This window comes from Micromonospora sp. NPDC048907 (assembly GCF_055586885.1).
This window is the reverse complement of the sequence record NZ_JBVJHI010000012.1, coordinates 57157-114827: the sequence shown is the minus strand read 5'-3', so window position 1 is coordinate 114827 and position 57671 is coordinate 57157. Positions and strand designations below refer to the sequence as shown.

Genomic DNA, 57671 nt, shown 5'->3' with positions numbered 1-57671 from the left:
AGCGGCCGGCCACCGAGGCGCCGACCGCGAAGTCGTCCTGGCCGGCGTGCCGGGCCAGCAGCACCTGGTACGCGGCCAGCAGCGTCATGAACAGCGTGCCGCCGGTGGCCCGGGTGAGCGCGTTGAGCGCCTCGGTGGCCGCCCGGTCGAGCTGGAACTCGACGAAGTCGCCCCGGTAGGTCTGGGTGGCCGGGCGGGGCCGGTCCAGCGGCAGCTCCAGGGGGGTGATGCCGGCCAGCCGCTCCTTCCAGTAGTCGACGTGGGCCCGGGCCTGCGACCCGTCCAGCTCCCCGGCCTCCCAGACGGCGAAGTCGCCGTACTGGATCGGCAGGGCGGGCGGCTCACCGCCGCGGTAGAGGGTGATCAGGTCGCGCAGCAGCACGTCCACCGACCAACCGTCGCCGACGATGTGGTGCTGGCCCAGGAAGAGCACGTGGTCTTCCTCGGCCAGCCGGATCAGCAGGGCGCGCAGCAGCGGCCCGTTCGCCAGGTCGAACGGTTCCGCGGCGGCGGCGTCCACCAGCACCTGCGCGCTCGCCTCGTCCGGGGCGTCCACGATGGTCAGGGGCACCTCGACGGACTCCTCCACCACCACGGTGGGGCGGCCGTCGGAGTCGGCCGGGAAGCGGGTGCGCTGCGACTCGTGCCGGGCGGCGAGCGCGGCCAGGGCCGCGCGCAGCGCCTCGACGTCGAGCGGGCCGCGCACCCGCAGCGGCACCGCGATGTGGTACGCCGCCTCGCCAGGCGCGAGCTGGTCCATGAACCAGACCCGCTCCTGGGCGTACGACAGCGGCACCGCGGCGCCGGGGGGCCGGGGGGTGATCCGGGCCGCGGGGGCGGCCTGGCGGGCGCGCAGCCGCTTGGCGATCAGCGCCTGCCGGGCCGCCTCGCGGGCCGGATCCTTCAGGTCGGTCATCAGCTGCTTTCCTCTTCCGCCGCGAGCAGGGCGGCGACCTCGCTGTCGGAGAGCCCGTCGAGTTCCGCGGCGATCCGCTGCTCGATCTGGGCGGCCAGGTCCGCCACCACGGGGCTGCTGAACAGCGCCCGCATGGGCAGGTCGACGTCCACCTCGGCGCGGATCCGGGCCATCGCCCGCATGCCGCGCAGCGAGTTGCCGCCGAGGGTGAAGAAATCGTCCAGGGCGCCGACCTTCTCCACCTGGAGAATCTCGGCGTACACCTCGGCGACCAGGGACTCGGCCTCGGTGCGCGGCGCGACGTAGGCCCCCTCGGCCGGTGCGGCGGCGGCTGAGGCGGGCAGCGCGGCCCGGTCCAGCTTGCCGTTCGGCGTCAGCGGCAGCGCGTCGAGCCGGACCAGGGCCGCCGGCACCAGGTGCGCGGGCAGCTCGCGGGCCAGCTCGGCGCGGACCGAGTCCTCGTGCGCGGGGCCGACCAGGTAGCCGACCAGGGTCGGCTCGCCGCTGTCGGTGCGCACCGCCGCGGCGGCCGCCCGGACGTCCGGGTGGGCCAGCAGGGCCGCCTCGACCTCCCCCAGCTCGATCCGCATGCCGCGCACCTTCACCTGGTCGTCACGGCGGCCCAGGTAGTCCAGGGTGCCGTCGGGCCGCCAGCGGGCCAGGTCGCCGGTGGCGTACATGCGCGCGCCGGGCGGGCCGTAGGGGCAGGGCAGGAAGCGCTCGGCGGTGAGGCCGGGACGGCGGTGGTAGCCGCGGGCGAGCTGCGCGCCGGTGACGTACAGCTCGCCGACCACGCCCGGCGGGACCGGTTGGAGGGCCGCGTCGAGCAGCAGCGCCCGGGTGTTCCAGGTGGGCGTGCCGATCGGCACCGGACCCGGCCGGACCGGCTCGCCGGGGGCGATCCGGGCGGCCACGCAGCCCACGGTGGCCTCGGTCGGGCCGTACTCGTTGGTCACCGCCACGTCCGGGTGGGCGGCCCGCCACGCGGCGAGCTGCTCGCCGGTGAGCGCCTCGCCGCCGATCACCAGGTCGGCGGTGGGCGACAGCTCGCCGTCGAGCAGCGGCAGGTGGCTCGGGGTGACCTTGAGGAAGGCCGGCCGGCCACCGGCCCGCGCGGCCGGCTCGTCGATCGCGGCGAGCCGGACCGTGCCGCCGGCGGTGAGCGTGCCGAGCAGGCCGGTGACGGTGAGGTCGAAGGAGACCGGCGAGTGCAGCAGTGCCGTGCCGGCCAGCCCCGGGTAGGTGGCCCGCGCCCAGGCCAGGTAGGCGGTCACCGCCCGGTGCTCCACCACCACGCCCTTGGGCCGCCCGGTCGAGCCGGACGTGTAGAGCACGTACGCCGGGTGCTCGGGGCGCAGCGGGCTCCGCCGGTCGGCGTCGCCCAGGTCACCGCCCGGCTGGTCCGCACCGAGCTCACCGTCGAGCACCAGCGCCCCGCCGGGCACCAGGGCGGCGGTGTCCGGGGTCGCCACCACGAGGGCCGGCGCGGCGTCCTCCAGCAGGTAGGCGATCCGCCCGGCCGGGTACGCGGTGTCCACCGGCACGTACGCGGCGCCGGACTTGAGCACGGCGAGCATCGCCACCACCAGCTCGCAGGAGCGGGGCAGGGCGAGCGCGACGCGGGTCTCCGGGCCGGCGCCGCGAGCCACCAGCAGCCGGGCCAGCCGGTTCGCGGCGCTGTTCAGCTCGTCGTACGTGAGTGGCACGCCGTCACAGACCAGCGCGGTGGCGTCCGGGGCGGCCGCGGCCCGCCGCTGCACCTCGTCCACCACGGTGGCGGGCGGCACCTCGCGCGCCGTGTCGTTCCAGGCGCCCAGCACCAGGTCGCGCTCGGCGCCGGTGAGCAGCGGCAGCGCGGCGACGGTGCGGTCCGGGTCGGCCACGGCGGCGGTGAGCAGCCCGACGTACCGCCGGACCACCGTCTCGGCGGTGCCCCGGTCGAACAGCGCCGTCCGGTAGACCAGGCGGCACTCCCCGGCGGTGATGTCGAAGGCCAGGTCGTCCTTCGTGGTGCCCAGCTCCACCGGGTCGAGGCCGGAGTCCGGGATGTAGTTCAGCGCGGTCTGGAAGATCGGCTGCACCGACGGATCCCGCTGCGGGTCGACCGCCTCGACGATCTTCTGGAACGGAGTCTGCCCGTGCTCCATGGCGTCGACCAGGCCGTCGCGGACCCGGCCGAGCAGCGCGGCGAAGGACGGATCGCCGGAGACGTCGCAGCGCAGCGCCACCGGGTTGACGAACATGCCGATGAGCGGGGCCAGCTCGGGGGTGTCACGGCCCGCCGTGGAGACGCCGACCACCACGTCGGTGTCGCCGGAGATCCGCGACAGCAGCGCCGCGAAACCGGCCAGCAGCACCATGTACGGCGTGGCCGCCGAGCCGGCCGCCAGCGTGCCGACCCGGTCGAGCAGCCCCTCGGGCAGGTCGAAGCGCACCTCGTCGCCCGCGAAACCGAGCTGGGCCGGGCGGGGCCGGTCCAGCGGCAGGTTGGTCACCGGCGGCGCGCCGGCCAGGTGACCGGTCCAGAAGGCGAGCTGCCGGTCCAGTTCCGCCCCGGCGAGCTGGTCGCGCTGCCAGACCGCGAAGTCGGCGTACTGGATGGGCAGCTCGGGCACGGCGGGCTCGGCGCCGGTCCGCGCGGCCGCGGAGAACGCGGCGAGTTCGGCGTGGAACAGCACCGCCGAGTGGCTGTCGAAGACGGCGTGGTGGGCCACGAAGGCCAGCGCCCAGGCGTCGTCGAGGCGGACCAGCCGGGCCCGCCACAGCGGCGGGGTGTCCAGCGGGATCGGGGTGCGGGCCAGCTCGGCCCGGATCGCCTCGGCCGCGGCCAGCCGCTCGGCCTCCGGCAGGTGGCTCAGGTCGGTGGTGGGCAGCGCGACCGGCTCGTGCGCCCGGACCACCTGCACCAGCACGCCGTCGTCGACCCGCAGGTGGGTGCGGAGCGCCTCGTGCCGGGCGACCACCCGGTTGACCACCTCGCCGGCCGCGTCGGCGTCGAGGTCGGCCGGGAAGCGCCACGGGACGGACACGTTGAACACCGGCGAGCCGGCGTCGAGCTGGTTGGCCATCCACACCCGCTCCTGGGCGAAGGAGGCCGGGAACGTCCACTCCTGACTCATGAGTGGGCCTCGCGGACGGAGCGGGGACGCATGTCGGTCCAGACCTCGTCGACGTGGGCCAGGCACTCCTCGCGGGTCCCGGCGAAGCCGGCGTCGTGCCAGCCCGCGGGGAGGTCCCGGTCGGCCGACCAGATCGAGTACTGCTCCTCGTCGTTGCGGACGACCAGGAATCGGGGCTCGGCCATGTCAGTTCGCTCCAGAGGTGTCGGGGGTGTGCGGCTCGGCCATCGCCACGGCGATCTTCCGGGGACCGGTGAACGGCTCCCGGCCGTGCGCGGCGGTCATGTTGTCCACCACCAGCACGTCGTCGCGCTGGTAGTCGAAGCGGACCGTGGCCGCCCGGTAGGCGGCGCGCAGGTGGTCCATGACGTCGGCGGGGATCTCGCCGCCGTCGCCGTAGTAGGTGTTCGACGGCAGCCCGTCGGCGCCGAACATGGCCAGCAGCCCCTCCTGGTAGTCCTTCGGGAGGGTGCTCACGTGGAAGAAGGTGGCGTGGTTGAACCAGCGCGGGGTGTCCGAGCCGGGCCGGTGGTGCACCGCGTCCCGCACCGCCCGGGTGCGCAGGCCGTCCGCGCCGACCCACTCCACGGTGATTCCGTTGGCCGCCGCGTACGCCTCGACCTCGGACCGGTTCTCGGTGTTGAACACCTCCTGCCAGCGGGTGCCGAAGTCGCCGTGGAAGTTGCGCACCAGCATCCAGCGCCGCCGGACGAACTCCTCGCGTACCGCCGGGTCGATCAGGTCGTGGACCCGCCGGACGTCGGCCAGCGGGGTGGCGCCCCGGGTCTCCGGAGCGGTGATGCAGTAGAAGAACAGGGTCAGCGGCCAGCGCGCCTGGTACGAGTTCTCGTTGTGCAGGAAGATCTCCTCGTCCGGCGGGTAGTCGGTCGAGGTGTACACCCGGCCCTTGATGGAGTGCCGGGGCGAGGAACGCTCCGTGTAGGTCAGCGGCTCGCCGGACAGGGCGCGGACCACCCCGTCGAAGCCGTCCACCCCACCGACGTCGAAGCCGCGGAACAGCAGCCCGCCGTGCTCGACGAGGGTGGCCCGCAGCTCGGCGCGGCGGGCGGCGATCAGGTCGGTCAGGGCCCGGCCGTCGTTCTCGACGACCACCGGCAGCGTGGCGATCGTGTCGCTCATGATGCGGTGTCTCCTTGTTCTCGTGGTCAGGCGCGGGGCAGCCGCGGGATGGCCGGGATCGCCGCCGGCGCGGCCGGTTCGTCGGCGGGCTGGCTGGCCCGCAGCTCCTCGATCCGGGCGGCGAGCCCGGCGACCGTGGGGGTCTCGAAGAGGCTGCGCATGGGCAGCCGGACCCCGGTGGCCTTGCGCATCGCGGCGATCAGCTGCACCGCCACCAGCGAGTTGCCGCCGAGGGCGAAGAAGTCGTCGTCCACGCCGACGTCGGTGACGCCGAGGCCGTCCCGCCAGACCTGGGCGATGGTCCTCTCCAACTCGGTCGAGGGGGCGGCCGCGCCGCCGCCGGTCCCGGCCGCCGCGGTGGCCGGGGCGTCGGTCTCCGCCTCCAGGCTGTCCGTGGTCACCCGGGCCGCGCGCCGCCGGATGTCGGCGACGGTGCGGGTGGCGATGACCACCTGCGCGCCCAGGTGGGCGGTGAGGCTGCGGCGGAACGCCTCGGCCCCGTCGACCGGCCGGATGTCCTCGGTGACGGCCGCCGGCGCGGCGTCGGCGGCGGCCGGGGTGTCGGCGAGGCCGCCGGTCACCGCGCCCTGGTCCACCTTGCGCAGCACGAAGTCGCTGATCGCGACCAGCTCCCGGCCCTCGGTGTCGCGCAGCGACAGGTCGGCCGCCACCACCTCCTCGGTGGCGCTGGGCCGGTGCCGCAGGTGGCTGTGGAAGGTCGCCGGCAACGCCCCGCGCACCACGATCCGGCCGTACGACAGCGGCAGGTAGGTGCCGGAGCCCTGGCCACGGCCGAACGCGGTCGCTACGTCCAGCAGCGCCGGGTGCAGGCCCCAGGAGGGCAGGTCACCCAGCGCGGCGGCGGGCGCCTCGACCCGGGCCAGTTCCTCCCCATCGGCCAGGTGGTGCTCGGCCAGCGCGGCCCAGCGGGGGCCGAAGGTGAGCATGCTGGTGCGGCCCCGGCCGAACGAGGCGTCGTCGTCGACCCGGCGGCCGGTGACGGCGGGCGTGCCGGCCGGCGCGGCGGGTTCGGTGGTCCAGCCGGCGGCGCCCCGCACGTGGGTACGGAGCTGACCGGCGGCCAGGCTCGCCACGGTGAAGTCGGCACCGTCCTCGGTCGGGGTCAGCTCCACCCGGTACTGGGCGACCGTGCCGTCCGGCACCGAGAACGGCTCCAGGAAGACGACGTCCCGCAACTCCACGGCGGCGTCCGGCGCCGGCGCGGGCAGCGCGGCGGTCACCGCGGCCCGCACCGACTCCAGGTGTGCGGTGCCCGGCACCACCGGCACCCCGCCGATCCGGTGCTCGTCGAGCAGCCAGTGGGTGGCGGCGGACACCAGGCCGTGCAGGACGGTGCCGTCCGGGCCGGTCACCCGGGTGGTGAGCACCGGGTGGTCCACCGGGGCGGTGACGGTGTCCCGTCCGGCGGCCCGGAAGGCGGCCGGGGCGTTCGTCTCCACGGCCATGCCGACCTCGGCCCACCCGCCCCAGTTCTGCGAGACCACCGGGGCGCGGAAGCCGGCGCCGGCGCGCGCCCAGGCGTCCAGGAACGCGTTCGCCGCGCAGTAGTCGACCTGGCCGAAGCCGCCGATCACCGCGGTGATCGAGGAGCAGAGCGCCACGAAGTCCAGCGGCAGGTCACCGAAGACCTGGGCCAGGGCGAGGGTGCCGGCGAGCTTCGGGGCGAGCACCCGCTCCGCCTCGGCCCGGTCCTTGATCTCGGCCATGCCGCCGCCGGGCAGGCCCGCGGCGTGCACGATGCCGTCCAGCCCGCCGAACCGCGTCTCGGCGGCCTCGCGGACCCGGCGCAGGTCGTCCGGGTCGGTGACGTCGGCCGCGAGCACCAGCACCTCGGCCCCGGCCGCCTCCATCCGGCGGATCGCCGCGATGGCCCGGCCGGCCCGGTCGGCGCCGCCGTGCACCGCCAGGTGCTCGTCCCACCCGTCCCGCTCGGGCAGGCCGGAGCGGGCCAGCAGCACCAGCTTGGCGCGGGCCCGGCGGGCGAAGTCCTCGGCCAGGGTGACGCCGATGCCGCCGAGACCACCGGTGATCAGGTAGCGGCCGGCCTCACGCAGCACGCCCGGCTCGCCCTCGGCGTCCACGGTGACCTGCTCGTAGCCGGCCACCCAGCGCCGGTCGCGGCGCAGCGCCACCTCCGGGTGCTCCGGGTCGACCGGCCCGCGCAGCTCGGCCGCGAGCACGGCGATCCCGCGCGCGGCGGTGTCCGCGTCGACCAGCCGGACGGTCAGCCCGGGCAGCTCGACCGGGAGCACCCGGGCCAGGCCGGCCAGGGTGGCGTGCTCCGGCCGGACCAGGTCGTCGCCGCGCACGTCGCCGATGCCGGCGGTGACCAGGTCGAGGTGGATCCCCTCCCCGTCGGCGGTCAGCCCGGCGCCGGCGAGGGCCTGCACCAGGTGCAGGGCGCTGAAGAAGCCCCGGTCCTGGGCGGCCCAGGCGGCGGCGATGTCCGTCCCGGCCGGCTCCCCGTCGAGGGCGTACGCGTGCACGATCCGGCGGGGCAGGTCGGCGCCGAGCGCGGCGACCAGGGCCTCGTGGTCCTCGCGGACGCCGGGGCGCAGCCGGAAGCCGCTGCCGGTGGCGGCGAAGGAGTCGCTGCCGCGTACCTCGACCGGGTCGTCACCGGCGGCGCGCAGCGCGGCGACGAGCGCCTCGCCGCGCGGGCCGTCGGCCAGCACGAGGCACCGGCCCAGCGGGACGACGGTCCGCGCCGGGGCGGCCTGCCGCCACACCGGCACCGCGAACCACTCCGGCAGCGGCCGGGGCCCGGTCTCGGCCGGGACCGCCGCCTGCTCCACCGGGTCCGGGTCGACCCAGTAGCGGCGCCGCTCGAAGGGGTACGTGGGCAGCGGCACCCGCCGGGCGTCCGGGTCGACGTCCAGGGTCACCGGCACCCCGGCGCACCACAGGGCCCCGGCGGTGCCGAGCAGGGTGGCCAGGTCGCCGACGGGCTCGCCGGGCCCCGGCAGGCTGCCCAGCGGGGTCAGCTTCCGCTGCGCCTCGGACGCCTTGGCGACCTGCATCCGGGCCAGGTTGGCGAGCTGCCGGCCCGGGCCGCACTCGACCAGCGCCCAGGTGCCTTCGGCCAGCAGCGTGGCCACGCAGGCGCCGAAGCGGACCGGCCGGCGCAGGTGCGCGGCCCAGTACGCGGGGTCGGTGGCCTGCGCCTCGGTGATCCACGTGCCGGTCACGTTGGACAGGAACGGCACCGTCGGCGGGTGCAGCGGCACGGTCGCCATCAGCGCGGTGAACTCGTCGAGGATCGGCTCCATCATCGGCGAGTGGAAGGCGTGCGAGGTGCGCAGCAGCTTGGACTTGTTCCGGCCGCCCAGGCTCGCCGCGAACTCCTCGACCAGCGCGGTCTCGCCGGCCACCACGCAGGTGCCCGGGCCGTTGACGGTGGCCACCGACAGGCCCTCGGGCAGCCGGTCCGCGACGGCCGACTCGTCCAGCGTCACGGCGAGCATCGAGCCGGCCGGCAGCGAGTGCATGAGCCGGCCCCGGGCCGCCACGACCCGCAGCGCGTCGGGGAGGGTGAGCACGCCGGCCACCGTGGCGGCGACGTACTCGCCGATGGAGTGGCCGAGCATCGCGGCCGGTGCGACCCCGGCCCGCTGCCAGGTGGTGGCGAGCGCGTATTCGACGGTGAACAGGGCGGGCTGGGTGTAGCGGGTCTGGGTGAGCTTCTCCCCCGCCTCCGGGTCGCGGCCGAGGATCAGGTCCCGGATGTCCAGGCCCAGCTCGGGACGGAGCAGTTCGGCGCACTCGTCCACGGCGGCCGCGAACGCCGGGTCCTCGGCGTACAGCTCGGCGCCCATGCCGGCGTACTGCGAGCCCTGGCCGCTGAACAGGAAGGCCACCCGCGGGGCGGGGCCGTCGAGGGCGCCCCGGTGCGCCCTGCGCCTGTCGCGCAGGGCGGCCGCCGCGGAGGGCAGGTCGGTGGCGACCACGGCGGCGCGGTGCGCGTACTGCTGGCGGCCGACCCGCAGGGTGTGCGCGACGTCGGCGAGCAGTTCCGGCCCGCCCGCGGTGCCGCTCTCCAGGTGGTCGGCGAGGCGCGCGACCGCGGTGTCCAGCGCGGTCGGGGTCTTCGCCGAGACCTGGAGCAGGTGCGCCGGGCGGACCCGCCGCTCGGTCCGGTACGCGGCCGGGGCCTCCTCGAGCACCACGTGCGCGTTGGTCCCGCCGATGCCGAACGAGCTGACCCCGGCGCGCCGGGGCCCGCCGTCGGTGTCCCACTTGGTCAGCGTGTTCGCCACGTAGAACGGGGTGTCGGCGAAGTCGATGGCCGGGTTCGGGGTCTCGTAGTTGATGGTGGGCGGGATGAGGCCGTGCTCCATGGCCAGCACCGTCTTGATCACGCTGACGATGCCGGAGGGCTGGCTGAGGTGGCCGATGTTGGACTTCACCGAGCCGATGCCGCACCAGCCCCGGTCGTCGGTGTCCTTCGTGTACACCGCGGCGAGGGCGGCGATCTCGATCGGGTCGCCGAGCGCCGTGCCGGTGCCGTGCGCCTCGACGTAGCTGATGGTGCGCGGGTCGATGCCGGCCAGGCCGACCGCCTGGGCGACGGCCTCCATCTGGCCGTCGATGCTGGGGGCGGTGAAGCCGACCTTGCCGGCGCCGTCGTTGTTGATCGCGTTACCCAGCACCACGGCGCGGATGGTGTCGCCGTCGGCGATCGCGTCGGAGAGCCGCTTGAGCAGGGTCACCCCGACGCCGCTGCCCCACACCGTGCCGTTGGCTCCGGCGTCGAACGGGCGGCAGCGGCCGTCCGGGGAGGTGAAGCCGTCCATGCCGAGGTAGCCGACGTGCGGCAGCTCGACGTTGACCCCGCCGGCCAGGGCCATGTCGCACTCGCCGTTGCGCAGCGCCTCGCAGGCCAGGTGGAAGGCCACCAGCGAGGTGGAGCAGGCGGTGTGCACGGTGAGGCTGGGCCCACGCAGGTCGAGCCGGTAGGAGACGTTGGTGGCCACGTAGTTCGGCGAGTTGCCGGTGGCCAGGGAGACCGCGCCGTGCGGGCTGCCGCCGACCCGCCTGTTGCGCAGCACGTTGCGGTGCAGGTAGGTGTTGCCGCCGGTGCCGGCGTAGACGCCCACCGCGCCGTCGTAACGGGCCGGGTCGTAGCCGCCGTCCTGGAGCGCGGTGTAGCAGGTCTCCAGGAAGAGGCGGTGCTGCGGGTCGGTGATCTCGGCCTCGCGGGCGGTCATCCCGAACAGGCCGGCGTCGAACTCGTCGTAGCCGTCGACCAGCGGGGCGCGGTTCACCCAGCCGGGGTCGTCGACCTCCTCGGGGGTGGCGCCGCGGGCGATCTGCTCCTCGCGGGTCAGCTCGGTCACCGACTCGACGCCGTCGACCAGGTTGCGCCAGAACTCGTCGATGTCGCCCGCGCCGGGTAGGCGGGCGGCGAGACCGACGATCGCGATCGGTTCGATGCGGTCGTCGGTGGTGGGAATGTCGTTCTGCATCCGGGGTTTCCTTAGCTCACGCGGTGCGTCGGGGAGGGGTACGGCGTCAGGGCTGGTTCGGTCGTCGGGGTGGGGTACGGCGGGCGCGGCCACGCCGGGCGGCGGCGCGCAGCGCGGCCCGGGCGAGTTCCGGCCGGTCGGCGGCGCCGTCGAGGCTGGCGGCGAGGGCCCGAACGGTCGGGTGGCGGAACAGGTCGAGCATGGTGAGGGAACGGCCGGTGGCCTCGGTGAGCCGGGCGTGCACCGCGGCGAGGGCCATCGAGTGGCCGCCGATGTCGAAGAAGTTGTCGGCGACGCCGACCCGGTCCCGGCCGAGCACGTCCCGCCAGATGCCGGCGATCAGCTCCTCGGTGGCGGTGAGCGCGTCCGGGCCGGTGGGCAGCGGCGCCCGGGCCGGCTCGGCGGCGGCCACGGTCATCGCGCCGAGCGCCGCCACCCGTACGGCCGGGCGGGGCAGCTCGGTGGCGACCTGGTCGGCGGGCGCGTCCGGGTCGGCCGCCAGGGCGCCGACCAGGGCGGCCAGGTCGGCCAGGAGCGCCTCGATCCGGTCGGCCTCGAACAGGTCCGGGTTGTGCACCACCTCGACGCCGGCCCGGCCGTCGCGTTCCACCACGTAGACGGTGATGTCGAACGGTGAGCCGGGCTTCGGCACCGGCACCGGCTCGACCGACAGGCCGGTCAGCGCGAGCCGGGGCGGCACGAAGTTGAGCACGTTGAACAGCACCTGGACGAGCGGGGCGCGGGAGGTGTCCCGGCCGACGCCGAGCGCCTCGACGATCCGCTCCAGCGGGGCGCCGGGATGCTCGGTGACCGCGTGCAGCTCGGCGGCGCACCTGTCGACAAGCCCCGCGAAGGTCGCCCCGCCGGTGCGGACCCGCACCGGCACGGTGTCGATGAAGAAGCCGATGACGTCGTCGAAGGCGGCCAGCCGCCGGTCGGCGACGATCGCGCCGAGCACGTGGTCGTCGCCGCCGGTGAGCCGGCGCAGCAGCTCGCCGAAACCGGCCAGCAGCACGGCCGCCACGGTGGTGCCGCGCCGGGCGGCCAGGTCCCGCACCGCCCGGTCGGCCGCCTCGGTGAGCCGCACCGCGGCCTCGACGCCGGCGTAGGTCTGCACCGCCGGGCGGGGCCGGTCGCGGGGCAGGTCCAGCACGGTCGGGGCACCGGCCAGGTGGTCGGTCCACCAGGCCAGGTCGGCCGCCCCCCGGCGGCGGTCGCGCTCCGCCCGCCAGACCGCGTAGTCGGCGTACGTGGCGGGCAGCGGCGGCCGGGCCGGCGGGTCGCCGGCGACCGCCCGGGCGTACGCGCCGGCCAGCTCGTCGTAGAGCAGCGCCTCGGACCAGCCGTCGAAGACCGCGTGGTGCACGGTGACGGCGAGCACGTGGGTGTCGGCGGCCAGCCGGTAGACGGTCACCTGCCAGGGCGGCCCGGTGGCCAGGTCGAACGAGTGCCCGGCGCCGGCCGCGAGCATGCCGGCCAGCTCCGCCTCGGCGTCGGCGGCGCCGGTCAGGTCGACCACCGGCACGGCCACGTCGGTCGGCTCCTCGCGGACCGCGTACGGCACCCCGCCGGTCTGCGGGATCCGCCAGCGCAGCACGTCGTGCCGCTCGGCCACGGCGCGCAGCGCGGCGCCGAGCGCGGCGGTGTCCAGCGGCCCGCGCAGCCGGTGCGCCACGGCGATGTTGTAGGGCGCGCTGGACGGGGCGAGCTGGTCCATGAACCAGAGCCGCCGCTGCGGCGGGGAGAGGGTGGGCGGGTTGCCGGTGGTCAGCTCGTCGCCGTCGGCGGGCGCGGCGGCCCGCACCCGGTCGACAAGCGCGCCGAAGGTGCGGTCGGTGAACAGCACCCGGGTGTCGACCCGCCGGCCCAGCTCGGCGCGGAGCGCGGCGACCAGTCGCATGGCGGCGATGGAGTTGCCGCCGGCGGCCAGGAAGTCGCTGTCCGGGCCGGGGTTCGCGCCGAGCAGCCGGATCCAGAGCCGCCGGACGGCCGCCTCCACCGGGTCGCCGCCGGCGATCTCCGCCGCCTCCCGGGGCGCGGCGACCGCCAGCGCGCGCAGCGCGGGCCGGTCCAGCTTGCCGCTGGTCGGGCTGACCGGCAGCGCGGCCAGCCGCACCGTCCGGGCCGGCAGCATGGCGGTGGTCAGCCGGGGCCCGGCGTACGCCCGCAGCGCCTCGTCGCCGGGCGCGTCGGCGGGGGTGAGGAAGGCGACCAGCTCGGTGCCGGCCGGGCCGGGCACGGCCTCCACGGCCACCCCGTCGACGTCGGGGTGGCCGGCCAGCACGGCCTCGACCTCGCCCAGCTCGATCCGCTGGCCGCGCACCTTGACCTGCCGGTCGGCCCGGCCGAGGTAGACGATCCGGCCGTCCGGCGCCTGCCGGACCAGGTCGCCGGTGCGGTAGAGCCGCTCCCCCGGCCGGTCGCCGAACGGGTCGGGCACGAACCGCTCGGCGGTCAGCCCGGGCCGGTCGAGGTAGCCGTCGGCCAGGCCGGGACCGCCGATCAGCAGCTCGCCGGTCTCCCCCGGCGGCACCGGGCGCAGGCCGGCGTCCACCACGTACGCCCGGTGGTTGGGCAGGGGCAGGCCGATCGGCACCGGGTCGGTGTCGGCGGCCGTGAGGTCACCACTGACCGCCAGCACGGTGGTCTCGGTGGGGCCGTAGCCGTTGAGGAAGCGCCGGCCGGGGGCCCAGCGGGCGACCAGCTCGGCCGGGACCGCCTCGCCGCCGCAGAGCAGCACCCGCCACGACGGCAGCTCCGCCGGGTCGAGCAGGGCGAGCACGGTCGGGGTGATGAAGCCCCAGGTCACCTCGTGCGCGGCGACGAACCGGGCGAGCCGGACGGGGTCGGCCCGGTCGTCGGTGCCGAGCAGCTGCACCGCGCCGCCGAGCAGCAGCGGCACGAACAGGTCCATGGTGGCCGCGTCGAAGCCGAGCGAGGCGATGCCGAGGCTGCGCACCGAGGCGTCGGCGCCGGTCAGCGCGGCGACCCCGGTGACGAACTCGACGGCGTTGCGGTGGCTGGTGAGCACCCCCTTGGGCCGGCCGGTGGAGCCGGAGGTGAACAGCACGTACGCCGGGTCGCCGGGGCGCGCCGGGCAGGGCGCGAGGGGGGCCGGGCCGGGCAGGCCGACCGCCTCCACACCGGGCTCGCCGCCGAACTCGGCCGCCGCGGTGTCGCCGACGACCACCCGGACCCCGGCGTCCCGGGCGATCTCGCGCAGCCGCTCGCGGGGGCCGCCCGGCTCCAGCGGCACGTACGCGGCGCCGGCCAGCAGCACGCCGACCACGGTGACCACCAGGTCGGGGGTACGCGCGCCGCAGACGCCGACCCGGTCGCCGCGGCCGACGCCGCGCTCGCGCAGGGCGGCGGCCACCCCGGCGGCCCGGTCGACGAGCTGCCGGTAGGTCAGCCGGGTGTCCCACTGGCGCACCGCCACGGCGTCGGGGGTGCGGGCGGCCTGCGCGGTGATCAGGTCGGCCAGGGTGGCGTCCGGCCAGGGCAGGTCCGCCCCGTACGCGGCGCTGGCGGTCAGGATGTCGGTCACCCGTGGTCTCCCCGGTGCTCGGCTGGGTCGGTGATCTGGAGGCGGAGTTCGTTGACGTAGCCGCGACCCTGCGCGTCGGTGATCCACGACTCGGCCGGGCCGGGCAGCAGCTCGGTGACCACGACGGCCACGTCGGGGCCGGTGCGGGCGGCGGCGTCGACCATGGCGCACAGCGAGTGGGCGTGCAGCGGGCCGGTCAGGTCGACGTAGCAGGGTTTGACCTCGGTGCCGACCTTCACGAAGACCCGCTCCGGCAGGCCGAGCCGCTGCCGCAGGCGCCGGACCGCGAGGTAGCGCCCGGCCTCGCCGCTCGCCCCGGCCAGGCCGGACTCCCCGACCGTGGTGCGCCAGGTGCGCCGGGCCACCACCAGCCGGTCGATGGTGATTCGGGGCATGTGCGGGGCCGGGTCGAGCAGCTTGAAGCTGTCCAGCAGCAGCGCCGAGAACAGGTTGCCGAACACCTCGGTGAGCGGCCACCGCCGCCCGTCGGGGAAGACCGCGTCGAACTCGGCGCCGGCGCGTTCGATCCGCACGTCGCTGGCCGGGACGAGCCGGTCCAGGTCGGCGCCCCGGGCCGTGTCGATGCCGATCTGCCGGTCCTGCGGGCCGGTCAGCTCGTAGGTGGTCCGGGTGGTCAGGCGCGGATAGTTGGCCGGGTAGACCACGCGCAGCCGGACCGGCCCCAGGTCGGCGTCGAACCCGGCGCGCAGCACCGCCGGGTCCGGGTGGAACGGCGTGAGCACGGCGCTGTCGAAGGTGGTCAGGCTCGGGTGCAGCTCGCCGAGGACCAGCAGGAACTCGCCCCGGTTGAGCGCGTCGAGGTCGGCGGCGGCGATCTGCACGTCGGGGCTGTGGATCCGGGCGGACGGCCAGCCGGGGCCGTCGGCGGCGAACAGCTCGGCGGCCCGGGCGGCCAGGTCGGCGCTGCGCAGGGTCAGCTCCGCCTGCCCGGGCGGCAGGTCGGCCAGCCCGCACAGCTCCCGCCAGCGGGCGGTCAGCCCGGCGGCGGCGCGCTGGAGCGGGCCGTCGGGGGCGAGCAGCAGCCCCTGGGCGGGCGCCCACACGTCGGCGAGCCGCACCGGGCCGTCCGCGGCCAGTTCGGCGTACAGGTCGGCGACGGCCGCCGTGCAGGCCGCGCCCACCTCGGCGGTAAGCCATCGGGCCGCGGTCAGCACCACGGCGAGCGGCTCGGCCAGCGCCTCGCGCACCGCCGCGCCCACCCGCACGTCCAGGTCCCGTTCCGTCTCCTCGTAGACCAGGGTGCGGCCGGCGTACATCTGGCCGGCGTGCCGGGTCGCGGCGGCCCCGGTGACCGCGGTGAACTCGTCGTTCAGCGCGGCCAGCGCGGCGCCCAGCCGGTCCGGGTCGCCGGCGGCTGCGGCCACCGCGTCCCGGGCCGCGCGGAGCCGGTCGAGGCCGGCCTCGGCCGCCGCCCGGGCGGTCGGGTCGCCGACGGCGGCGATCCGCCCGGCCAGCACCCGTTCCGCGGCCGGGCTGGTGGGCAGGGCGGCGTCCCAGGCGAGCAGCCCGCGCTCGACCAGCCGGTCGAGCAGCAGGTAGCCGTCGTCGGTGGTGCGCAGGTCGCCGGCTTCCCGGAACCGCTCGACCAGCTCGGCCGCCGGGGTCCGGCCGTCGGCGGCGGCGAGCAGCCGGGCCTCCACCGGAGGCAGCTCGGCCGGCGGGTGCAGCGGCCGGTGCAGCCGGTTGCCGACCACGGTCAGGTGCGGCGGCCGGGTCGGCGGCCACCAGCGGCGCACCGCCAGGTCGGCGCCGAGCCGGTCGGCGTACGCGGCCAGCGCCCACGCCTCGAAGTGGACGCGGCGGCGGCGGACCAGGCCCGGTCCGGGGGTCACCCGCGACGTGGCCGTCTCCGGTTCGAGGGTGCCCCAGGCGACCGGCCCGAAGAACCCGATGGTCTCGGCCTTGCCGCAGTAGCGCTGCCAGTAGCGCAGCAGCGTCATCTCACGCTTGCGGCGCCGGCTGTTGCGGGTCGCCGGGTCGGTGCGCAGCAGCCCGTCGAGGGCGACGAGCATGTCCGGGTTCTGCCAGGTGACCGCCTCGCGGAGCAACGGGTCGGCGGCGAGGTCGAGGGCCGCCGCGGAGCCCTCCGCGGCCGCCTCGTCCAGCGCCTTCTCGAAGACCTCCCGCGGGCCCTCCCCGGCGAGCAGGGCGTCGGCCGCGGCGGCGGCCTCCGGGGCCGCGAAGCGGTCCAGCCCGGCGGCCGGGAAGCCGGCCGTCCGCACCACGGTGTCCCGCCAGACCGACCAGCCGGTCTCCCCCAGCGGCAGCAGGTGGGTCATCGGGTCTCCGTCCCCTGGGTGTCCACGATGTGCAGGCGCAGCTCGCTGAAGTAGCGGCGGCCGGCGCCGTCGGGCACCCAGGCCTGGTCCGTGTTCGGGAGCATCTCGCTGACCGTGAGCGAGACGTCGTCGCCACCGTCGACCCGGGCGGCCCGGACCATGGCGCAGAACATGTTGGCGAAGCCCGGGCTGGACAGGTCCACGAAGCACGGCTTGGTCTCCGTGCCGAGCTTGACGTAGACCTGCTCGGGCAGGCCGAGCCGGCGCCGCCAGTCCCGTACGGCCAGGAAGCGCTGCCGCTCGCCGGTGGCCGCCGCCAGCCCGCTCTCCCCCACCGTGGTCCGCCAGGTCTGCCGGGCCACCACCAGCCGATCGAGGGTGATCCGGGGCGTGTACGGCGCGGCGGCCACCAGCTTGAAGCCGTCCACGGCGTGCGCGCTGAGCAGCTCGGCGAAGACCTCGGTGAGCGGCCACCGCTGCCCGTCCGAGGCGGTGGCCACGAGCCGGCCGTCGACCTCGCCCACGGTGAGGTCCACGGTGGGCAGCACCCGGCCCGGCTCCCCGCCCGGCGCGTCCTGGAAGGCCAGGTGCCGGTCGGTCGGCCCGGTCAGCGACTCGGAGGTGCGGCTGGTCCGGCGCGGCCACTCGGTGGGGAAGAGCAGCCGGATCCGCCGCTCGCCCAGATCCTCGGCCAGCGCGGCGCGCAGCCGCTCCACCTCCGGGTGCGACGGGGTGAAGACCGCGCAGTCGAACGACGACCAGGCGGCGTGCAGCTCGCCGAGCACCACCGTGTACTCGCCCCGGGCCAGCGCCGCCGCGTCGGTGGCGCAGATCTGCAGGTCGGGGCTGTGCATCACGGCGTTCGACCAGGTCGGCCGGGCGCCCGGGAAGACCGCGTCGACCCGGTCGGCCAGATCGGCCACCCGCAGCCGCACGTCGGTGGTGCCGGGCGGCAGCGCGTCCAGCCCGAACAGCCCGGCCCAGCGGGCGGCGAAGTCGGCCGCGACCCCGTCGACCGGCCGCTCGCCCCCGCCCCAGAACAGGCCCTGGGCCAGGAACCACAGGTCCGCCAGGGCGACCGGACCGCCGCCGGCCTCGGCGCGCAGCTCGTCGTGGAGCCCGCGGAACACCTCGTCGTACGCGTCGGCCAGGGCGTTCGCCATCCACCGGGCGGCGCGCAGCAGCACGTCCAGCGGGGCGGCCAGCTCGGCGAGCAGCGGCGCGCCGAAGACCACGTCCAGGTCGCGGGCGGTGTCCTCGTAGCAGATGGTGCGGCCGGCGTACATCTGCCCGGCCCGGCGGACGGCCGGGCGGCCGGTCAGCTCGGTGAACGTGGCGTCGAGGGTGTCCAGCGCGGCGCGCAGCCGCACCGGGTCGCCGGCCGCCTCGGCCACCGCGTCGCGGGCGGCGCGGAGCCGGTCGAAGCCGGCCCGCGCGGCGCTCCGGGCGGCCTCGTCGCCGATCGCCGCGATGCGGTCGCCCAGCACCCGCTCGGCGTCGGGGCTGACCGGCAGGGCCGCGTCCCAGCTGATCAGCTCCCGCTCCACCAGCCGGTCGAGCAGGGCGTAGCCGTCCTCGGGGCGGCGCAGGCCGATGGCCGGGTCGGCCACCAGGTCGGCGGCGGGGCGGTGGCCGTCGGCGGCGGCGAGCAGGGCCGCCTCCACCGGGGTCAGCGCCAGCGGGGGCCGGCCGGGGCGCAGCACGGTCCGGTCCCGGACCGCGAGGTGCGGGCGCAGCACCGGCGGCCACCACCGGCGGACGGCCAGGTCCGCGCCGATCCGCTCGGCGTACGCGGCGAGGGCCCAGGACTCGAACCAGACCCAACGGCGGCGGGTCAGCCCGGCGCCGGGGCGGATCCGGGCGGTCTCCGGCAGGTCGGGGTCGACGGTCACCCAGCAGCTCGGGCCGAAGAAGCCGACCGTCTCGTTCTTACCGCCGTAGCGCTGCCAGTACTTGAGCAGCGCCCGCTCCCGGTCCCGCCGCCGCACGTTGCGGGCCGCGTCGGCGCCGCCGCGGGCCAGCCCGTCGAGCGCGACCAGGGCGCCGCGGTTCTGCCAGGTGACCGCCTCGCGCAGGAGCGGGTCGCCGGCCAGCTCGCTGATCCGCTGCGCGCCGGCGCGGACCGCCTCGTCGAACTCCTTGTCGTACCGATCCTCGCCGGTGCCGGTGGCCAGCAGCTCGTCGGCCGCCGCGGCGGCCCGGGGCGCGGCGAGCAGGTCCAGGCCGTCGGCCGGGAAGCCGGTGGTGCGCAGGATGGCGTCGCGCCACACCGACCAGGCGGTGCCGCCGAGCGGAACCCGGTGCACACCGCCGGCGGTCCCGCGGCCGGCGGTGTGCACCCGGTCCGTACCCGCGGCCGGCCCGCCGGCGCGGGTGGTCCCGGCGTCGAGCGCCGCGGCCAGGTCGGCGCGGATCAGCGCGAGCAGCTCGGGGAGCCGATCGTGCAGGAAGAAGTGGCCGCCGGCCAGCTCGTGCAGGGTGAACCCGGCCGCGGTGTGCGCGGCCCAGGCGGCGTGCTGCTCGCGGGTGACGGCCCGGTCGTCCCGGCCGCTGAACGCGACGATCGGCAGCGGCAGCGGCTCGCCGGGCACGTACCGGTAGTCGTCCACCCGGCCGAAGTCGGCCCGCAGCAGCGGCAGCAGCAGCTCCACCAGCTCCGGGTGGTCGAAGAACCCGACCGGGAGCCCGCCGCCGTCGGCGAGCCGGCGCAGCAGCTCGTCGTCGTCGGCGCGGGACAGCCCGTCGAAGGGGCCGGGCGCGGTGACGTGCGGGGCGCGGGCGCCGCCGACGTAGAGCCGCAGCGGCAGGGGCCGGCCGGTGCGGCGCAGCTCCCGGACCACCTCGAAGCCGAGCCGGCCGCCCATCGAGTGGCCGTAGAGGGCGTACGGGCGGTCGGCCCGGGCCGCGACGGCGTCGGCCACCTCGGCGACGTCGAAACGCGGATCCTCGTTGATCCGGTTCTCCCGGCCGGGCAGTTGCACCGGCAGCACCTCGACGTCCGGGCCGATCTCCTCCTGCCAGCGCCGGAACGCGCTCGCGCCGGCACCGGCGTAGGGCAGGCAGAACAACCGCACCGGCGCCTGGGGTCGGCTTCCGGCGGAGACGAACCAGTTCACCGCGGACCTTTCTGGACGGGGTCGATCCAGTACCGGCGGCGCTGGAACGGATAGGTGGGCAGGCCGGTGCGCCGGACCGTGCCCTCGGGGTGCAGGGCGTCCCAGTCGACGTCCCGCCCGGCGACCCAGTCGGCCGCCAGGTCGCGCAGCGGGCCACCCTCGCCCGCGATGCGGTCGCCGGTGTCCAGCAGCGTGTCCAGGCCGGCCAGCGCGCCGGCCAGGTCGGCGGCGACGACCGCGGCCCGGTGGGCGAAGGCCCGCCGGCCGAGCGCCAGGGTGGCGGCCACCTCGGGCAACGCCGGGGCGTCGCCTCCCAGGTGGGCCCGCAGCCGGGCCAGCGCGGCCCGCAACGCCGCCGGGGTGCGTGCCGACACCGGCAGCAGCCACGGCCCGTCGCCGGGCGGGTCGGCCGGGTCGGCCGGCGGCGGCTGCTCCACCACGACGTGCGCGTTGGTGCCGCCGAGGCCGAAGGCGCTGACCCCGGCCACCCGGCGCGGCCCCTCGGGCCAGTCGCGGGCCTTCGTGGGCACGTAGAACGGGCCGGCGGCCAGGTCGATCTCCGGGTGCGGGCGGGTGAAGTGCAGGTTCGGCGGGATCACGCCGTGCCGCACGGCGAGCACCGCCTTGATCAGCCCGGCGATCCCGGCGGCCGCGTCGAGGTGGCCGATGTTGGTCTTCACCGACCCGAGCGCGCAGCTCTCGGCGGGTGCGGCCCCGGCGTACACCTCGTGCAGCGCGGCGACCTCAATGGCGTCGCCGAGCGGCGTGCCGCTGCCGTGCCCCTCGACGAGGCCGACCTCCCCGGGGGCGACCTCGGCGGTGGCCAGCGCGTTGGCCACCGCGGCGGCCTGCCCGGCCGGGCCGGGCACGGCGAAGCCGGCGCGGTCCGCCCCGTCGTTGGTGACCGCCCAGCCGGGCAGGACGGCGTAGATCCGGTCGCCGTCGGCCTGCGCGTCGGCCAGCCGGCGCAGCGCGACCACCCCGGCGCCGGAGCCGAAGCCGGAGCCGTTGGCGCCCTCGTCGAAGGCGCGGCACCGGCCGTCCGGCGAGGCCAGCCCACCGGGGACGTGCCGGTGCCGGGGCCAGGTGACGGTCACCCCGCCGGCCAGCGCGAGGTCGCACTGGTAGTCGGCGAGGCTCTGCGCGGCCAGGCAGACCGCGACCAGCGAGCTGGAGCAGGCGCTCTGCACGGCCAGGGCGGGCCCGGTGAGCCCGAGCCGGTAGGCCACCTGCCCGGGCAGGTGGTCGGTGAACTGCCGGCCGATCAGCCGGGCCTCCCAGTCGTCCGGGTCGACGTCGCCGACCACGGCCGGGTTGTCCATGAGGTGGAACAGGAAGTACCGGTTGGCGGACGTGGCCGAGTAGACCCCGACCAGGCCGGGGAAACGCTCCGGGTCGTGCCCGGCGTCCTCCAGGGCCTCCCACGCGGTCTCCAGGAAGAGCCGGTGCTGCGGGTCGGTCCGGGCCGCCTCGTCGGCGGCGAAGGAGAAGAACTCCGCGTCGAAGTCGGTGACCCCGTCGAGCCGGCCGACGGCCCGCACGTGCCGCGGGTCGGCGCGCAGCCCCGGCCCGACGCCGAGGGCGGCCAGCTCCTCGTCGGTGTGCTCGTGGATCGAGTCGACGCCGGTGCAGAGGTTCCACCAGAAGGTGGCCACGTCCGGCGCGCCGGGGAAGCGGCCGGCGAGGCCGACCACCGCGATCTCGTCGCCCGTGTACTCCCGGGCCGCGGCGGCCGGGGCGGCGGGCGCGGGCAGCACCGGGGCGCGGACCGCCTCGGGCGGGGCGTCGAGCAGCGCCGCCTGGGCGGCCACCGTCGGGTGGTCGAAGAGGCGCAGCAGGGGCAGGCGTACGCCGAACACGTCGGCGAGCCGCTGCTGCACCTGGCCCAGCAGCAGGGACTGCCCGCCGACGTCGAAGAAGCTGTCGGTGCGGCCGACCGCCGGACGGCCGAGCACGGCGCACCAGATGTCGTGCACGGCCCGCTCGGTGTCGGTGGCGGGCGCGGCGCCGGCCGGCACCTCGGCCGGCGGGTCGGGCAGCGCCCGCTCGTCGACCTTGCCGGTGACGGTGAGCGGGAACTCGTCGAGCAGCACGACCGCGCGGGGCAGCGCGTAGCCGGGCAGCGCGGCGGCGAGCGCGGCGCGCAGCGCGGCCGGGTCGGGGCGGTCGCCGGCCGGGCGGGCGTACGCCAGCAGTTCGCCGTCGCGGGCGATGGCGCGCACGCCGGCCACGCCGGGCTGGGCGGCCAGCACGGCCTCGATCTCGGTCAGCTCGACCCGGTGGCCGCGCACCTTGACCTGCCGGTCGAGCCGGCCGAGGCAGACCAGCTCGCCGCCGGGCAGCCGCCGGCCGAGGTCGCCGGTGCGGTACGACCGCGTTCCGCCGGCGTCCACCGTGAACCGGTCGCTGTCCTGGTTGAGGTAGCCGGGCGCGAGGTGCCGGCTGCGGACCACCAGCTCGCCGGTGTCCGGGGCGAGGTCGACCTGGTAGCCGGGGAACGCGGTGCCGATCGGCAACGGGCCGGTGGCGGCCGGATCCACGGTGGACAGCGGCAGCACGTGCCGGGCCACGAAGGTCATCTCGGTGGCGCCGTAGCCGTTGACCAGCCGGCAGTCCGGTGCGAACCGGTCCCGGCCGCGGAGGGCGTCCGCGTAGGTGGCCTGCTCGCCGCCGAGCAGCACCACCCGGACCGCGTCGAGGCGCCGGTCGCCGAGGGCGTCCAGCAGGTAGCGGTAGACGGTGGGCGTGCAGTGCAGCACGGTGGCCCGGTGCCGGTCGAGCTGGGTGACGGCATGGGCGAGCCCCTGCCGGCGCAGGTCGACCGGGACCACCGCGGCGCCGGTGAGCAGCGCCGGGTAGAGGTCGGGGATGGCGGCGTCGAAGCTGAACGAGGCGAGCAGGCTGAGCCGGTCGCTCGGGCCGATCGCCAGCGCGGCGATCTGGTTGTCGACGACGTGCGCGAGGTTGCGGTGCGTCTGCCCGACGGCCTTCGGCACGCCGGTGGACCCCGAGGTGAACAGCACGTACGCCAGCGCGTCCGGGTCGACCGGCACGGGCCGCAGCGGGGCCGGCGACACCCGGTCCAGCGGCACGACGGTCCGCCCGTCGGCGAGGTCCCGGGCCAGCTCGCGGTGCTCGGCGGCGCAGGCGAGGGCGGTGACCCCGGCGGCGGCGAGCATGTGGCGCAGCCGGTCGACCGGGAAGCCCGGGTCCAGCGGCACGTACGTGCATCCCGCGGCGAGAGCGCCGAGCAGCGCCGCGACGGTCGGAGCGCCGTGCGCGGTGAGCAGGGCGACGCGGTCACCGGGTCGGACGCCGGCGGCGACGAGCGCGGCCGCGTGCCCCCCGGCCAACCCGGCCAACCCGGCGTACGCGACCTCGTGGGTCTCACCGAGCAGGGCCGGACGTTCACCGTGACGCGCCGCGACCTCGCCGAAACGATTGATGATCATCGGCTGTGCCATGTCAGCGGGCTGATGTTTCCCCATTGACGGCAGGCGCGCAGCGTTCAGTGAATGTGATCATGATCCCCCCCAGGACTTCACATTGGAGCCAGAATATGGCTCGATCTGTCGATGGGGAGAGCATCGATGCAGGTCGAGCCGAAGGGATGACGACCCATGGAAGCTCGGACGGCGGAAATCGACCGATCATCCCTCTAGCGCGTAGACGATTTACCGCGTAAGCGCCTACTCGCGAGTTATTTTACGGTGAAAATACTTCCCGACCGTGGAATTTCCACCGCGAGGGGGCTCGTCTCCGCAGCTCAACACGCTTCTCGGGGGGCCCGACTACACATCGTACGGTGGCCGCGGGATCGGGTCGACCATCGCGTCGAATCCCCTGGGAAGCTGCGCCACCAGATCCTGGAACTCGCCGACCGTGACCGTCTCCCGCAGGGTGGCGAGCACCGCGCGGGAGCCCACCTCGGCGACCGCCGGGTCCACTCCGGCCCGCTCCGCGACCCGGTACAGGAAGGCGACCGCACCGCCCGTCGTGCCGCCCTCGCCCGGCGCGACGAGATAGCTGCCGACCTCGTCCGGCAGCTGCGCGGCCAGGTCCGCCGACTCGGTGGCGGTGATCCGCTCGGCGAGGGTCTGCAACACCGCCCGCGAGATCGTGGCGGCCTGGCCGGTGGGCAGCTCGGCGCGGCGGGACACCGCCTCGACGAATCGGGGAAACCGCACAGCGCACTCCTGTCGTCGCCGGCCGCCGCCGGGTGTCCGACAGCCCCGGCCCGAGCCGGCCGGAGCGTCGCGTCCGCGGTTACCCGCGCCCGGCGGCCGCAAACGGCCGGCGACACCCGGTCGGCAGCCACCCGGGTGGCAGCCACCGCGCCGGGCGGCGAGGTCAGCGCAGCGCGCCGAGAGCCCGGAAGTGGTCGAAGATGAGCTGGTCCACCGGGGAGACCCGGGACCGGTCGGCGTAGCCGAGCCACGCCAGCTCCGCGATCTCGCTCGCCGGCCGCAGGGGTCCCCGGTAGTCGGCGGCGTAGCAGGTCATCCGGACCAGCGTGCCGGCGCCGTGGCCGTGGGCCTGCGCGGTGAAGACACCGACCAGCACGGCGGACTCCGGCACGACGGCCACCGCCAGCTCCTCGGCGATCTCCCGGACCAGGGTCGCCAGGTCGGTCTCACCGGCTTCCCGCTTGCCGCCGGGCAGGTACCAGACGTCCCGGCCCCGGGACCGGGTGCTCAGCACCCGGCCGTCCTCGATCCGGATCCAGGCGACCTTGTCGATCTCGGGCACCGTGCTCCTCGGGTCTCGGGGGCGTACGCGGGGATGACGCCAGGGAGCGACCCTACGCTCGGCGGCCCGGCGGGCGCGCAACGCCGCCTCCGGTGATCGGCGCCGGCGGGTTTGCCACCGTCGCCCGAGCGGGCACTCCCGCCGTGACGCCCGGGACGCCGGGCACCGACGCGGGACGGAGCATCCGGATGGAGTGGCTGAGGAGGCTCCTGGGTGGACCGGAATGGGCCCGACAGGACGTCGCGGAGCGGTTGACCACATACGGCCTCTTCCGGAGGGCGACCGAGACGGTCGGGCTGGACGACCGGGAGACCGTCCGGCGGTGGCTGCGGGAACTCGATCCGGACCTCCAGCAACAGGTGCACATCCGCCGTCCGTGGGGGGTCGTCGCCGCCGTGAGCGACCACCGCGACCCGGTCGGTGTGGTCATGCAGGAGCCGGACGGCCGGGCGTGGGGCGCCTACGTGCCGGGCGCCGACCGGCGGGAGCACCTGACACCCGAGCAGGTCGAGGCCGTGATGCTCGCGGCGCTCACCTCGACCGGACGACCCGACGGGCCGGACTGGCGGCCGATCCGCTGACCCAGCCGGCCCCGGCAGCGGGGTCCGGACGGGTGCCCCCCGCTCGGTAGGCTCGCCGCATGGCCCGTACCACCCATCCCGGCGCCTGCCCGCTGGACTGCCCCGACACCTGCGTCTGGCAGCTCACCGTGGAGGACGGCCGGGCCGTCGCGCTGCGCGGCGACCGCGAGCACCCGTTCACCCGGGGCGCGCTCTGCGGCAAGGTCAACCGCTACCTCGACGCGGTCAACGGCCCCGACCGGCTGACCACCCCCTACGTGCGCACCGGCCCGAAGGGCGCCGGGCGGGTCGCGTACCGGCCGGCGAGCTGGGCGGAGGCGGTCGACCGGGTGGCGGCCGGGCTGCGCGCGAGCATCGACCGGGACGGCCCGGAGTCCGTCCTGCCCTACTACTTCGCCGGCACCATGGGTCACGTGCAGGGCTGGACGATGGGCCAGCGGCTCTTCGCGCACCTGGGTGCGTCCCGGCTGGACACCACCATCTGCACGGGCGCGGCCCGGGCGGCGCTGCGCTCGGTCTACGGCGGCTCGGTCGGCTTCGAGCCGGAGTCGATCGTGGCGGCGAAGCTCATCGTGCTCTGGGGCGCCAACCCGCTCGCCACCAACCTGCACCTGTGGCCGTTCGTCCAGCAGGCCCGGGAGCGCGGCGCGTACCTGGTCACCATCGACCCGCTGCGCACCGACACCGCGGCCCGCAGCGACGAGCACGTCGCCCCGCTGCCCGGCACCGACGCGGCCCTCGCGCTCGGCCTCATGCGGCACGTACGCGACGCCGGCGCGGCCGACGAGGAGTGGCTGGCCGCGCACACCGTCGGCTGGCCCGAGCTGGCCGCCCGGCTCGACGAGTGGCCGGTGGAGCGGGCCGCCGCCGAGTGCGGCCTGCCCGTCGAGGTCGTCCGCCGGCTCGGCGACCGGATCGCCACCACCCGGCCCACCGCCGTGCGGGTCGGGCTGGGCCTGCAACGGCACCAGGGTGCCGGCCAGGCGATCCGGGCGATCTGCGCGCTGCCGCTGGTCACCGGCGACTTCCGGTACCCGGGCGGCGGGGCCCTGGTGTCGACCAGCGGGCACCACCCGATCGACGAGGGCCCGGTCGTCCGGCCGCCCGGCATGCCGGCCCCGGCCGCCCGGTCGGTGAACATGAGCCGGCTGGCGACCGTGCTCACCGGCGAGGCCGATCCCCCGGTGACCTCGCTGGTGGTGTTCAACGCCAACCCGGCCGCCACGGCACCGGACCAGAACCGGCTCCTCGCCGGCCTGCGCCGCACCGACCTGTTCACCGTGGTGCTGGAGCAGCGCTGGACCGACACCTGCGACTACGCCGACGTGGTGCTGCCGGCGACCATGCAGCCGGAGCACCTCGACCTGCACTCCTCCTACGGCCACCACTACACGACGTTGAACCTGCCGGTCACCCGGGCGCCCGGGAAGGCCCTGCCGAACACCGAGATCTTCCGGCGGATCGCCGCGGCGCTCGGCATCGACCACCCCCGGTTCTCCGACAGCGACGAGGACCTCGCCCGGCAGCTGCTGGCCGGCACGCCGGTCACCTTCGAGGAGCTGCGCGAGCGGACGTACGCCCGGGCCACCGGGGTGCCGGTGGGCGCAGCCCCGTTCGCCGCCGGCGGTTTCCCCACCCCGGACGGCCGGGCCCGGCTGGTCGACCCGGCGCTGGTCCGGCTCGGGGTGGACCCGCTGCCCGGGCACACCCCGCCCGTCGAGGCGGCCGACACCGAGCTGGCCCGCCGGTTCCCGCTGGTGCTGATCGCCCCGGCGGGCCGGTTCCTGATGAACTCCACCTTCGCGTCGCTGCCCTGGCACGCGCGGCGGACCGGCCCGCCCCGGGTGCACCTGCACCCGGACGACGCGGCGGCGCGCGGCCTCGCCGACGGCGACGCGGTGCGGGTGCGCAACGACCGGGGCGCGTTCCTCGCGGCGGTCGCCGTCGACGGGGCGACGCGGCCGGGGCTGGCGTTCACGTACAAGGCGTACTGGGCGCGGCTGAGCCCGGGCCGGGCCACCGTCAACGCGGTCACCGCGGTCCGCGACACCGACCTGGGCGGGGCGCCGACGTTCCACGACTGCCGGGTCGAGGTCGAGCCGGTGCCGGCCGAGCTGCTGGTCCCCGAGCCGCCCGCCGACGCGGCGGCCGTGCCGGCGCCGGCCGCGCCCGCGGACCCGGCGGCGGTGCCGGCCGGCTGAGCCGGGACTTCCCGCCCGCCGACCGAGTCCCCGCGCCGCTGATCCACGCCGCCGGCCCCGCCGCGTCGCCGGCCCCGGGCGACTGCGGCGGCTCAGCCCTCGGCGAGGGCGTCCAGCACCAGCGCGGCGGTCCAGCCGAACGCCGGTGAGCCGAGCCCGGCACCGGTGTCCGGGTGGAAGTACTCGTGGCAACCGGCCCCGTCGACGAGGTCCAGCAGGGACTCGCGCAGCCCGGCGGCCAGGTCGGGGCGGTGGCGGGCGCGCAGCCCCCGCCACAGCAGCCAGCCGGTGTTCACCCAGCTCGGGCCGCGCCAGTAGCGCAGCGGCTCGAAGTCCGGCGCGGTGCGGTCGTGGGTGGGCAGCGGGCGGTCCATCCGGGCGGCCAGACCGAACCGGGACGAGCACGCCTCGGCGAGCACCGCCCGCACCTGGCGGGCCGGCAGGTCGGGCAGGATCAGCGGCATGAGCCCGAGCACCGTGCGGGCCGGGACGAGCCGGTCGGCCCGGAGGTCGCGCGGGCGGAAGGTGCCGGTCACCGGGTCGTAGAGCCGGTCGACCAGGGCCTGCGTGATCCGCGCCGCGCGGTCCCGGTGCGGCCCGGGGTCGGCGCCCACCACCGTGGCGATCCGGGCGAGGGCCTGCTCGGAGACGCCGAGCGCCGCGTTGACCAGCGGGCACTCCACGAGGAACGGGTGCCGGTCGAGCAGTGCCTCGTCCCGGTAGCGGCCGGCCCGGTAGGCGTCCACGAGCGCGACGTAGCGCGCGTAGTCCAGGTCGGTGGGGCGGTGCGCCGCGTCGGCGTGCGCGGTGTCGTGCCGGCGGTACGCCCGCAGCACCGCCTCGTCGGCGGGCACCGCGGCCAGCGGGGCGTCCCAGGCGGGGCTGTTGTCCAGGCCGGACTCCCACGGGTGCACGACGGCGGCCAGCCCGCCCCCGCCGACGTCCCGCCGGCCGGTCAGGTAGCGCTGCTGGGCGACCAGCCGCGGGTAGAGCCAGCGCAGCGCGGCCACGGACGCCTCGGAGGGAGCACGGCGGTGCACCAGCCAGGCGGCCGGGGCGTGCACCGGCGGCTGGACGATCCCCGAGGTGGCCGCCGCCGGGGCGCCGTCGGCCCGGGCCGAGTCCCAGAACTCGGGCCCGGGGAAGTACGCCCCGACCCGCAACGCCGGGTTGAACACGATGTGCGGCACCCGCCCGTCGGCCCACTGCGCGGCGAACAGGGTGCGCAGCTCCCGCCAGGCCCGGTCCGGGCGCACGTGCGCCAGCCCGACCGCGATGAACGCCGAGTCCCAGCTCCACTGGTGCGGATAGAGGGTGCGGGACGGCACGGTGTGGTCGTGCTCCCAGTTGGCGTCGAGCGTGGCCAGCGCGAGCCGGCGCAGCCGGGCGGCCCGCTCGGCGTCACCGGGACCGCCGGGCCGTACCCGGGCCGCACCGCCGGGGGCGCTCACGCCGCCGCCTCGCTGTCGCTCGGCACCGGCGCGAGGCGCCGCGCTACCGAGCCCCATGGCTCGCTCGCTCCGCTCGCTCACGCCGCCGCCCGCCGCGGCCGGGGCTGGGCGAGGACGGTGGCGGCCTGGCGCAGGGCGGCGACGGGCTCGCCGCGCAGCCGGCACTCCAGCGCCAGCCAGCCGGGGTAGCCGATCCCGTCCAGGGTGGCCAGCAGCGCCGGCCAGTCCAGGTGCCCGGCCCCCGGCTGGTACCGGTTGGAGTCGCTGACCTGCACGTGCCCCAGGTACGGGGCGGCCGCGCGCAGCGCCGCGCAGGCGTCGTCCTCTTCGATGTTCATGTGGTAGGTGTCGGCGACCACCCGGACCGAGGGCAGCCCGACGGCGCGGCACAGGGCGACCGCCTCGTCGAGCCGGTTGACCATGTGGTCCTCGTACCGGTTGAGGGGTTCCAGGAACAGGGTGACCCCCTCGGCGCGGGCGTGTTCGCCCAGCTCGCCCAGGGCGTCGACGAGCACCCGCCGGTCGCCCTCGGGCGGGCGGGGCGGCTCGAACGGCGGCAGCCGGCGGGAGAACATCCCCCAGGCGGCCGGGGTCATGGCGCCGATCCCGCCGAGCTCCGCGATCACGGAGAGCTGGGAGCGCAGGTTGCGCACCGCGTCCCGGGAGCGCGCGGGGTCGAAGTCGCCGATGAAGTGGTCCATCTCGACGCAGACGGTCGGCATGACCACGCCCTCGGCGCGGGCGCGGCGCAGCTCCGGCAGTCGCCGGGCCAGGGCCAGGTCACCCCGGCCGCGCAGCTCGATGCCCTGGTAGCCGAGGGAGACGGCGAGGGCGTACTTCTCGGACAGGCCGGCGCCGGGGAGCAACTGCTCCTGGCAGGCCAGGGGGATGGTCATGGGAACCTCAGCACCACTTGGAGGACGTCACCGTCACCGCGGTCGAGCAACGCCAGCGCGTCGGCCACCGCGCCCGCGTCGACGACGTGGCTCACCAGCGGCAGCGGGTCGACGCTGCCCTCGGCCACCAGGTCCATGAAGGTCTGGGCGATCCGGGCCCCGGTCCACCGGCCGGCCGTGCCGGGTGCGGGGGCGGCCCCGGAGATCTGGGCCGCCACCAGCTGGATCCGGTTGTGGTGGAACTCCTCGCCGAGTCCCAGCCCGTGGGCGTACCCCTGGTAGAAGCCGGCGGCCACGACGCGGCCGGCGTGGGCGGTGGCGCGGATGGCCTCGTGCAGCGCCGGGTACGACCCGGACAGCTCCAGGCAGACGTCCGCGCCGCGGCCGCCGGTGGCCGCGTGCAGCGCGGCGGCGGCGGAGTCGACGGTGGCGTCGACCACCCGGCGGGCACCGAGCCGGGTGGCGTGGGCGAGCCGGTCCGGTACCCGGTCGACGGCCACCACCCGGGCTCCGGAGAGGACGGCGAGCCGGGTGCCGAGCAGCCCGATCACCCCCTGGCCGAAGACACCCACCCAGTCGCCGAGGTGCAGGTCACCGGCGAGCACGGCGGTCAGCGCGATGGCGCCGGGGCGGGCGAAGACGGCCGCCAGGGGGTCGAGCCCGGGGGCGAGCGGGGTGACCGCGCCGGCGGCCAGCACGGCCTCGGCTCGGTGCCCCCAGATGCCCCAGACGACCTGCCCCGGCCGGCGGTCGGCGACGTCGGGCGCGACCTCGACGACCTCGCCGACCTCCTCGTAGCCGAAGCCGACCACCGGGTAGGCGGGCGCGGCCTGCCGGGGCACGAACATCCGGGTGGCGTCGTCCCAGTCCTTGCTGAGCCGGGGATTGCTGCCCCGGTAGAGGGTCAGCTCGGTGCCGGCGGAGATCCCGGAGTAGCACGTGCGGACGCGGACCTGGCCCGGGCCGAGCGGGTCCGGGGGGCAGGGCTCCAGGCTCACCCGCCCGGGCCCGGCCAGAGAGACAACCCAGTTGGCCATGGCGTCGCTCCGAGGAAAGTGCCGGAGCCAATTCTAAACCGAAATATTGGTAATTGTCTTGTAAACGATCAATCGAGAGCGTTAAATCCCTGATGTACCCTTCGAGAGGAGTGCCACCGATGCCATCACCCTCGATGCGGATCCTCGCCCCCACCCTGATCATGGCACTTGCCGGGACAACCCTGCTGGCCTGCGGTGACGACGAGACGAAATCCGACAGTTCTCAGATAACAGTGTGGAGCCTGGAGGACGTGGCGGACCGGGTCAACGCCACCAAGGCCATCATCGCGGACTACACCGCCAAGACCGGCGTCAAGGTCAACCTGGTCACCGTCAACGAGGACCAGTTCCCCTCCCTCATCGCCTCCAGCGCCGCCGCCGGCGACCTGCCCGACGTGGTCGGCTCGGTCTCCCTGGCCGGGGTCCGCACGCTCGCCGGCAACGACCTGCTGGAGCCGGACGCCAACAAGAAGGTTGTCGAGAAGCTCGGCCGGGACACGTTCTCCCCGCGCGCCCTCGAACTGACGAGTGAGGACGGCAAGCAGCTCGCCGTGCCCAGCGACGGGTGGGGCCAGCTGCTGGTCTACCGCAAGGACCTGTTCGCGGCGGCGGGCCTGTCCGCCCCCGACACGTACGAGAAGATCGCCGCCGCCGCGGCGAGACTGAACACCGGCGGCGTCGCCGGCATCACCGCGGCGACCGCCCCCGGTGACGTCTTCACCCAGCAGACCTTCGAGCACCTCGCACTGGCCAACAACTGCCAGCTCACCGACGACGCCGGCAAGGTCACGCTGGACTCCGCCGAGTGCGTCGAGGCGTTCCGCTTCTACGGCGACCTGATGCGCAACAACTCGGTCAAGGGCGCGCAGGACGTGGACACCACCCGGGCCACCTACTTCGCCGGCAAGGCGGCCATGCTGATCTGGTCGCCGTTCATCCTCGACGAGCTGGCCGGGCTGCGCGACGACGCCAAGCCGACCTGCCCGCAGTGCCAGTCCGACCCGGCCTGGCTGGCCAAGAACAGCGGCTTCGTCACCGCGATCAAGGGCCCGAACGGCGCCGAGCCGGCCCAGTACGGCGAGATCAGCTCCTGGGCGGTGCTCGACGGCGCGAGCGACCCCGCGTCGTCCTTCGTGGAGTACATGCTCTCCGACGGCTACCCGCGCTGGTTCGGCATGTCCCCCGAGGGGCGCTTCCCGGTGCGCACCGGCACGGCGGAGGACAAGCAGAAGTTCCTCACCGCCTGGAACACCAGCCCGGCAGGGGTGGACCGCAAGCAGCCGCTGTCGGCGGTCTACGGCGACGACGTGCTCGCCACCCTGCGCAAGAGCCCGGACACCTTCCAGCGCTGGGGGCTGACCCAGGGCCAGGGCAAGCTCGTCGGGGCGATCCTCGGCGAGCTGCCGGTGCCCAAGGCGCTCGCCGACGTGGTCGGCGGGAAGTCGGACGCCCGGGCCGCCGCCGAGCGGGCGAAGAAGGACGTCGACGCGATCGCCAAGGGCGTGAATTGACCACCACCGCGCCGGAGGCCGGCCGCTCCCCCACCGGGGAGCGGCCCCGCCGGCCCGGCCGACGCCCGCTCACCCTGCGCCGCCGCGAGTCCCGCGCCGGGCTCGCGCTGGTCGCCCCGACCCTGCTCGTCGTGGTCGCGGTGATCGGCATACCCATCGTGTGGACCGTGGTGCTGGCCTTCCAACGGGTACGCCTCGCGACCCTGCGCCGGACCGGCCTCTTCGGCGAGCTGACCCTGGACAACGTCGACCGGGTGCTGCACACCCCCGGATTCGCCGACACGCTCTGGACCACCGTCGTCTACAGCGCCGGCGGGACCGTCGGCTCGATCCTGGTCGGCCTGGTGGCGGCGCTGGTGGTCCGCCGGCCGTTCCGGGGCCGCACGATCGTCCGGGCGTCGATGCTGCTGCCGTACGTCGCGCCGGTGGTCGCCATGACCTTCGTCTGGCAGGTGATGCTCGACCCGCAGCTCGGCTTCGTCAACGACTGGGGCCGCCGGTTCCTCGGCTGGGACGAGCCCGTGCCGTTCCTGTCCCAGGAGTCCACCGCGCTCTGGACGGTCATCGCGTTCGAGGCGTGGCGCTACTTCCCGTTCGCCTTCCTGTTCCTGCTGGCCCGCCTCCAGGCCGTGCCGGGCGAGCTGGAGGAGGCGGCCCGGGTCGACGGGGCCACCCCGACCCAGCGCTTCCGGTACATCCTGCTGCCCCAGCTCATGCCGGTGATCGCGCTGATCGGGGTGCTCCGGTTCATCATGACCTTCAACAAGTTCGACGACGTCTACCTGCTCACCGGGGGCTCGGCCGGCACCGAGGTGGTCAGCGTCCGGGTCTACCAGTTCCTCACCGCGCGGACCGACATCGGCGCGGCCGCGGCGCAGGCGGTCGTGCTGGCCGTGGTGCTGATCGTCTTCGTCGCGATCTACCTGCGCTTCTTCAGCGGCCGGCGGGAGGGGGCGTGATGGACCGGGACCGGATCGAGACGGTGAGCCTGCGCTGGCTGCGCCGTCTGGTGATCACCGCCTTCCTGCTGGTCACCCTGCTGCCGTTCTGGTACATGCTGGTGCTGTCGGTGCGCCCCATCGAGCGGCTGCTGCTCGACCCCGGCTCGCTGGTCGTGCCGTTCGGCGAGCTGACCGTCGCCACCTACGCCGAGGTCCTGAAGTCCGTGGAGGACGGCGGGCAGGGCTTCCTCACCTTCATCCGCAACAGCGGCATCGTGGCGCTGGCCGCCACCGCGCTCACCCTGGTGATCGCCATCCCCGGCGCGTACGCGGTCTCCCGGCTGCGGTTCTTCGGCCGGCGGCAGGTCAGCGCGCTGTTCCTGGCGGTCTACCTGTTCCCGTCGATCGTCATCGCGATCCCGCTCTTCGTGGTCTTCACCCGGGCCGGGCTCCGCGGGTCGCTCGTCGGGTTGGTGCTGGTCTACATCTCGCAGACCCTGCCGGTCTCGGTCTACATGCTGAAGAACTACTTCGAGACGATCCCGGTCAGCCTGGAGGAGTCCGCGGCGATCGACGGTGCCGGCCGGCTCGGCATCATCCGCCGGGTCAGCCTGCCGCTCGCCGCGCCGTCGGTGATGGCGGTCGCGCTCTACGACTTCATGATCGCCTGGAACGAGTTCCTCTTCGCGCTGCTCTTCCTGGTCGACCGGCCCAACCGGTGGACCGTCTCGCTGGGCCTGTCGCTGCTGGCCGACGGTGTCGAGGTGCCGAAGACGGTGCTGATGGCCGGCTCGGTGATCCTCACCCTGCCGATCGTGATCCTCTTCTTCGCCAGCGAGCGGCTGCTCACCGAGGGCCTCACCAGCGGCGCGGAGAAGGGGTAGTTGACCTTGGCGGGCGGCTCCACCAGGATGGCCCGGTGCGAGCGACCCGGGAACGGACGGTCAGCGGGCGGCTGGCCCGGCTGGTCACCGAGGTGCTCGCACCGGGCGTCCTGGTGACCGCACTGCCGCTGGTGGCGGCCGCCCGGGTCAGCCGCTCCCCGCAGCAGTTCCTGCTCTGGGCCGGCACCGCCCTGCTGTTCTGCGCGGTGATCCCGGTCGGCGTGATCGTCCACGGCGTACGCCGCGGCCGGCTCACCGACCGGCACGTCGGCGACCGCACCCAGCGGGCCCGCCCGCTGCTGACCGGCCTGGCCTCGGTGGCGCTCGGCATGGCCCTGCTGGCCGCGCTGCGCGCCCCGGCCGAACTGTTCGCCGTGATCGTGGTGATCTTCGTGGTCGGCGTGGCCTGCACCCTGGTGAACCACTGGTGGAAGCTGAGCATCCACAGCGCGGTCGCGGCCGCCACCACGACCGTCCTGGTGCTGCTGTTCGGTCCGGCGCTGCACGCCGGCTGGCTGCTGGTGGTCGCGGTCGGCTGGTCCCGGGTGGTCCTGCGGGACCACACCTGGCCGCAGGTGGTCGCCGGTGCGGTCACCGGCGCCCCGCTCGCCGCCGGCGCCTTCCTGGCGCTGCACTGAGATTCCCCCGGCCGGCTCCCACAAGATCAGCTACCGTGGGCGGCATGGGCAAGCCGACCCGCTGGGTGACCGACACGAAGCCCGGCCACTCGCAGTGGTACGTCGACCGGTTCCGCCAGCTCGCCGCCGAGGGGGCGGACCTGGCCGGCGAGGCCCGGCTGCTGGACGCGCTCGTCGCGCCGGGCGCGCGGATCCTGGACGCCGGCTGCGGCACCGGGCGGGTGGCCGCCGAGCTGGCCGCCCGGGGACACACCGCGGTGGGCGTCGACGCCGACCCGGTGCTGATCGACGCCGCCCGCACCGACCATCCCGGCCCGCGCTTCCTGGTCGCCGACCTGGCCGAGCTGGACCTGGCCGCGCAGGACGAGCCGGAGCCGTTCGACGCGGCCGTGGTGGCCGGCAACGTGATGGCGTTCGTCGCCCCCGGCACCGAGCGTGCCGTGCTGACCCGCGTGGCCGCGCACGTCCGGCCGGACGGCGTCGTGGTGGTCGGCTTCGGCACCGACCGCGGCTACCCGCTCACCGGGCTGGACGCCGACGCGGCGGCCGCCGGCCTCCGCCGGGAACACCGCTTCGCCACCTGGGACCTGCGCCCCTGGCGCGACGACGCGGAGTTCGCGGTGACCGTGTTCCGGAAGCCGGCCGCCTGAGCCGTCCCGGCGCCGCTCCCGCCACGACCGGCCTCACGCCGGGGCGGCGACCACGCGGGCCGTGGCCGGCCTCACGCCGGGGCGGCGACCGCGCGGGCCGCGGCCGGGTCGAGCGGGCTGCCCGCCGGCACCAGGCTGACCAGGCCCGCCGGCAGCCGGACCGGACGCACCCCGGCGTAGCCGAGCATGCCGGGCACGTCGGTGCCGGCCAGCACGTAGCGCCGGCCGAGGTCGGTGACCACGCACACCGCCCCGCCGCTGGCGCCGGGAGCGGCGACCGACTCGACGAGCGCACCCCGCCCCGGCTCGACCACCACCTGGTCGGCCAGGCCGCCCCGGCCGGCCGGCGTCCGCGCGGCCCCGGAGAGGTCCGGCGGGGTGGCGCCGAGCCGGACCTCGCGGACGCCGGTGTCGTCGCCAGCGCTCGCGCAGAGCGCGCCGCCCTCCACGGTGGCCAGTGCGGGCGGGACGGCGGGCGGGGCGGTCGGCCCGGTGGGCACCAGGTCGGGGAGCTTCGGCAGGGCGGCGAACCGGCCCAGGGTGATCGGTTCCGGGTCGCCCTGGCCGGTGCGGGCGAGCAGCAGGGCCGCCTGCAACTCGGTGATGCCGGCCAGGCCGGTCCGCCCGGCCACCGCGTACTGCCGGCCGCCCCCGGAGTTGCGGACCAGGTAGACGTCGCCGACGGTCGCGCCGGGGACCCGCTCGGACGGGGTGCCCAGGTCGCGCAGCGGGGGCGGTGCCAGGTCGGCGCCGGCCGGCACCGTGTGGAGCAGCGCCGGGGCCACCGGCACCGCCCGTTCCCGGGTGGCGGCCAGCGCGGCGAGCACCCGGTCGGTGTCCCGGAGCAGGTAGCGCCGCTCGTGCCAGAGCAGGTGCAGGCTGCCGTCCGGGTGGCGCAGCAGCAGGCCCTGGTCGCCGAGGGGCCGGCCGCCCGAGGGGTCCCGCCCGACCAGCAGCGCCGAACGGACCTCCGTGCGGCCCGCCTCGGCGGCGGTGACCGAGCAGACCGTCCATGCCCCGCCGGCGAGCCGCCCCGGCGCGGGCAGCGAGTCGGGGGCGTCGGCGATGCCGAGGGGCAGGCCGCGCGGCACGCCCTCGATGGAGCGGCGGGAGACCAGCACGGTCTTCGGCCGCTCCGCCCCGATGACCAGCAGCGCCGAGGCGTAGTTGAGGACCGGGTGCAGCCTGTCGTCCCGGTAGACGAACCGCGCGCCGGACTCCTTCTCCACGATCACCGCGCCCGTGTCGCGCCAGGCGCTGCCGCCGCCGGCGAACAGGCCGTAGAGGGCGACCCCGCCGAGCGCGATCACCGCGACCAGCACGCTGGCCAGACCGGCGCCGGCCAGCCGCCGGAACGGCGACTGCGCGGGGTCGGTCTCCCGCATCACCAGGGCGGCGACGGCCCGCTGGACGGTGAACTGGTAGGAGTGGAGCTGGTCCTGCCGGGACGGCATCGGGCCCCTTCCGAGAACGATCGTCGGCGCACAGGATAAGCGCTCCGTCGATGCCGTGCGGACCCTCCGTGTCGCCCGGCCACCGTGGGCGATCGCGGGACTCGCCGTGGGAGCGCTTGTCGCAGCCGGTACGGTCACCATGGCGGTGTGGGGCCGCCGGAGGAGGGGACACAGTGGACAGCAGCGCCTGGGACGCCCGGTACGCGAGCACACCGGGGCTGGTGTGGAGCGCTGAGCCCAACCGGTTCGTGGTCGAGTCGGTCACCGGGCTCGCCCCCGGCGCCGCGCTGGACCTGGCCGCGGGTGAGGGGCGCAACGCGGTCTGGCTGGCGGAGCAGGGCTGGCGGGTCACCGCCGTGGACTTCTCGCCGGTGGCCGTCGGCCGGGGGCGTGAGCTGGCCGCCGGCCGGGACGTCCAGGTCGAGTGGCGGGTCGCCGACGTGACCGCGTACCGGCCGGTGCCGGGCAGCTACGACCTCGTGCTGATCAGCTATCTGCACCTGCCCGCCGGCGATCTCGCGCGAGTGCTGGCCGCGGCCAAGCAGGCGCTGCGTCCGGGCGGGAGCCTCGTGGTGGTCGGCCACGACCTGGCGAACCTGACCGGCGGCACGGGTGGCCCGCAGGACCCGGCCGTGCTGCTCACCCCCGAGGCGGTGGTCGACGGGCTGGCCGGGCTGCACATCCGGCGCGCCGAGACGGCCCGCCGTCCGGTGTCCACCACCGACGGCGGCACCGTCGACGCCCTCGACACCGTCGTCGTGGCGAGCCGCCCCGACTGACCGGCGCCGCGACCCGTCAGGGCCGCAGGATCAGCCGGATCGGATCCCCCTCCTTCTCCTGCACCCGGCGCACCGCCTCCGGCGCGTCCGCCAGCGGCAGCACGTCGCTGACGGAGGCGGACAGGTCGAGCCGGCCCAGCCCGGTGAGGGTGACCAGTTGCCCGACGTGCTCGGCCTCGGAGCCGTAGTGTCCGAGCACCGCCTGCCGGTTGTAGGTGAACCGGCTGTCCGACGGGATGCTGATCGGCTGGTTGGCGATGCCGGCGAGCACCAGCCGTCCGTGCCTGCCGAGCACGGTCATGGCCTGCTCGCGGACCGCGTTGACACCGGCGAAGTCGAACGCCACGTCGAGGCCCCGGGTGCCGACCAGTTCGAGCACGGCGTCCTTGAAACCGTCGTCCGTCGGGTCGAGGGCCACGTCCGCGCCGAGGGCGATCGCCCGGTCCCGGGCCGCCGGCAGCGGGTCCACGGCGATCACCGGTGCCGCGCCGACCAGCAGCAGCAACTGCACCGCGTGCGCGCCGAGACCACCGACGCCCCACACGGCGACCGCCTCCGCCGGCCGGACCCGGGCGGTCTCGGTCACCGCCGCCCAGGGCGTGGAGACCGCGTCGGGGATGATGCAGGCCTGCTCGAACGGGAGCAGATCCGGGACGGGCACCAGGGTGTCCTCGCGGGCCAGGGCGTATTCGGCCCAGCCGCCGTCGTAGTCGACGCCGCGGGTGAGCACCAGGCCGAACCGGTCCCGCTCCCCCGCCTGGAGCAGCACCCGCTGGCCCGGCTGCCAGCCCGTCACCCCGTCACCGAGGGCGTCCACCGTGCCCGCGACCTCGTGGCCGAGGGTCACCACGTCCCCGCCGAGGTACAGCGGGGTGAGGGTGCCGTCGATCAGGTGCACGTCCGACAGGCACACGCCGGCCGCGGCGACCCGGATCCGCACCTGCCCGCGCCCCGGCTCGGGCACCGGAACCGATTCCATCCGCAGCGCCCGATCGGCCACGTGCAGCCGTCCGGCCAGCATCTCCGCCACGTCCGCATCCCTTCTCCGGCGTCCTCGACCCGCCACGTCCTCGACCCGCCGGCCGCGCCGGGCGGGAGTCGCCGTCGGCGTACCCGCCGCCGGCCCGGCGATGCCGGCGGGCACGGAAAAACGGCCTGGCCGCCCATATCCTCGGGTCCCCCGACGACCGGCCGGTAGCATCCGGTCACGGACCGGCGGAGAGGACACGCGTGGGCGCACGTTTCGAGGAACTGGCCTGGCGGGAGACGCCGATCGGCGAGATCAGTCTGCGCCGGCGCCGCGACCCGTCGCTCGACGTCGACGTGTACGAGGTGAAGCTCGACGACGAGTTCCTGATGTCCAGCCTCTTCCCCGTCGCGGAGATCGAACTCGCCCGGCTCGGGCTCGCGCCGCTGACCGGCGCGGCCCTGGACGTGGTGGTGGGCGGGCTCGGCCTCGGCTACACGGCGCGCACCGCGCTGGAGGACCCCCGGGTGCGCTCGCTGCTGGTGGTCGAGGCGATCGAGGACGTGATCGACTGGCACCGCCGGGACCTGCTGCCGTTCGCCGCCGGGCTGGCCGCCGACGCGCGGACCCGGTTCGTCCGGGCGGACTTCTTCGCGGCGGTCGCGGACGGCACCGGGTTCGATCCGGAGGCGCCGGGGCGCCGGTTCCACGCGGTGCTGCTCGACGTCGACCACTCCCCGCGCCAGGTGCTGCACCCCAGCCACGCCGCCTTCTACACGGTGGACGGGCTGCGCCGGCTGGCCGCGCTGCTGCACCCGGACGGCGTGTTCGCGCTCTGGTCGAACGACCCGCCCGACCCCGCCTTCCAGCGGACGCTGACCGAGGTGTTCCCGACCTCGGTGGCGCATGTCGTCCGCTTCCCCAACCCGTTGCAGGGCCGGGAGGCCGCGAACACGGTGTACGTGGCCCGGCAGTGACCGCCCCCGGACAGGCATGGCGGGAGCCGGAGCGGGAAAGCGGGCGGCCCACCGTACTCCCGGGAGGATGACATGCGGGCGTTGCTCTGGATCGTCGGCGTCGCGGCCGGCGTGCTCATCCTGCTCGGGCTGCTGCTGGAGGCGGTCCGCTGGCTGATCATCATCGGGCTGGTCGCGCTGGTCGTGGTCGTCGTCCTGGCCGCCGTGAAGACCCGGCGGGTGCTGAACCGGCCCGCCGGCCGCCGCTGACCGGGCGCGCCACTCCGCCACGCCGCGCCGTGTGACGAACCCGGCAAAGTTACCGCGGGGTAAGTTACCGGGTGGTTAAGTTAGGCTGAGGGCCGTCATCCGGCAGCGAGGAGAGACGGCGATGGACGCGACCGCGCAGCGGCCCTGGACGCGCAGCTACGCCCCGGGCGTACCGGCCGAGATCGCCGAGCCGACCGGCTCGCTGGTGGACCTGCTCACGGACGCGGCCCGCCGGTTCGGCCCCCGGGTCGCCCTCGACTTCTACGGCGCCACCACCACCTACGCGGAGCTGGCCGACCAGGTGGCCCGGGCGGCCGAGGCGCTGCGCCGGCTCGGCGTCGGCCCCGGCGACCGGGTCGCGCTGGTGCTGCCGAACTGCCCGCAGCACGTGGTCGCCTTCTACGCGGTGCTGCGCCTCGGCGCGGTGGTGGTCGAGCACAACCCGCTCTACACCGCCGACGAGCTGGCCCACCAGCTCACCGACCACGGCGCCCGGGTCGCCGTGGTGTGGGACAGGGTGGCGGCGCTGGTCGCCGGGCGGGGCGCGGTCGAGACGGTCGTGGCCGTCGACCTGCCCGGGGCGCTGCCGCGCCTCAAGCGCTGGGCGCTGCGGCTGCCGCTGCCCAAGGTCCGCGCCGCCCGGGCCGCCATGACCGCCCCGGCCCCCGACGCGCTCCCCTGGCCGGCGCTGCTCGCCGACGCCGCCCCGCTGGCCGCCGACCACCCCGCGCCGCGACCCACCGACACCGCGCTGCTCCAGTACACCGGCGGCACCACCGGCGTCCCCAAGGGCGCCGTGCTGACCCATCGCAACCTGCGGGCCAACGCCGCGCAGGGCCGGGCCTGGGTGCCCGGCCTGCGCGACGGCGCCGAGACGGTGTACGCGGTGCTGCCGCTGTTCCACGCCTACGGGCTGACCCTCTGCCTCACCTTCGCGGTGGGCATCGGCGCCACCCTGGTGCTCTTTCCCCGCTTCGACCTCGACCAGGTGCTCGACGCGGCGCGCCGGCGCCCGCCGACCTTCCTGCCCGCCGTCCCGCCGGTCTACGCGCGCCTCGCCGCCGCGGCCCGGGAACGCGGCGCCGACCTCACCTCCGTCCGGTACGCCATCTCCGGCGCGATGGCCCTCCCGCCGGCCACCGTGGACCTCTGGGAGTCGGTGACCGGCGGCCTGCTCGTCGAGGGCTACGGGATGACCGAGACCTCGCCCATCACGCTGGGCAACCCGGTCGCACCGACCCGCCGCCCCGGCACCGTCGGGGTGCCCTTCCCGTCCACCGAGGTGCGGATCGTCGACCCGGAGGACCCGACCCGGGACCGCGCCCCCGGGGAGGCCGGCGAGCTGCTGGTCCGCGGCCCGCAGGTGTTCGCCGGCTACTGGAACCGCCCCGAGGAGACGGCCCGGGTGCTGCTGCCCGGCGGCTGGCTGCGCACCGGGGACGTGGTCACCATGGACGCCGACGGCTTCGTCACCGTGGTCGACCGGATCAAGGAGCTGATCATCACGGGCGGGTTCAACGTCTACCCGTCCGAGGTGGAGGAGGCGCTGCTCCGGGTCCCCGGCGTCCGCGAGGCCGCCGCGGTCGGCCTGCCCACCGGGGACGGCGAGGAGGTGGTGGCCGCCGTGGTGCTGGACCCGGGGGTGGGCGCCGGCCCGGAGTCGGTGCGCTCGGCCTGCCGGCAGCACCTCGCCGGCTACAAGGTGCCGCGCCGGGTCGTGGTGGTCGAGGAGCTGCCCCGCTCGCAGATCGGCAAGGTTCTGCGCCGCGAGGTCCGCGACCGCCTGCTCGCCGGGGACTGAGAGCGGGGCCGGCACCGGTCAGGGCAGTTGGCCCGGCCGGTCGACGATCGCGATCCGGAGCCGCGCGACCGCCGATTCCGGCGACTCCCTGCCGTCGCGCACCACGGACCTGCGGGTGCCGAGGTAGACGTGGGTGTTCCGGTCGAAGATGAGGTCGTTGTTGCCACCGATCACGCCGGGCATGCGGATCGCCACCCCGTGCCGGCCGGCGGCATCCACCACGTCGCCGGAGATGACGACGGCTCCCGGCTCCCGCGCCAGCAGTTCGAACAGCGCCGCCAGCGCTCCGGGCGGCACGTAGCCGTCGAGCAGCGACCGCGCGGTGGTGTACGGCATGTTCTCGCTCCCGTACACGGCCTTCTCGTCGGCTCCCGCGGGGAGGTGCAGGTCGACCGGGTGTTCCCGCAGGTACCGGAGCAGCCGGTCCGGGTCGGTGGGCAGGTCGCCGTGGTAGGCGGGCGACGGGAGCTCGTCCAGCTCCTTGCCGGGATCCGCGGCGTCGGTCGGGCGCAGCACGCGCCGTTCACCCCACCCGTTCGGGTCGTTCTCCGGCCGGTACCGCGCCTGCGGGTGCGCGACTCCCCCGGCCGACTGCCACATCTGCACCCGGATGGTGAGGTACGGGCCGCTGTCCGGCCTCTCCCGCGCCGTCGCCAGCGCCTCCGTGAACACGTACTGGTCGGGTCGGGCGGTGAGCTCGGGCTGTTGCCGGGCGGCATCGGCCGCCAGCCGGAGGATCTCCGACGCGCTGGCCGCGGGTGGTGGCTGGGTGCCGAGCCCCATCGTCTGGGCCGCCAGGGCGCCGGCGGTCAGCGCGACCGCCAGCCCGAGCGCTCCGGCGAGGCGCCAACCCCGCGGGAACCGGATCCGGTGCCCGGCCGGACGCGGCGCCGCGGCGGCCTCGGACCGCCGGACGATGTGCTCTTTCAGATCGGTGAGGAGCTGCTCCTCGAAGCCGTGTGGTGACCGCTCGATCGTGTTCATCGTCTCCATCTCCGTCTCAGGCGAGGGTGGTGGCCGGGCGGGCGAGCACGGCGCGGACGGTCCGACGGGCGCGGTGCAGGCGGACCCGGGCGGCGACCGGGGACATCCCGAGCGCGGTCGCCGCCTCCGCGACGGTGAGGCCGTCCACCGCGACGCTCTCGACCAGCGCCCGGGTGTGCTCGGGCAGCCCGCTCAGCGCCCGACAGGTGCGGCGCGCCGCCGCCTCGGCGTCGATCCGCTCCTCGATGCGGGCGATGTCGTCGGCGGCCAGGTCCCGCCGTCCGGCCAGCCGGCCGGTTACCCTCAGCCGTCGGGCCGCCCGGCGCCGCTCGTCGGCGATGACGTTGCGGGCCACCCCGAACAGCCAGGCGATCTGGCTGCCCCGGTCCGGCCGGTAGCCGGCCGCCGACTCGATCACCGCGAGGAACACGTCGGCGGTCAGGTCAGCGGCGAGGTGGGGGTCGTCGACCCGCCGGGCCACGAACCGGCCCACCGCCTCGACGTGCCGCCGGTAGAAGATCTCGAAGGCCACCGGATCGGCTCCGATGCCGGAGATGTCACCCTCCACTGAGCCAGGATCATGCACGGGCCGTCCTCCCTCGTAGCCGTTACACCCCTTCTTCGTCCGGCGGGGCGCGGGTGTTACCCGGAACGAGAGCTCGGTCCAGGGCTCCGGACTATCCCGGCGTGACGGGTCGGCGGTCGCCGGAGCGAATCGTCCTGGCCACCTCGCTCAGGTCGTTGTCCAGCTGGTGATCCCGCCCGGGCAGCCGGTGCAGCGTTGCCTGCGGGATGGCGCGGGCGTACAGGTCGGCGTGCGACGGTGGGGCGGTGTCGTCCCGGAGCCCGTGGAACACGTGCACGGGCACGCCGTGCGGCAGCCGCGCACCGAGGTCGTGCGGCAGCTCGAACTCCTCGCCGGGCCAGCCGCCGGCACCGACGAACGGCGCGGCGACCAGCACGATCCCGCCGAGCTCCCGTTCCGGTGGTCGCTCGGCGAGCGCGGCGACGAGAATCGTGGCGCCCACCGAGTGGCCGGCGACGACCGCGCCGTCGTCCAGGGCCGCCAGCTCCCGCCGGATGGCCGCGCTCCACCCGGCGTAGCTCGGGTCGTCCTTGTCGGGCATGCGCGGGTAGCGGACCTCGTACCCGTCGCCCAGCTCCCGCCTCAGGCTGTCGAACAGCTTGTCGTCCCACTCGTCGTGCGCGCCCGCGCCGCCGCCCTGGACGAACAGGACCTGCCGGGTCACCCCCATGACGGTCCACCTCCGCGCGCTCGGGTCGGACAACGACGATTGTGCCGGCCGGCAGGGATCGTCACGCCGGTTCGACGGGCAGCCACAGTTCGCAGGTCGCCGTGCTGAAGTCGTCCGCGTGGTCGAGGACCGTCACGATCGAGGGTCCGGGCCGGAGACGCCACGGGTTGGAGGGGAACCAGTCGGTCGCGGTGGCGGCCCAGGTCTCCTGCAGGACCTGCGGGTGCGGTCCGGTGGTGCGGAAGACGGCCCACCTGCCGCCGGGGACCTCGATGGTGTCGAGGTCGTCCGGGACCGACGTGTCCCGTGCGACGGCGACCCCGTGCAGGTAGGTCAGTTCGGTGCCCTCGGCGCCGTCGGGGTCGACGTCGTCGGAGACCTGCAGGAGGCCGGGCGGCTCGGTGTTTCCGAGGCTCTTCAGCCGGAGATGCTCCTCCTTCGGCAGTGCGGTGATGTGCCGCTGGATGTGCGGGTTGACGCCGTGGTGGATCAGCGGAACCCGGACCGCGTGTCCGACGAGCCGGAACGCGGGGCGGTCGACGATGCGGGTGTCCATGGGTCTGCTCCCTTCGACGCTCAGGCGGAACCTGAGCTGCGGTTGTGTGCGAAGGGGGCCTCCGTCGCGGCGGACATCACCGGGGCCGGCACCGTGGACCGCCCGGAACGCACGCCCGAACGCCTCCGTCGAGCCGTATCCGTGCCGGACGGCGATGCTCAGCAGGTCGTCCTGGCCGCGAACGACGTCGGCAGCGGCGACGGTCATGCGGCGCCGGCGCACGTACTCCGACAGCGGCATGCCGGCCAGTGACGAGAACATCCGGCGCAGGTGGTATTCGGTCGTGCCGAGCGCCCTGGCCAGTCCGACGACGTCGAACTCCTCGGTCAGGTGCTCTTCGACGACATCGACGAGCCGGTTGAGTGCCGAGATCACGAGGCCTCCCTTCGACGTCAAGACTGGCCCGGGAGACCCCGGCTGCGCCCGACCGCTGTGGCCCGATCCGATCATGCCGCTCCGGGGAGCGGAGCCCTCAGCCGAGACCGCGGTGTGCCGCCCACAGCTCGCCGGCGCGGCCGGCAGCCCGGTCGACCAGGGCCACCAGCTCGGGTCGCTCGGGCACCGGGAACGAGACGTAGGTGCCGCGGCCGCCGGCGGTCGGGCGGCCGTAGGCCTTCGCCGCGAGGCGCCCGTCCGGCAGGAGCCGGACGTTGAGCGTGGTCAGCGTGAACTCCTCGCCGCGGCGGGTGTCGGTCCAGCGGAGCCCTTCGGGGATCGTGACGTTGATGGCCAGGGCGCTGACCTCGATTCGGGCATCGCTGCTCATGCAGGCATGTTCTCACGCGGGCCGGCAACCCCTCCGCCCGCCGAGGACCGCGTTCTCCCCGTCGCCGCCCGGGACCGGACGGCCGGAGTCGATCACCACCGCTCGACGAGGTGTTCGCGGCCCTGCGGCGGCTCGTACGGCTCGGGCCAGTAGTCGACGATCCGGTTGATCAGGCCCTGCTCGGACACCTCCAGCCAGACACACGCGTCCTGCTGCTCGTCGCCCACGCGGACGTCGAGCCACAGGGCCGCCAACCGGCCGTCGGCGACCAGCCGGCGGACCCGCAGGTGCCAGTCACCGGGATAGTCGATGTTGAACCGCAGGAACGCCTCCCGGCCGCGGATGCGCTCCCGGGTCTGCGGCATCTCGTAGACCACGTCGTCGGTGAGCAGGCCGGCCAAGCCGGGCCAGTCGCGGCGTTCGAGACGGTCGACGTAGTCCTGGGCGGCCTGCCGGCTGACGGCGGTGTCACTCACGGCGCGGACGCTACCGGCCGGCACCGACATCCCCGGACGGCCGCAACGCGCCCAGCGGGCGAGCGGGATTTGCCGAAACAGCAAGAAAGTTTGTCATCGGCGGAGGGCGTTCCGGATGCTGGTGGCGTGGACAGCACGGAGCCCGACGGGGAAGGAAGCCGCCGCATGAGTGGACACGGACACCAGCACGCCGAGGAGGACGCGGCCGCCATCTTCGAGCCGCCGGCCTGGGACGAGCGGTACTCCGGCGCGGAGAAGATCTGGAGCGGCAACCCCAACGCGCAGCTCGTCGCCGAGGTGACCGGCCTGACGCCCGGCACCGCGCTCGACGTCGGCTGCGGCGAGGGCGGCGACGTGATCTGGCTGGCCCGGCAGGGCTGGCGGGTCACCGGCGCCGACTTCTCCGCCAACGGCCTGGCCCGCGCGGCCCGGCACGCCGAGCAGGCCGGCGTCGCCGACCGCACCGACTGGTGGCAGGTCGACGCGCGGACCTTCGCGGCGGAGGGGCGGTCCTACGACCTGGTCACCAGCCACTTCCTGCACCCGCCGGACGGCGGGATGGTGGAGGTGACCCGCCGGCTGGCCGGCGCCGTCGCACCCGGCGGGCACCTGCTGGTCGTCGGCCACGCGCCGCACGAGACGTTCACCCAGCTGAGCGCGAGCCACCGCCGGGCCATGTTCCTCGCCGAGGATCTGCTGCCCGGGCTGCCGGACGACTTCGAGGCCCTCGTGGTCGAGCAGCGGCCCCGGACGGTGACCCGCGACGGCGTCACTGTCGACGTCGACGACTCCACCCTGCTGGCGCGCCGGAAGTCCTAGGCCGGCTCAGAACCACGCCTCCCGGGTGTCCAGGGTGGTGCGGTCCAGGCTCTCCAGCAGGTCGAACTGCGGCCCGGTGCGGGGCAGCTCGTAGCGGAAGAAGTACCGGGCGGCCTGGCGCTTGCCGGCCAGGAAGTCGGCGTCCGGGCCGTCCGGGCTGCCCAGCGCCTCCACGGCCAGCAGCTGCTCCAGCCACATCCAGGCGATCACCACGTGCCCGACGGCCTCCAGGTAGAGCGACGCGTTGGCCAGCGTCACCTCGGGATCGCCGGCGCCGTGCAGGCGCCGGGTGACCACGGCGACCCGGTCGACCGCCGCGCCGAGCCGGCCGGCCAGCTCGGCGGCCTCGCCGTCGGTCTTCCAGGCCCGGGTGACGGTGGCCCGGATGGTCTCCAGCAGCAGCTCCAGGCCGGCGCCGTCGCGCATGGTGACCTTGCGGCCCAGCAGGTCCAGCGCCTGGATGCCGTGGGTGCCCTCGTGGATCGCGTTGAGCCGGTTGTCCCGCCAGTGCTGCTCGACGTCGTAGTCGCGGGTGTAGCCGTAGCCGCCGTGCACCTGGATGGCCAGGTCGTTGGCGGCCAGGCACCACTGCGACGGCCAGCTCTTGGCGATCGGCGTGAGCAGGTCCAGCAGCAGGTGGGCGCGGCTGCGGTCGGCCTCGGCCGGGGCGGTCTTCTCCTCGTCGAGCAGCCGCCCGCAGTAGAGGATCAGGGCGAGCGCGCCCTCCACGTAGCTCTTCTGCGCCAGCAGCATCCGGCGGACGTCGGCGTGCGCCACGATCGGCACCTGCGGAGCGGTGGGATCCTTGTCGCCGGCCGGCCGGCCCTGGGGGCGCTGCCGGGCGTACGCCACGGACTTCAGGTGGGCGGTGTAGCCGAGCGCGGTGGCGCCGGCGCCCACGCCGATGCGCGCCTCGTTCATCATGTGGAACATCTGCGCCAACCCCTGGTGCGGCTCCCCCACCAGGTAGCCGACCGCCCCGGGCCGCCCGTACGGGCGGTGCACGCCCTCGCCGAAGTTCAGCAGCGTGTTGGTGGTGCCCCGGTAGCCGAGCTTGTGGTTGAGGCCGACCAGCACCACGTCGTTGCGGGGCCCGAGCGCGCCGTCGTCGTCGAGGAGCACCTTCGGCACGATGAACAGCGAGATGCCCTTCACCCCGGGCGGCCCGCCGGGGATGCGGGCGAGCACCAGGTGGACGATGTTCTCGGCCAGGTCGTGCTCCCCGCCGGAGATCCACATCTTGGTGCCGACGAGCCGGTACGTCCCGTCGTCCTGCGGCTCGGCCCGGGTGGTGATGTCGGCGAGCGAGCTGCCGGCCTGCGGTTCGGACAGGCACATGGTGCCGAAGAACCGGCCCTGCACCATCGGCCGTACCCAGGTGTCGATCTGCTCGGCGCTGCCGTGGGCGAGCAGCAGGTTGGCGTTGCCGAGCGTGAGGAGCGGGTAGGCGGCGGTGGCCACGTTGGCGGCCTGGAACCAGGCGGAGCAGGCGGCGGCCACGGCGTGCGGCAGCTGCATGCCGCCGACCGACTCGTCCATGGTGGCGGCCAGCAGCCCGGTGTGGGCGTACGCGTCGAGGGCGGCCTTGACCTGCGGGATGGTGCGGACCCGCTGCCCGTCGAAGGTCGGCTCGCTGGCGTCGGCGGCCCGGTTGTGCGGGGCGAACTGCTCGGCGGCGACCTGCGCGGCGAGGTCCAGCACCGCGTCGAAGGTCTCCCGCGAGTGCTCGGCGTAGCGCGGGCGTTCGGTCAGCCGGCCGACGTCGAGCCAGTCGTGGAGCAGGAACGCCAGATCGCGACGGGACAGCAGGGTGGACGACGACACGGGACTCCTTCCGTCGACCGTCGTCAGCCGCGGCGCAGCCCGGCGACGGCCTCTCGGAGGTCATCCTGACTGATCGGGGCGGGCGGCGCACCCTCCGTCGCCTCCCGGAGCGCCTTGGCGAGTTGCACCCGGCGCAGCGCCTCCCGCAGGTCGGCTCCGGTGAGCCCGGGTGTGGTCGCGGCCAGCGCGGCCGGGTCGACGTCGGCGGCGAACATCCGGAAGCCGGGCCGCTCGTGCCTGTCGATCAGCTCGCGGATCATCTTGGCGAGGATCTCCGCGCGGCCGGCCTCGTCCGGCGCCGGGATGGCGATCTTGAGGTCGAAGCGGCCGGAGCGGGTCAGCGAGGCGTCCACCCGCTGCGGAAAGTTGGTGGTCGCCACCACGATGACGTCCGGGTTCTCCTCGAACAGCGTGTTCATCTCCTGCTTGAAGATGCCGGCCACCGCGTTCACCGCCTGGCTGGCCGCGTCGCCGCCGGAGCCGGCGTAGCTGATGATGCTGTCGAACTCGTCGAAGAGCATGACGGTGGGCCGCCGGTAGCGGCGCGCCTCCCGGAAGATCCGCTTGATGTTGCGCTCGGAGCCGCCGAGGAACTTGTCGAGGATCTCCGGGGTGCGGATCTCCACGAAGTCCGCGCCGATCTCGTTGGCCAGGGCCCGGGCCAGCATGGTCTTGCCGGTGCCCGGCGGCCCGTACAGCAGGATGCCCTGCGGCCGGCGCGCCCCCCAGCGGGCCATCGCCTGCGGGTGCCGGAACGACACGGCGACCTCGCGGAACCGGGCGACCACGTCGGGCAGGCCGCCGACCTGGTCGAGGGTCACCGCCGCGCTGCGCGGCACCGCCGCGGCCGCACGGTGACCCACCGGGTACGACCGGCCGCGCAGCAGCGTCGGCTCCGGGGTGTCGCCGGCCAGCTCCCGGACGGTCTGGAGCACCACGCCGATCATGGCGGTCAGGTGCGCGACCGTCACGTCGGCGCTGGGCACCTCGGCGCGTATCCGCACGGTCGACCCGTCGTGGTTGACCTCCGGGCGCAGGCCGGCCTCCTCGGCGGCGCGCAGCACCGCCCGGCCGGCCGGGTCGCGCGGCGGCTCGGCGAGGATGGCCCCGGCGGGCCGCAGCCCGAGCCGGCGGCCGGCCTCGGCGGCGACCCGGCCGACGGCGGCGGCCGGCCCGTCGCCGCCGCTCGCGGCGAGCCGCTGGGCCACGAGCAGCCCGACCGGCCCGGCCAGGCCGAGGGCGAGCAGGCCGGCGCCGGGCAGCGCGGGGTCCGCCCGCAGGTACGCCTCGAAGCGGTGCACCGGCTGCCCGTCCCGGCTGCCGGCGCGCACGGTGCAGCGCAGTTCCCGCACCGGCGCGGGGAAGTCGCCGCCGGCCAGCAGCTCCACCGGCCCGTCCTGGGCGGCGGCGAGCAGCGCCGTCGCGTCGGTGACTGTCACCCGGGCGCCGAGCAGGGTCACCGTCTCGACGTCCGGCCGGACCTCGTACCCGGTCATGCGACCACATCCCTCGCTGCGGCGGTGTCCGCTGCCGAGTCTGGCACCGTGTCGCCGCCCCGGCCACCGGCGCCGCTCAGCCCGCCTCGGCCAGCAGGCCGTCGACCAGGTCCCGGGGCAGCCCGTGGGTGTCGTGCAGCCAGTGGTAGTCGCGCTCGGTCAGCGGCCCGCGCGCGCGAACCCGGTCGACGAGCGGTCGGCCGCGCTCCAGCAGGCCGCGGAAGCGCCGCTCCTCCGCCAGCAGCAGGTCGCGCAGCGGGCCGGCGTCCGCGTCCTGCCGGAACCGGCGCGGCGTGTCGCGGAACGCGTCCAGCGGCAAACCGCTGAGGCTCCGCGCCGGGTCGTCGCGCCACAGCACGGTGAGCGCCCGCCGGACCAGCCGGCGCAGCACGTACCCGCGGCCGGTGTTGCCGGGGCGTACCCCGTCGCCGAGCACGACCACCGCGGAGCGCAGGTGGTCGGCGACCACCCGCAGGTCCTCGCCGCGCAGGTCCCACCGGTCGCGGACCGCGCCCACCCACGGGCTCAGGCCCGCGCCCTCGAAGACCGACCGGCCGCCGCGCAGCACCATCTCCAGCCGTTCCAGGCCCATCCCGGTGTCGATGCTCGCCGTCGGCAGCGGCGTCAGCCGGCCGTCCGGGTGCCGGTGGTGGCGCATCTGGACGTGGTTCCACACCTCCATCCAGCGCTCGTCGGTGCCCGGGGTGCCGACCGGCGGCCCGTCCCCGGTCCAGACGAAGATCTCCGAGTCGGGCCCGCACGGGCCGGTGGGGCCGTTGGACCACCAGTTCTCCGCGCCGTTGGTCTCGACCGGCACGCCCAGCCCGGTCCAGGTGGCGAGCGCCGTCTCGTCCGGGCCGACCTGGTCGTCGCCGCCGAAGACGGTGGCGTGCAACCGGCCCGGGTCGATGCCGAAGCCCCCGGTGAGCAGTTCGTGCCCCCAGCGCAGGCTGGTCGCGATGTCGTAGTCGCCCAGCGACCAGGAGCCGAGCATCTCGAAGACGGTCAGGTGAATGCGGTCACCCACCTCGTCCAGGTCGGTGGTGCGCAGGCAGCGCTGCACGTTGACCAGCCGCCGGCCGCCGGGGTGCGGGCGGCCCAGCAGGTACGGGGTGAGCGGGTGCATACCGGAGGTGGTGAAGAGCACCGGGTCGCCGGGCGACGGGACGAGCGAGCTCTCCGGCGCGTCCCGGTGGCCCCGGCGGTGGTAGTGGTCGACGAAGGTGGAGACGATCTGGTCGGGTGTCATGGCACGGGCCTTCCGGTGGGGACGACCGGACGGTCCGCCGCGCGGGCGGTGGCGTGACACGACGACGCCGGCGGACCGTTTCCGGTCGCCGGCGGGGATGGGGCAGGTCAGGCGGCGGCAACCGGCGAGCGGGAAGCTCGCGCGGCCGCGGCGGTGGTGCTGCGCCTGAGGTCCATGCCCATGACGGTAGCCGATCGGCGGTGGCGCCGCCCACCGGATTCGGCACCGGTGGGCGGCGGCCGGTCAGGCCGTGCCGGAGGAGACCAGCGGGGCCGGGGCCACCTGCTGGCGGCGGGCGGCGCGCCGGTTGGGCAGCGACAGCCGGATCACCTTCCACCAGGCGGAGGCGACCTGCTTGGGCAGCGGGCCGGTGGTGTACTTCAGCCCGTACCTGTCGAACAGGGCCCGGACCTGCGGGGCGATCTCCTGGTAGCGGTTGCTCGGCAGGTCGGGGAAGAGGTGGTGCTCGATCTGGTACGACAGGTTGCCGGTCATGATGTGCAGCAGCCGGCTGCCGCTGATGTTGGCCGAGCCGAGCATCTGCCGCAGGTACCACTCGCCGCGGGTCTCGCCCTCGATGGACGTCTTCGCGAAGGTCTCCACGCCGTTCGGGAAGTGCCCGCACATGATCACCGAGTGGCTCCACAGGTTGCGGATCAGGTTCGCGGTGAAGGTGGCGGCGAGCGTGGACAGGAACGACGGGCCGGACAGCAGCGGGTGCAGCACGTAGTCCTTGAGCACCTGGCGGCGGATCTTGCGGCCGACCGCCCTGGCGCGGGCCCGGAACGCCGGGTCCTTGTGCCGGCCGTTCTTGAGGTTCTCCCCCAGCTCCAGGTCGTACGCGGCGATGCCGTACTCGAAGAAGCAGGCGTTCACGAAGTTGTAGAACGGCTGGCCCAGGTACGCCGGGTGCCACGGCTGGTCCTCGTCGACCCGCATGATGCCGTAGCCGAGGTCGTTGTCCTTGCCGAGCACGTTGGTGTAGCGGTGGTGCAGCTCGTTGTGCGAGTGCTTCCACTGCTCCGGCGGGGAGACGTGATCCCAGTCCCAGGTGGTCGAGTGGATCTTCGGGTCACGCATCCAGTCCCACTGCCCGTGCAGGACGTTGTGCCCGATCTCCATGTTGTCCAGGATCTTGGCCACCGCGAGGCCGGCCGTGCCGACGATCCAGGCCGGCGGGAACAGCGAGAACAGCAGCACGGCGCGGCTGCTCAGCTCCAGCGTTCGCTGGGTCTTGATCACCTTGCGGATGTAGCGGGCGTCCCGCTCACCCCGGTCGGCGATCACCCGGTCCCGGATCGCGTCCAGCTCCTTGCCGATGATCTCGATGTCCTCGGCGCTGAGGTGGGCGATCGGGTTGTCCGCCTTCTTCTGGATCACTGTCACGTCGGAGGGCCTCCTGTCAGAGTTCGATGTCGCAGGTACCGGCGGCCGCCGACACGCAGGTCTGCACGAGCACGCCGTCACCGGGGACGGCGGTGGTGACGTCGCCGTTGCGCAGGTCGCGCACCGCGCCCTCCCGCAGCGGGACGACGCAGCCGAAGCAGATGCCCATCCGGCAGCCGGACGGCATCAGCACCCCGGCCTGCTCGCCGGCATCGAGGATCGGGGTGGCCCCGTCGGCCTCGACGGTCACGCCGGCCGCGGTGAACGTCACGGTGCCGCCCTCACCCGGCGAGATCACGGTGGGGCGGAACCGCTCGGTGTGCAGCCGGTCGGCGAGCCCCTGTGACTCCCAGTACCCCTCGACGGCGTCGAGCATGCCGATCGGCCCGCAGGCCCAGGCCTGCCGGTCGAGGTGGTCGGGCACCAGGCCGGCCAGCTCGTCGACGCCGAGCAGGCCGTCGGTGTCGGTGTGCCGCTCGACCAGCCGCAGCGCGCCGGCCTCGGCGAGGGCCCGCAGCTCCGGGCCGAAGATGACGTCGTCCCGGGTCGGCGCCGAGTGCACCAGCACCACGTCGGCGCGGGCGTGCAGGCCGGCGCGGAGCATCCCCATGACCGGGGTGATGCCGCTGCCGGCGGTGAGGAAGAGGACCCGTCCGGGGGTCGCCTCGGGCACGACGAAGTCGCCCTGCGCCTGGTCGAGCTGGACGATCGTGCCGGGCCGGACCCGGCGGACCAGGTGGTTGCTGACCTTGCCGTCCGGAATCGCCTTCACGGTGACGGAGAGCAGGCCGTCCGCGGCGCCCGGGGTCGAGGTGACCGAGTACGCGCGCCACTGGCGCACCCCGTCGACGTCCACGCCGAGGCGCACGTACTGTCCGGGCAGGTGTCCCCGCCAGCTGCGGCCCGGCTGGATGACCACGGTCGCCGCGTCCCGGGTCTCCGGGCGGACGGCGACGATCCGGCCGCGCAGCGGGGCGCCGGCGCGCAGCGGCGCGACGAGGTCGAGGTAGTCGCCGGGCAGCAGCGGGGTGGTGACCGCGCCGGCCAGCCGCGACAGTCTGTCCCGGAAGGTCACCTTCTGGGAGCGGCGGGGGGCAGTTGTGGTCATATCACCAGGGTGACTGCGTGATCGCATAACATCTTGACCGGCAAAGGTGAAATGGCCGCAGGTTTTTGTTCGGGGAGAACAACATGTCGGACGACCACGCGAACTATCGCGCGGCCCATCTCGAACTCGACGCGCGGGTGTCGGCCCGCCTCCGGGACCGGCTCCCCGTCGTCGCCGAGCGTACCGTCAGCGCGATCACCGCCGAGGTGCCCGACTACTCCGGCGCGCTCACCGGCACGATGCGGGAGAAGATCGAGAACGCGGTACGCATCGCGCTGGGCACCTTCCTCCAGCTCATCGACGGGGCACAGCTGGCCGATCCGAGCACCCCGCTGGCCCCCGCCCTGGAGGCCGCCTACGCGCTGGGCAGCGGCGAGGCCCGCTCGGGGCGCAGCATGGACGCGCTGCTGGCCGCATATCGGGTGGGGGCGCGGGTGGCGTGGCGGGAGGTTTCCGCCACCACCGTGCGCAGCGGGCTGTCCGCCGAGACGGTGGCCGAGTTCGCCGAGCTGATGTTCGCGTACATCGACGAGCTGTCCGCGGCCAGCGTGGCCGGGCACGCCGACGAGCGGGCCAGCGCCGGCCGGGCCCGGCGCCGCAACATGGAACGGCTCACGCAGCAGCTGCTCGCCGGGGAACCCGAGGACGTCCTGCGGCGCAGCGCGGAACGGGCCGACTGGCCGCTGCCGCAGACCCTCACCGTCGTCCTCCTGCCCCGCCGCAACCTGCGCGCGGTGCTCGCCCTGCTCGGCCCGCACACCCTGGAGAGCGGCGAGGACCTGCCCGGCATGGACCCGGCCGAGGAACTGGCCGTCCTGCTGGTGCCGGACACCCACGGCGCCCGGCGGCGCCAGCTCACCCGCCTGCTGCACGGGCACGGCGCGGTGCTCGGGCCGGCCCGGCCGTGGCACCGGGTCGCCGCCTCCTACCAGCGGGCCACCCGGGCTCTCGTCCTCGGCCTCGGCGAACCGGACGCCGGTCCTGTCGACACCGAGCACCACCTGGCCGAACTGCTGCTCAGCATGGACCCGGAGGGGTTGGCCGACCTGCGCGCCCAGGCCCTCGCACCGCTGGCCGACCTGCCCCCGGCCACCGCGCACCGGCTCGCCGAGACGCTGCGCTCCTGGCTGCTGCACCAGGGCCGCCGCGACGACGTGGCGGCCGACCTGTTCGTGCACCCGCAGACCGTCCGCTACCGGATGGGCAAACTCCGCGAGCTGTACGGCGACCGGCTCCACGAGCCGGCCACGGTGCTCGCCCTCACCATCGCCCTGGCCGTGCCACCCGCCCCGCCGGAGACGGCATGACCACCCGGGCGCGTTCCGCGCGGCGCCGGTCCGGCCGGTCCGGGCGTCAGCGGGTCCCGGCGACGGCGGGCCGCGGTTCGCCCAGGAACGCGTAGGCGGCCAGCGCACCGGCGAGGACGGCGTCCACCGCGATGACGAAGCCCCGATCCATCCCGCTCGGGGCGAGGGCGATCCCGGTCGCCAGGGCGACCACGGCGATCAGCACCGGGATCCCCCGGGCCGCCCGCCGCGCGGCCGGACGGGTGGCGGGCGGCCGGAACCCGGCGACCGCCAGGACCGCCCGGACGGCGCCGCCGAGCCCGACGATCAGCGAGGGAACGGCCAGCCCGGCCACCTCCCGGTCCAGCCCGGCAAGGCCCGACCAGGCGAGCAGCCCGAAGACCACGACGGCGAGGACGTGCAGAGGCGTGTCGCCGAGCAGGCGGCGCCGCGCGGCTGTTTCGCTGTCCCGCGTCATGACCGTCCCCCGTCCGGATGCCGGCATCGTGGACCGCCATCGTCGCACTCCGCGGGGCCACGCCCCAGAGGCCGACCGGGCCTATTCCTCCGGGACGCCCGGACCGACCTCGCCGCGCCTCAGGTGCTCGGCGTTGCGGTCGGCTTCGCTGTCCGCGTTCGCGGCGCCGGCGCCCGCGTCCCTGGTGCGGCGCCCCTCGGCGTCCTGGTACACCGCGCCGGTCTCCAGCGCGTCCTCCTGCTGCCGGCTCTGCTCAGGTGTGGTCATCACCACCGACTACCCGGCCATCGCCCGGGATATGCACCGGTCCCCCGCCGGGGGGACCGCCGGCGCCGCGGATCCGCGCCAGTTCGGCGGCGAACTCGGCGTCCGTGAGCGCGCCCCGCTCGTGCTGCCGGGTCAGCGCGTGGATGTCGCGCCGCTGGTCAGCGGTGGGGACGCCGCGCGCCGGGCCGACGCCCACGGCGGGGCTCGCCGGCCGGGCACCCCCGCCGGCGGCCGGCGCGACTGGGCCGGCGGGCGGCGCCTGCCCGCGCCGCCGGGCGTCGTCGTGGTGTGCCCGCAGAGTCGCCAGGATCTCGTCGTAGTGCTCCGGCCAGGTGGCCAGTCGGCCCAGTTCGGGCCGGAACGTGAACGGCCGGAAGAGGTCGCCGCGCTGCAGCGGGGTCTGGACCGGGTCCCCGTCGGACCGGTCGATGACGATCGCGACGCGACCCAGGTCCAGGCCGGCGACGCTGGCCGTGCCGCTGCGGATCCGCGCCACCGACGCCCAGGGCACCGTGGTCGTCCGCAGGAGGGACCGGGACCGGAGGCCGCGGTCGCTCACGTAGACGCCGAGCATCGCCCGCCGCGCCGTGACCGCCACACCGAGGACCAGCCACCCTCCGGCGAGGACCGCGAACGGGGTCGGCATCGACCCGCGCACGTACATGACGACGACGAACGCGACGAACAGGACCACCGCGACAAGCCCCTGGACCGCGAAGCCGGTGGCGATGTCGAGCGAGTACGGGCGTTGCCATCGGTTCATGTCGCCATGGTGAGCGGCGGTGTCCAGGGCCTCGCCGACCGACCCTGATGGACGGCTCCCCCGTCAGGCGGGGAGGTAGACGAGGTCCATGGTGTCGGTGCGCCCGGACCAGCGAAGGTGGAGGTGCCAGCAGCCGGCCTGCGGCAGGTCGATGATCGAAGGGCCGGGGCCCCCGGCGACCGTGCGGGTCACCCGGGTCGTGGTGCCGCCCAGGGAGGCGGTGATGACGAGGGTGGTCGACGCGCCGGGGTCGGGCGAGGGTGTCGCCGCCGGCCGGGCCACCCACAGGATCTTGTTGTTCGGTCCCTCCGTCCGGTCGACGGTCAGCGGATGGCCGAACAGCACGGCCACGATGTCGCCCTTCGCGCCGAACACGTGTGGGGCGCGGGCGTCCCCGCTGAACCCGGCGTCGGCCCAGTCGGGCAGCCGGCCCTCCTCCACCCGCCCGGCACAGCCGGTGGGCGCGACCGCCGCCGGGCCGGGCGGCGCGGCCGACCGGCTCGCGGTGGTGCAACCGGCCAGCAGCACCGCCGACGCCAGCAGGAGCCTGCCCCATGAACGCATCTCGCACCTCCGGACCGGGTGGGCGCCGGTCGGTGGCACCCCGTTGTCCTGTGGACACCGGTGGGGCCGCGCAGGTTCCTGCGACAGCGGGTCAGCGCGACCCGCGACTAGTCCAGGGAGGCGGCGATCCCGGTCGCCTCGTCCCGGCGGAGATCGCCTTCCAGCCGGTAGCTGACGCCGGCGTCCTCCCAGATCAGCGTGGCCGCGGCGAGCCGCGCCGTCTCCACCCGGACCGTGCCGGTGCGGTCGACGTACGCCAGCTCGTGCGGGCCGCCGATCCACACGGCGAAGTCGCCGTCGACCTGGACCCACTCGACGCCGGGTCCATCGATCTGCTTGTGGAAGACCGGGTCGAGCTGACCGTCGAAGGCGTCGAGGCGCAGGGCGCCGCCCCGGTAGAGCAGCGTCACCACCCGGTACGCCCCGGCGCCGTCCGGGTCGGCGACCAGCACCTGCTCCGGCTCGCCCAGCTCGACCGGTACGCGGATCGGGAAGCGGACGTGCCGTTGCGCCTCGACGAGGGAGGCGGGTCGCTGCGCCGGCAACGGCGAGGGCGTGCCGGTGTGCGGCGCCGGCGCCGGAGTGGTCTCGATGACGATCCCCGAGAAGCGCAGCAGTCCCGTCACGGCGTCGGCGATGGCCGCCCGCCCGGGCGGCAGCAGGGCGACGACCAGCGCGGCCAGCGCCGCGGCGAGCCAGTAGCGCCAGCGGCGCCGGCGGCGTGCGGGCGCGGCCAGCCGGGCCCGCACCCGCGCGGTCACGTCGGGGACCTCGGGTGACTCCAGCCAGGTGGCGAGGTCGCGGAGTTCCCGTTCCAGGTCATCCACGGCGCACCTCCTCGCGGTCGAGCAGGCCGCGCAACTTGGCGAGGGCCCGGTAGGTCCGTGACTTCACGGTGCCCCTGGGCCAGCCGAGCGTCGTCACGGTCTCCTCCTCGGTCAGGTCGAGAAGGAACCGGCACACGATCACCTCGCGGTCCCTGACCGGCAGCTGGCGCAGCGCC

General features: G+C 75.4%; 46 protein-coding genes (2 of these 46 only partly in view). 13 read left to right on the top strand and 33 right to left on the bottom strand.

All coding sequences use genetic code 11. The annotated features are described in order from the left end of the window. The 11 genes from ACZ6PY_RS29525 to ACZ6PY_RS29475 all read right to left on the bottom strand — a co-directional run. Positions 1-916: the 5' end (the start) of an amino acid adenylation domain-containing protein gene (locus ACZ6PY_RS29525; protein ID WP_466078280.1), read on the bottom strand. It extends 4574 nt beyond the left edge of the window; the window shows 916 of its 5490 coding nt (coding positions 1-916); it begins with the start codon at positions 914-916; its stop codon lies beyond the left edge, outside the window. Further along, positions 916-4035, bottom strand: a complete 3120-nt coding sequence (locus tag ACZ6PY_RS29520; RefSeq protein WP_466078277.1) for a non-ribosomal peptide synthetase — start codon at positions 4033-4035, stop codon at positions 916-918. The genes ACZ6PY_RS29525 and ACZ6PY_RS29520 overlap by 1 nt, the downstream gene beginning before the upstream one ends. Continuing rightward, the gene (locus ACZ6PY_RS29515) at positions 4032-4220 is read right to left on the bottom strand and encodes an MbtH family protein (protein ID WP_154226018.1); all 189 of its coding nucleotides are present in this window, start codon (positions 4218-4220) and stop codon (positions 4032-4034) included. The genes ACZ6PY_RS29520 and ACZ6PY_RS29515 overlap by 4 nt, the downstream gene beginning before the upstream one ends. A gap of 1 nt (position 4221) precedes the next feature. Continuing rightward, positions 4222-5175 (bottom strand): TauD/TfdA family dioxygenase, encoded by a 954-nt coding sequence (locus ACZ6PY_RS29510; protein WP_466078274.1) that lies wholly within the window; start codon positions 5173-5175, stop codon positions 4222-4224. A gap of 26 nt (positions 5176-5201) precedes the next feature. Next, positions 5202-10661: a type I polyketide synthase gene (locus ACZ6PY_RS29505; RefSeq protein WP_466078271.1), complete on the bottom strand. Its 5460-nt coding sequence runs from the start codon at positions 10659-10661 to the stop codon at positions 5202-5204. A gap of 46 nt (positions 10662-10707) precedes the next feature. Further along, a complete protein-coding gene (locus ACZ6PY_RS29500) occupies positions 10708-14208 on the bottom strand; it encodes an amino acid adenylation domain-containing protein (RefSeq protein ID WP_466078268.1) in 3501 nt (1166 codons plus the stop codon). Then, a complete protein-coding gene (locus tag ACZ6PY_RS29495; RefSeq protein WP_466078265.1) occupies positions 14205-16508 on the bottom strand; it encodes a lantibiotic dehydratase in 2304 nt (767 codons plus the stop codon). Before ACZ6PY_RS29495 ends, ACZ6PY_RS29500 begins: the two co-directional genes overlap by 4 nt. Then, positions 16505-19624, bottom strand: coding sequence for a thioesterase domain-containing protein (locus tag ACZ6PY_RS29490; RefSeq protein ID WP_466078262.1), 3120 nt, complete (start codon positions 19622-19624; stop codon positions 16505-16507). The genes ACZ6PY_RS29495 and ACZ6PY_RS29490 overlap by 4 nt, the downstream gene beginning before the upstream one ends. Next, on the bottom strand, positions 19621-23088 hold the full coding sequence (locus ACZ6PY_RS29485; protein WP_466078259.1) for a non-ribosomal peptide synthetase: 3468 nt from the start codon (positions 23086-23088) through the stop codon (positions 19621-19623). The genes ACZ6PY_RS29490 and ACZ6PY_RS29485 overlap by 4 nt, the downstream gene beginning before the upstream one ends. A gap of 327 nt (positions 23089-23415) precedes the next feature. Next, positions 23416-23811 (bottom strand): DUF2267 domain-containing protein, encoded by a 396-nt coding sequence (locus ACZ6PY_RS29480; RefSeq protein ID WP_466078256.1) that lies wholly within the window; start codon positions 23809-23811, stop codon positions 23416-23418. Between the two features lie 163 nt (positions 23812-23974). Beyond that, complete coding sequence (locus tag ACZ6PY_RS29475) at positions 23975-24373, bottom strand: NUDIX hydrolase (protein WP_466078253.1); 399 nt, start codon at positions 24371-24373, stop codon at positions 23975-23977. 251 nt (positions 24374-24624) lie between these two features. On the opposite strand from ACZ6PY_RS29475, the gene ACZ6PY_RS29470 reads away from it, so the two are divergent. Further along, complete coding sequence (locus ACZ6PY_RS29470) at positions 24625-24954, top strand: hypothetical protein (protein WP_466078251.1); 330 nt, start codon at positions 24625-24627, stop codon at positions 24952-24954. A gap of 59 nt (positions 24955-25013) precedes the next feature. Continuing rightward, positions 25014-27155: a molybdopterin-containing oxidoreductase family protein gene (locus ACZ6PY_RS29465; RefSeq protein WP_466078247.1), complete on the top strand. Its 2142-nt coding sequence runs from the start codon at positions 25014-25016 to the stop codon at positions 27153-27155. Between the two features lie 92 nt (positions 27156-27247). Here ACZ6PY_RS29465 and ACZ6PY_RS29460 read toward each other — a convergent pair whose 3' ends face one another. The 3 genes from ACZ6PY_RS29460 to ACZ6PY_RS29450 all read right to left on the bottom strand — a co-directional run bounded on the left by ACZ6PY_RS29460 (position 27248) and on the right by ACZ6PY_RS29450 (position 30539). Beyond that, complete coding sequence (locus ACZ6PY_RS29460) at positions 27248-28606, bottom strand: MGH1-like glycoside hydrolase domain-containing protein (protein ID WP_466078245.1); 1359 nt, start codon at positions 28604-28606, stop codon at positions 27248-27250. Positions 28607-28683: 77 nt separating this feature from the next. Next, the gene (locus tag ACZ6PY_RS29455) at positions 28684-29502 is read right to left on the bottom strand and encodes a sugar phosphate isomerase/epimerase family protein (RefSeq protein WP_466078242.1); all 819 of its coding nucleotides are present in this window, start codon (positions 29500-29502) and stop codon (positions 28684-28686) included. Then, positions 29499-30539 carry a zinc-dependent alcohol dehydrogenase gene (locus ACZ6PY_RS29450; RefSeq protein ID WP_466078239.1) on the bottom strand — a complete coding sequence of 347 codons (1041 nt, stop codon included), beginning with the start codon at positions 30537-30539 and terminating at the stop codon, positions 29499-29501. Before ACZ6PY_RS29450 ends, ACZ6PY_RS29455 begins: the two co-directional genes overlap by 4 nt. A gap of 119 nt (positions 30540-30658) precedes the next feature. Between ACZ6PY_RS29450 and ACZ6PY_RS29445 the strand changes: the two genes are divergently transcribed. The 5 genes from ACZ6PY_RS29445 to ACZ6PY_RS29425 are packed head-to-tail and all read left to right on the top strand — an operon-like array spanning position 30659 to position 35163. After that, on the top strand, positions 30659-32050 hold the full coding sequence (locus ACZ6PY_RS29445) for an ABC transporter substrate-binding protein (RefSeq protein WP_466078236.1): 1392 nt from the start codon (positions 30659-30661) through the stop codon (positions 32048-32050). Continuing rightward, entirely contained in the window at positions 32047-33009 is a 963-nt protein-coding gene (locus tag ACZ6PY_RS29440; RefSeq protein ID WP_466078233.1) for a carbohydrate ABC transporter permease, read from the top strand. Before ACZ6PY_RS29445 ends, ACZ6PY_RS29440 begins: the two co-directional genes overlap by 4 nt. After that, on the top strand, positions 33009-33875 hold the full coding sequence (locus tag ACZ6PY_RS29435) for a carbohydrate ABC transporter permease (RefSeq protein ID WP_466078230.1): 867 nt from the start codon (positions 33009-33011) through the stop codon (positions 33873-33875). The genes ACZ6PY_RS29440 and ACZ6PY_RS29435 overlap by 1 nt, the downstream gene beginning before the upstream one ends. 35 nt (positions 33876-33910) lie before the next feature. Continuing rightward, positions 33911-34513: a phosphatase PAP2 family protein gene (locus ACZ6PY_RS29430; RefSeq protein WP_466078228.1), complete on the top strand. Its 603-nt coding sequence runs from the start codon at positions 33911-33913 to the stop codon at positions 34511-34513. Positions 34514-34557: 44 nt separating this feature from the next. Then, a complete protein-coding gene (locus tag ACZ6PY_RS29425) occupies positions 34558-35163 on the top strand; it encodes a class I SAM-dependent methyltransferase (RefSeq protein WP_466078225.1) in 606 nt (201 codons plus the stop codon). Positions 35164-35234: 71 nt separating this feature from the next. On the opposite strand, the gene eccB is transcribed toward ACZ6PY_RS29425, so the two are convergent. Then, positions 35235-36617: a type VII secretion protein EccB gene (gene eccB / locus ACZ6PY_RS29420; RefSeq protein ID WP_466078222.1), complete on the bottom strand. Its 1383-nt coding sequence runs from the start codon at positions 36615-36617 to the stop codon at positions 35235-35237. Between the two features lie 173 nt (positions 36618-36790). Here eccB and ACZ6PY_RS29415 point away from each other — a divergent pair, with 173 nt between their 5' ends. Further along, on the top strand, positions 36791-37396 hold the full coding sequence (locus tag ACZ6PY_RS29415) for a class I SAM-dependent methyltransferase (RefSeq protein WP_466078219.1): 606 nt from the start codon (positions 36791-36793) through the stop codon (positions 37394-37396). Positions 37397-37412: 16 nt separating this feature from the next. Here the strand turns inward: ACZ6PY_RS29415 and ACZ6PY_RS29410 are convergent, their stop codons facing one another. After that, a complete protein-coding gene (locus ACZ6PY_RS29410) occupies positions 37413-38417 on the bottom strand; it encodes a zinc-binding dehydrogenase (RefSeq protein ID WP_466078350.1) in 1005 nt (334 codons plus the stop codon). Between the two features lie 209 nt (positions 38418-38626). Between ACZ6PY_RS29410 and ACZ6PY_RS29405 the strand changes: the two genes are divergently transcribed. The 3 genes from ACZ6PY_RS29405 to ACZ6PY_RS29395 all read left to right on the top strand — a co-directional run bounded on the left by ACZ6PY_RS29405 (position 38627) and on the right by ACZ6PY_RS29395 (position 41390). Then, the gene (locus ACZ6PY_RS29405) at positions 38627-39340 is read left to right on the top strand and encodes a polyamine aminopropyltransferase (protein WP_466078216.1); all 714 of its coding nucleotides are present in this window, start codon (positions 38627-38629) and stop codon (positions 39338-39340) included. A gap of 72 nt (positions 39341-39412) precedes the next feature. Then, entirely contained in the window at positions 39413-39589 is a 177-nt protein-coding gene (locus ACZ6PY_RS29400; protein ID WP_466078213.1) for a hypothetical protein, read from the top strand. A 121-nt stretch (positions 39590-39710) separates the two neighbouring features. Beyond that, complete coding sequence (locus ACZ6PY_RS29395; protein ID WP_466078210.1) at positions 39711-41390, top strand: long-chain-fatty-acid--CoA ligase; 1680 nt, start codon at positions 39711-39713, stop codon at positions 41388-41390. Between the two features lie 18 nt (positions 41391-41408). On the opposite strand, the gene ACZ6PY_RS29390 is transcribed toward ACZ6PY_RS29395, so the two are convergent. From ACZ6PY_RS29390 to ACZ6PY_RS29365, 6 genes are all read right to left on the bottom strand, one after another. Then, positions 41409-42374, bottom strand: a complete 966-nt coding sequence (locus ACZ6PY_RS29390; protein ID WP_466078207.1) for a CU044_5270 family protein — start codon at positions 42372-42374, stop codon at positions 41409-41411. Positions 42375-42390: 16 nt separating this feature from the next. Further along, positions 42391-42942 (bottom strand): RNA polymerase sigma factor, encoded by a 552-nt coding sequence (locus tag ACZ6PY_RS29385; protein WP_466078204.1) that lies wholly within the window; start codon positions 42940-42942, stop codon positions 42391-42393. A gap of 109 nt (positions 42943-43051) precedes the next feature. Further along, positions 43052-43630, bottom strand: coding sequence for an alpha/beta fold hydrolase (locus ACZ6PY_RS29380; RefSeq protein WP_466078201.1), 579 nt, complete (start codon positions 43628-43630; stop codon positions 43052-43054). Positions 43631-43691: 61 nt separating this feature from the next. Beyond that, complete coding sequence (locus ACZ6PY_RS29375) at positions 43692-44561, bottom strand: AraC family transcriptional regulator (protein ID WP_466078198.1); 870 nt, start codon at positions 44559-44561, stop codon at positions 43692-43694. Between the two features lie 97 nt (positions 44562-44658). Next, complete coding sequence (locus ACZ6PY_RS29370) at positions 44659-44952, bottom strand: hypothetical protein (RefSeq protein ID WP_466078195.1); 294 nt, start codon at positions 44950-44952, stop codon at positions 44659-44661. A 92-nt stretch (positions 44953-45044) separates the two neighbouring features. Continuing rightward, complete coding sequence (locus ACZ6PY_RS29365; protein ID WP_466078347.1) at positions 45045-45458, bottom strand: nuclear transport factor 2 family protein; 414 nt, start codon at positions 45456-45458, stop codon at positions 45045-45047. 135 nt (positions 45459-45593) lie between these two features. Here ACZ6PY_RS29365 and ACZ6PY_RS29360 point away from each other — a divergent pair, with 135 nt between their 5' ends. Beyond that, positions 45594-46247, top strand: a complete 654-nt coding sequence (locus ACZ6PY_RS29360) for a class I SAM-dependent methyltransferase (protein WP_466078192.1) — start codon at positions 45594-45596, stop codon at positions 46245-46247. A 6-nt stretch (positions 46248-46253) separates the two neighbouring features. Here the strand turns inward: ACZ6PY_RS29360 and ACZ6PY_RS29355 are convergent, their stop codons facing one another. From ACZ6PY_RS29355 to ACZ6PY_RS29335, 5 genes are all read right to left on the bottom strand, one after another. Beyond that, entirely contained in the window at positions 46254-48071 is a 1818-nt protein-coding gene (locus ACZ6PY_RS29355; RefSeq protein ID WP_466078189.1) for an acyl-CoA dehydrogenase, read from the bottom strand. Between the two features lie 23 nt (positions 48072-48094). After that, positions 48095-49567, bottom strand: coding sequence for an ATP-binding protein (locus ACZ6PY_RS29350; RefSeq protein WP_466078186.1), 1473 nt, complete (start codon positions 49565-49567; stop codon positions 48095-48097). Between the two features lie 76 nt (positions 49568-49643). Further along, entirely contained in the window at positions 49644-50816 is a 1173-nt protein-coding gene (locus tag ACZ6PY_RS29345; RefSeq protein WP_466078183.1) for an alanine--tRNA ligase-related protein, read from the bottom strand. Between the two features lie 243 nt (positions 50817-51059). Further along, positions 51060-52202: a fatty acid desaturase family protein gene (locus ACZ6PY_RS29340; RefSeq protein ID WP_466078180.1), complete on the bottom strand. Its 1143-nt coding sequence runs from the start codon at positions 52200-52202 to the stop codon at positions 51060-51062. 16 nt (positions 52203-52218) lie between these two features. Further along, positions 52219-53310 (bottom strand): ferredoxin reductase, encoded by a 1092-nt coding sequence (locus tag ACZ6PY_RS29335; protein WP_466078177.1) that lies wholly within the window; start codon positions 53308-53310, stop codon positions 52219-52221. An 83-nt stretch (positions 53311-53393) separates the two neighbouring features. Here ACZ6PY_RS29335 and ACZ6PY_RS29330 point away from each other — a divergent pair, with 83 nt between their 5' ends. After that, the gene (locus ACZ6PY_RS29330) at positions 53394-54617 is read left to right on the top strand and encodes a PucR family transcriptional regulator (RefSeq protein ID WP_466078174.1); all 1224 of its coding nucleotides are present in this window, start codon (positions 53394-53396) and stop codon (positions 54615-54617) included. A gap of 46 nt (positions 54618-54663) precedes the next feature. Here ACZ6PY_RS29330 and ACZ6PY_RS29325 read toward each other — a convergent pair whose 3' ends face one another. The 6 genes from ACZ6PY_RS29325 to ACZ6PY_RS29300 all read right to left on the bottom strand — a co-directional run. Continuing rightward, a complete protein-coding gene (locus ACZ6PY_RS29325; RefSeq protein WP_466078171.1) occupies positions 54664-55074 on the bottom strand; it encodes a hypothetical protein in 411 nt (136 codons plus the stop codon). 81 nt (positions 55075-55155) lie between these two features. Beyond that, positions 55156-55341, bottom strand: coding sequence for a ribonuclease (locus ACZ6PY_RS29320; RefSeq protein WP_262285321.1), 186 nt, complete (start codon positions 55339-55341; stop codon positions 55156-55158). Next, positions 55328-56104, bottom strand: coding sequence for a PH domain-containing protein (locus ACZ6PY_RS29315; RefSeq protein ID WP_466078168.1), 777 nt, complete (start codon positions 56102-56104; stop codon positions 55328-55330). Before ACZ6PY_RS29315 ends, ACZ6PY_RS29320 begins: the two co-directional genes overlap by 14 nt. 63 nt (positions 56105-56167) lie before the next feature. Then, positions 56168-56668, bottom strand: coding sequence for a hypothetical protein (locus ACZ6PY_RS29310; RefSeq protein WP_466078165.1), 501 nt, complete (start codon positions 56666-56668; stop codon positions 56168-56170). 107 nt (positions 56669-56775) lie between these two features. Beyond that, complete coding sequence (locus ACZ6PY_RS29305; protein WP_466078162.1) at positions 56776-57495, bottom strand: hypothetical protein; 720 nt, start codon at positions 57493-57495, stop codon at positions 56776-56778. Further along, a protein-coding gene (locus tag ACZ6PY_RS29300) for an RNA polymerase sigma factor (protein WP_466078159.1) crosses the window boundary here: on the bottom strand, positions 57488-57671 show its 3' portion. The gene runs 269 nt beyond the window's last position; only the last 184 of its 453 coding nucleotides appear in the window; the start codon falls outside the window, past its right edge; the stop codon is at positions 57488-57490. Before ACZ6PY_RS29300 ends, ACZ6PY_RS29305 begins: the two co-directional genes overlap by 8 nt.

Bases quoted from the DNA above. Each gene is read 5' to 3' on its own strand.
- ACZ6PY_RS29520 (WP_466078277.1), bottom strand. From the start codon at position 4,035: ATGAGTCAGGAGTGGACGTTCCCGGCCTCCTTCGCCCAGGAGCGGGTG.
- ACZ6PY_RS29515 (WP_154226018.1), bottom strand. From the start codon at position 4,220: ATGGCCGAGCCCCGATTCCTGGTCGTCCGCAACGACGAGGAGCAGTAC.
- ACZ6PY_RS29510 (WP_466078274.1), bottom strand. From the start codon at position 5,175: ATGAGCGACACGATCGCCACGCTGCCGGTGGTCGTCGAGAACGACGGC.
- ACZ6PY_RS29505 (WP_466078271.1), bottom strand. From the start codon at position 10,661: ATGCAGAACGACATTCCCACCACCGACGACCGCATCGAACCGATCGCG.
- ACZ6PY_RS29495 (WP_466078265.1), bottom strand. From the start codon at position 16,508: ATGACCCACCTGCTGCCGCTGGGGGAGACCGGCTGGTCGGTCTGGCGG.
- ACZ6PY_RS29485 (WP_466078259.1), bottom strand. From the start codon at position 23,088: ATGGCACAGCCGATGATCATCAATCGTTTCGGCGAGGTCGCGGCGCGT.
- ACZ6PY_RS29465 (WP_466078247.1), top strand. From the start codon at position 25,014: ATGGCCCGTACCACCCATCCCGGCGCCTGCCCGCTGGACTGCCCCGAC.
- ACZ6PY_RS29455 (WP_466078242.1), bottom strand. From the start codon at position 29,502: ATGACCATCCCCCTGGCCTGCCAGGAGCAGTTGCTCCCCGGCGCCGGC.
- ACZ6PY_RS29450 (WP_466078239.1), bottom strand. From the start codon at position 30,539: ATGGCCAACTGGGTTGTCTCTCTGGCCGGGCCCGGGCGGGTGAGCCTG.
- ACZ6PY_RS29445 (WP_466078236.1), top strand. From the start codon at position 30,659: ATGCCATCACCCTCGATGCGGATCCTCGCCCCCACCCTGATCATGGCA.
- ACZ6PY_RS29435 (WP_466078230.1), top strand. From the start codon at position 33,009: ATGGACCGGGACCGGATCGAGACGGTGAGCCTGCGCTGGCTGCGCCGT.
- ACZ6PY_RS29425 (WP_466078225.1), top strand. From the start codon at position 34,558: ATGGGCAAGCCGACCCGCTGGGTGACCGACACGAAGCCCGGCCACTCG.
- eccB (WP_466078222.1), bottom strand. From the start codon at position 36,617: ATGCCGTCCCGGCAGGACCAGCTCCACTCCTACCAGTTCACCGTCCAG.
- ACZ6PY_RS29410 (WP_466078350.1), bottom strand. From the start codon at position 38,417: ATGCTGGCCGGACGGCTGCACGTGGCCGATCGGGCGCTGCGGATGGAA.
- ACZ6PY_RS29400 (WP_466078213.1), top strand. From the start codon at position 39,413: ATGCGGGCGTTGCTCTGGATCGTCGGCGTCGCGGCCGGCGTGCTCATC.
- ACZ6PY_RS29395 (WP_466078210.1), top strand. From the start codon at position 39,711: ATGGACGCGACCGCGCAGCGGCCCTGGACGCGCAGCTACGCCCCGGGC.
- ACZ6PY_RS29390 (WP_466078207.1), bottom strand. From the start codon at position 42,374: ATGAACACGATCGAGCGGTCACCACACGGCTTCGAGGAGCAGCTCCTC.
- ACZ6PY_RS29380 (WP_466078201.1), bottom strand. From the start codon at position 43,630: ATGGGGGTGACCCGGCAGGTCCTGTTCGTCCAGGGCGGCGGCGCGGGC.
- ACZ6PY_RS29370 (WP_466078195.1), bottom strand. From the start codon at position 44,952: ATGAGCAGCGATGCCCGAATCGAGGTCAGCGCCCTGGCCATCAACGTC.
- ACZ6PY_RS29365 (WP_466078347.1), bottom strand. From the start codon at position 45,458: ATGTCGGTGCCGGCCGGTAGCGTCCGCGCCGTGAGTGACACCGCCGTC.
- ACZ6PY_RS29360 (WP_466078192.1), top strand. From the start codon at position 45,594: ATGAGTGGACACGGACACCAGCACGCCGAGGAGGACGCGGCCGCCATC.
- ACZ6PY_RS29350 (WP_466078186.1), bottom strand. From the start codon at position 49,567: ATGACCGGGTACGAGGTCCGGCCGGACGTCGAGACGGTGACCCTGCTC.
- ACZ6PY_RS29345 (WP_466078183.1), bottom strand. From the start codon at position 50,816: ATGACACCCGACCAGATCGTCTCCACCTTCGTCGACCACTACCACCGC.
- ACZ6PY_RS29335 (WP_466078177.1), bottom strand. From the start codon at position 53,310: ATGACCACAACTGCCCCCCGCCGCTCCCAGAAGGTGACCTTCCGGGAC.
- ACZ6PY_RS29330 (WP_466078174.1), top strand. From the start codon at position 53,394: ATGTCGGACGACCACGCGAACTATCGCGCGGCCCATCTCGAACTCGAC.
- ACZ6PY_RS29325 (WP_466078171.1), bottom strand. From the start codon at position 55,074: ATGACGCGGGACAGCGAAACAGCCGCGCGGCGCCGCCTGCTCGGCGAC.
- ACZ6PY_RS29320 (WP_262285321.1), bottom strand. From the start codon at position 55,341: ATGACCACACCTGAGCAGAGCCGGCAGCAGGAGGACGCGCTGGAGACC.
- ACZ6PY_RS29315 (WP_466078168.1), bottom strand. From the start codon at position 56,104: ATGAACCGATGGCAACGCCCGTACTCGCTCGACATCGCCACCGGCTTC.
- ACZ6PY_RS29310 (WP_466078165.1), bottom strand. From the start codon at position 56,668: ATGCGTTCATGGGGCAGGCTCCTGCTGGCGTCGGCGGTGCTGCTGGCC.